Raw genomic sequence first — 46,812 nt, 5'->3', positions numbered from 1 at the left:
CCGCGCGCCATCGCCCGCTACGCCGCGCCACGCCGGGCCGCCGCGCCATCGGCTCGCCGGGCCGTCACGCCAGACCGCCGCGCCATCGCCCCGCCGCGCCATCGCCCCGCTGCGCGATCGCCCCGCTGCGCGATCGGTGTGGCGTGCCGCTCGTGCCAGCTCGGGGTGCGTGGCCGTGTTCGGGTAGCTCCGCGACACCGGGCCTGTCAAGGCGATCGCTACGCGACGGCTTCGCCGCCCTTCGGGTCGGGCTTGACAGACCCGGCGCCGCTGCGCTGACGTCCCAATGAGCCGGCTGCGCCGGAAAGCGCCCGCGCACACGGGCCAACACGCCATTCCCACCACGTGCGAGTCATCCGTCACTTTGGGCCCCCACAGGGCCCCAACCGACGGAGCGCTCCGTCATCCGTCACTTAACGCCCCTCACGGGCGTCAACTGACGGATCGCTCCCGTCATCCGTCACTTGACCCCCTATACGGGGGTCAACTGACGGATCACCCCAGGGACGAGCGCGCGGCCCGCGCCCGGGCGCAAACCGGCGCAGCCGCTCACCCGCACAAGAGCGCACCGACCGCGACGGGTCAAGAAACTCGTGACCCGGCCGCACGCCACACCACCGTGGGCACACGAATTTCTTGACGCGACGCCCGACGGTGTGCTCCCCGACGCGCACGGAGCCCGCCGCGCGCCACCCGAGCTGAACTCCACGCGCAATCCGCCCGCTCCGGCGGCAACAGAGGCACCACTCGGGACACGCCCACCGAGTACCGCGCCCGTTCCTTCCATACTGGACACATGACCGCCGGCGGCCTCATCGAGGCCCTCCCCCGCGACAGCGACCCGGACGCCCTGTACGAGGCGTTCATGGCTTGGAGCGAGACGCAGGGCCTGCAGCTCTATCCACATCAGGAAGAAGCGGCGATCGAGCTGTTCAGCGGGAACAACGTCGTGCTCGCCACGCCGACCGGCAGCGGCAAGTCGATGGTCGCGATCGCCGCGCACTTCGCCGCGCTGGCCGCCGACGAGATCACGTACTACACGGCCCCGATCAAGGCCCTGGTCTCCGAGAAGTTCTTCGCCCTGTGCGCGATCTTCGGCGCCGAGAACGTCGGCATGCTCACCGGCGACGCGAGCGTCAACTCCCGCGCCCCGATCATCTGCTGCACCGCCGAAGTGCTGGCCAACATCGCGCTGAGAGAAGGCGCCGACGCCGACATCGGCCAGGTCGTGATGGACGAGTTCCACTTCTACGCCGAGCCGCAGCGCGGTTGGGCGTGGCAGGTGCCGCTGCTCACGCTCCCCCAGGCCCAGTTCCTGCTGATGAGCGCCACGCTCGGCGACGTCAGCGACCTCCGCGAAGACCTCACGCAGCGAACCGGCCGTGACACCGCCCTCGTCGACACCGCCGAACGCCCCGTCCCGCTGCACTTCACGTGGAGCCTCGAGCCGCTGCACGAGCTGATCGAGGACCTCGTCAAGGCCGACCAGGCACCCGTCTACGTCGTCCACTTCACGCAGGCCAGCGCCCTCGAGAGAGCCCAGTCGCTCCTGTCCGCCAAGCTCTGCACACGCGAGGAGCGCGACACGATCGCCGACGCGATCGGCGCCTTCCGCTTCACCGCCGGCTTCGGCAAGACGCTGTCCCGCCTAGTCAGAGCCGGCATCGGCGTCCACCACGCCGGCATGCTCCCTCGCTACCGACGGCTCGTCGAGCAGCTCGCGCAGACCGGCCTCCTCAAGGTGGTCGCCGGCACGGACACGCTCGGCGTAGGCATCAACGTCCCGATCCGCACCGTCGTCTTCACCGGCCTCGCCAAGTTCGACGGCACCAACCACCGCATCCTCAAGGCCCGCGAGTTCCATCAGATCGCGGGGCGAGCGGGACGCGCGGGCTTCGACACGTCCGGCTACGTGGTCGTCCAGGCGCCCGAGCACACGATCGAGAACGCGCGCCGCGTCGCCAAGGCGGGGGACGACCCCGTCAAGAAGAAGCGCGTCCAGAAGGTCAAAGCGCCCGACGGCGCGGTCAGCTGGACCGAGGAGACCTTCGAGCGCCTGCGCCACGCCACGCCCGAGTCGCTCGTCTCCCGCATGCGCGTCAACCACGCGGTGATCCTCAACGTGATCAACCAGCGCGGCGACTCCGACGAGGTCCTGCGCACCCTCATCGAGGACAGCCATGAGGACGAGCGCGGCAAGACCCGCCTGCTGGGCCAGGCCGAGTCCCTCAAGGAGGAGCTGCTCGCGTCCGGCGTGCTCGAGCGCCTCGATCCGCCCGACGAGGACGGTCGCACGCTGGAGCTCGCGCCAGCACTGCAGCAGGACTTCGCGCTCAACCAGCCGCTGGCATCGTTCGCGCTCGCCGCGTTCGACCTGCTCGACACCGAGTCGGAGACGTTCACGCTGGACGTCCTCAGCGTCGTCGAAGCCATCCTCGACGACCCGTTCCCCGTGCTGATGGCGCAGTCGAAGATGGCCCGCGGCGAGGCCATCCAGGCGATGAAGGCCGAGGGCATCGAGTACGAGGAGCGGATGGAGCTGCTCGAGGACGTCAGCTACCCGAAGCCGCTCGAGGAAGGGCTCAAGCACGCGCTCGGCCAGTACCGCGAGACGCACCCGTGGGTGTCCGAGGACGACCTGTCCCCCAAGGCGGTCGTGCGCGATCTGTACGAGAACGGCCAGACGTTCAGCGAGTTCGTCGCCCACTACGGCGTGCAGCGCTCCGAGGGCGCGGTCCTGCGCTACCTGTCCGACACCTACCGCGCGCTCCGCCAGACCGTGCCGGACCGCCACAAGACCGACGAGCTCGACGACATCGTCGAGTGGCTCGGCGAGATGATCCGCCAGACCGACTCGAGCCTGCTGGACGAGTGGGAGGCGCTGACCGACCCGGAGGCCGTGCAGCGCGCCGCCGAGGCCGTCGCGGCCGGCGAGGAGCTCGCCCCGGTGCGCCCGATCTCCGCCAACGTGCGCGCGTTCCGCGTGATGATCCGCAACGCGATGTTCCAGAAGGTGCAGCTGGCGAGCCGCGACGAGTTCGGCCGCCTGGCGGGCCTCGAAGGCGGCGAGCGCCCGACCATGCGCGCGCACAACTGGGAAGAGGCGCTCGGCGCGTACTGGGACGAGCACGAGACGCTCGACGCCGGCCCGGAAGCGCGCTCGCCGGAGCTGTTCGTCGTCGACACGACCACGAACCCGCGCGTCTGGACCGTCCGCCAGATCATCAACGACCCCGAGGGCAACCACGACTGGGCGATCGTCGCCGAAGTCGACCTCGACGCCTCCGACGCCGCGGGCGAGCCGGTCATCCGCACGCAGTCGTTCAAATGCGGGTAGCGCTCGACGGCGGCCCGTACGCGGTCGCGGCGAGCCCGGACGGTGCGTTGTGGGTGACGCTCGCCGACGCGGGCCAGATTGCCCGCGTGACGATGGACGGCGAAGTCACGCGCCATAAAGCCGGTAAGAAGCCGATGCAGATCACGCCGCACGGGTGGTTCACGTTCGCGGGCGGGGTCGGCCGGATCACGCCCGACGGGATCGTGACTACGACCAAGGTCAGCGGCAACCCGTACGGGATCGTCGAAGGCCCGGACGGCGCGGTCTGGTTCACCGCGGAGAACACGATCGGCCGCTTCAACGGCAAGTTCCAGTGGTACGCGGCGCCCGGGACGCCGGCGATGATCGCCACCGGCCCCGACGGCGCCCTCTGGTTCACGCTCAACGCGACGAGCTCGGTCGGCCGGATCACGACCGACGGAAACCTCACCGTGCGCGAGCTGCCCACCAAGCAGGCCGGCCCGGTCGGCATCTGCGGCACCCACGACGCGGTCTGGTTCACCGAGATCCTCGCCGACCAGCTCGGCCGGATCGGCGTCGACGACGCCGTCCAGGAGCTCCCGCTCGCGGCCGGCGCCAAGCCGCACGCCGTCATCCCCGCCCAGGCCGACGGCGTCTGGGTGAGCCTGTGGGGCGGCCACGCCGTCGCCCACGTGAGCGACGACGGCGAGTACGCGGAGGTCGAGCTCGAGCACGGCGCTGAGCCGCACGGCCTGGCGGTCGGCGTCGACAACGCGCTCTGGGTCGCGTGCGAGGCCGGCTACCTCGAGCGCATCAGCTAGTCCGGCAGCCGATCAGCGGGCGCGGCTTCTTCGGCGACTTCACGCGGCAGGTGACGATCTTCGTGTCCGCGCCTGGGGTGATCGTCAGGGCGTTCTCGTCGGCCGGGACGCGCTCGAAGACGTCGACGGTGAAGGCGAACGTGCCCGCCCAGCGGCGTTTCCCGCCCGGTTTGCGCGGCGGCATGTAGTACGCGCGGGAGCCGCCGACGGGCGCGAAGGTCTGTGGGTCCACGTCGTAGATGAGGACGAACAGGTCCTGGTCGCTCTTGAGCCGGCGGACGGTCCGGCCGTCCACGCGGACCTCGCCCGTGTCGGTGAGCCGGCCCTTGTCGAGCGCGGCGCGCAGGTCGGTGTCGGGGTCGCCCCCGCCCTGGCCGAACAGGCTCGGCATCCGCACCTGCGGGATGCCGTCCCGGTAGCCGCCGACGCGGACCAGCCGGTCGTCGTTGGCCGTGTAGTGGCTGTTGACGCCGGCGGCGTAGGCCGACTCGACGACCTCGCCCACGCCGTCCGTCGTCTTGATCCGCCAGCGCTGCGGGTCCGACGCCGACCACTGCTCCTGCGTGCCGCTGCGGATCGCCTTGACCGCGTTCGCCCCCTTCGGCAGGTCGGGCTCCAGGTTCTGGAGCCGCAGGTGGAGCATCTCGCCGTCGGCGACCGCGAGCGCCGCGCGCGCCTTCGCGAGCGCATCGACCGGCCCGATGACCACCGGCCGGCGCTCACTGCCACCCGGGCCGCCGATCAGAGAACCGACGAGCGCGGCGATCAGCGCCGCCGCACCCGCCGCCGCCAGCGCCGGCCAACGCCGCCGCGGCGCCTTCGCGTCCGCGAGCCGGTCGCCCAGGTCGTCGAGGTAGCGGTCCAGGTCGTTCACGACGTCATCTCCACGGCCAGGGCCGACAGTCCTCGCGACACGCGCACCCGCGCCGCTCCTTCGCTGATGCCGAGCCGCTGCGCGAGCTCGCCGTACGAGAGCTCGTCCACCACGCGGAGGCGGACGGCGTCGCGCGTGCCCGGGGAGAGCGTCGCCATCGCCACCGCGAGCTCGTCCCGCAGCTCGACGAGCGCCGCCCGGCGCGTGATCTCCGCGAGCGCCTCGGGCGTGGGTGGTGGCGGCTCGATCCCGAGCCGCTTCAGCGCCCGCTGCTCGACCCGGCCGCGCCGGTAATAGAGCGCGAGCTGGTGCTTGGCGATCCCGTACAGCCACGCCGCGTCGCTGTCGCCCCTGAAGCGCCCGCGCGAGGCGACCGCCTGGGCGAACGTCTCGGCCAGCAGCTCGAGCGCGAGCTCTGGGTCAGCGGTGCGGCGCGCCAGATAGGCGAGCAGCGCGTCGCGTTCGCGGCGGTAGAGCGACTGGAGGTCGACGGGCATCCGTGCATCACTTTGCACTGACCCCCTCACGTGTTACAGAATGCGGGTCGTGGGCTTCTTCACCACGGCCGCGGGCAACTACGACCGCCACATCGGTCGCTACGGCCCCGCGCTGGCCCCGGAGCTGATCGCGGCGGCCGCAATTCGCCCCGGCGACCACGTGCTCGACGTCGGCTGCGGCCCGGGCGCGCTGACCGCCGCGTTGCTGCGTCACGGCGCGCGGGTGAGCGCGATCGACCCCTCCGAGCCGTTCGCGACCGCCTGCGCCGAGCGCAACCCGGACGCCGACGTGCAGGTCGGCGCTGCGGAGGCGCTGCCGTTCGCGGCCGCCACGTTCGACGCCGCGCTCGCCCAGCTCGTCCTGAACTTCATGGCCGACGCGGAGGCCGGCGTGCGCGAGCTGGCCCGCGTCACGAAACCCGGCGGCACCGTCGCCGCCGCGGTCTGGGACTACGGCGACGGCATGACGATCCTGCGCACGTTCTGGGACGCGGCGAAGACGATCGACCCCGAAGCCGGCGACGAGAGCCAGATGCGCTACTGCACGCCGGACACCCTCGGCGCGCTGTGGTCGGCCTTCGACGACGCGCGCGTGACCGAAGCCGTCGTGCGCGCGAGCTACGACGGCTTCGAGGACCTGTGGGCGCCGCTGGAGTCAGGGGTCGCGCCGTCGGGCGCATTCACCGTAAGTGTGAGTCCCGAACGCCGCGCGCAGCTCAAGCGCGAGTTCCGCTCCCGTCTGGGGGTCACCGACGACCCCTTCGAGCTCACCGCCCGCGCCTGGGTCGTCAGCGGCCGGCGCCCTTGACGCAGCGCCTGAGGTCCTTCTTGGACTTGCCGACCGCCGGGCCGGTCGTGTCGAGGTGCTGGCCCGTGCGGCCGTTGTAGAGCTCGACCGTGCACGTGGTCGACGGCAGCCGGGCGAAGTAGAAACGGGTGACGCCGTAGCCGGGCACGCGCACCGCCGGCACGGTGACGCGCCCGACGCCGACGAGCCGGACCCGCCGCACGCGCGGGGAGACCGTGCCGAAGACGAAGACCTCACCGCCGAGGCGCTCCCAGCTCGGCCAGCCCTTGCAGCCCGTCTCGCGGTCGCCGCGATAGCGCAGGCGCACGCACGCCGTGCGCTTGTCCTCGGGGGCGACCGGGAAGCCCGGCGGCAGGAGCGCGGTCAGGGTTGCCCCGCCCGACCGGCGCGCGACGACGCGCTTGGAGCCCGCCGGGACGCGATCCGGCGCGTTGCTCGTCGCGATCACCAGCGCCTGCCAGCGCTCGGGCGGCACGGCCTGGACCGACTCGGCCACCGCGTGCAGCTTCGCGTCGCTCGGCTTGCCGGACCACGCCACCGTGAGCTCGCGGTCTCCTTCGCGCCAGCGCAGCGAACGCCCGTAGGTGTCCCCGTCGCTGGTCAGGTCGCCGAAGTCGGCGGCCACGCCGTGCACGGTCGTGTCGGCGGGGACCGGCTCAGCGCCCGGCGCCGTGACCTCCAGCTGCAGCGGCGCGTCGTCCGGGTCGGTCGTGTCGTGCCAGTAGTGCGAGACCTGGCGACCGTCGAACTCGGTGGCCTGTTGCAGCGTCCAGCCCGACGGCGGAGCGGCGATGACGAACCCGACCAGCGCTTGCAAGAGCATGGGAGCGCTGTTACCCGCTCGCCGCGCGAACCGCGCCCGTCGCCTCCTCGTAGGTCATCCCGATCCCCGTCAGCAGGTCCGTCGCGGTCGAGCGGATCTGGCCGACGATGACGCTCACCGACAGGTTCGTGGTGCCGTCGAGCACGTGCGTCGCCGTCGACGCCGCGCGCAGCGCGGGATCGCGCACCGCGTCGAACCCCTCCCCGGACTCGAGCGCCGCCGCCAGCGCCTGCACGGCGTGGCCGAGGTCCTCCAGCGCATCCGCCACCTCGGGCGGCACGTTCTCGTCCAGCGCCAGCGCCCGCATCGACCCGCGCGCGAGGACCCGGACGTTGCGCACCGCGAGGTCGATCCGCGCCGCCGCCTCCGCGTAGAACTCGACCGTGTCCCGCGCACGGCGACGCGCGGGCGAGTAGCGGGTGGTCGAGCGGCCCTCCTGCGCCGCGGCGAAGAAGCGCTCGCCGAACTCGTCGATCCCGCGCGCCCGCACGAGGCTGTCCTCCGCGGCGCCCTCGTCGCGCGTGCGCAACGCGCCCGCGATGTCCCGCAACGTCGCCGCCAGCTCGTCCAGCACCGGCCGGGCCGCGCCGCGCAGGATCCGCACCGGGTCCGACGGGAGCAGCAGTGCGGCGACGCCGAGCGCGACCACCCCACCCGTCAGCGCGTCCAACGTGCGCGCGAACGAGAACCCGCCGGTCGGCGGCGTGATCGTGAACACCAGCGCGGCCGAGATCGCGACCTGGTTGACGAACAGCTGGCTCGTCCCGAAGAACATCCCGAGCCCGACCGCGATGAACACCGCCAACCCCAGCTGGAGCACGCCCTCGCCGATCTGGAACGCCAGCAGGTCGGCCACCGCCACGCCGATCGTGACCGCGAACACCAGCTCCGCCGCCCGCCGGCCGCGCTCGTAGTAGCTCTGGCCGAGCGCGATGATCGCCGACACCGGGGCGAAGAACGGCGCCGCGTGGCCCCACAGCCACTTCGCCACCGCCCACGAGATCGCGACGGCGACCGCGGCCTGGAGCATGACCCGCCAGCCGGAGCGCACCCGCTGCCAGCGCGTCGCCATCGACACGCGCGAGCGCTCGGCGGCGTCCTCGAACAGGCCTTCAGGGATCACAGCGTTCTTCGGTACTCGACGAGGTCCAACCCCAGCAGCGGCTCCGCGAACGCCCGCCCCTGAACCGCCCAGCCCTCGCGCTCGTAGAACGCACGGGCCCGCGCGGCGCCGTGCGGCGTGTACAGCCGGATCGAGTCGTAGCCGCGGCGCGCCGCCTCCTCCAGCGCGAGCCGGTGCAGGCGGGTCGCCAGCCCGGTCCCCCACCAGGGCGGGCGCACGAACAGCATCCACAGGTGCGCACGGTCCGGGATCTGCACGTGCGGGCGCTCGCGCTCGCTCGCGTAGGTGATGCCGACGTGCCCGGCCTGCTCGCCGTCGGGATCGACGGCCATCGCGCACCAGGTCGTCCGTGCACGAAGCCGTTCACGGATGGCGCGGATCTCCAGGCTGCGCGGCGGCGGCTGCCAGCCCGTCGGCGCCCACTCGAGGTAGGACTCGAAGCCGAGCCGCGTGGTCGAGGCCAGGGCGATCGCGTCGTCGGGGACCGCGATCCGGATGTCCAGCTCCGGGAGCGTCAAAGATAAGGCTCAAGTAGAGGTTCAGATGAACCGCTGATCGGGTCTGAACCCTACCCCGTCGGCTCAAGCGAGCCACAGGTGATGCCGACACCGGGAGGGACGTGACCCGCCGAATCCTCTCTACCGCGCTCGTCAGCGCCGTGTCCATCGCGGCGCTGCTGGGCAACCCCGCGAACGCGGATGATCCCACGCCGACCGCTACGGCGTCGGCAGTGCCGACCATGGTCGAGACGACGGTTGCGCCCGATCCGACCCCCGCGCCCACGGAGGCCGCGACCGAGGTCCCGGCCGAGCAGCAGCAGGCCACGCCGGCGCCGACCGAGGCCGCCACGGAGACGCCCGCCGCGACCGAGACGCCGCAGGAGACGCCCGCGGCTCCGAGCGCGGAGACGCCCGCCCCGACGTCGACGGCCACCGAGACCGCTGCCCCCACGTCCACGGCCACCGAGACCGCGACCGCCGCGCCGACCGAGGCCCCGCGCAAGAAGCGTTCCAAGTCCGACCCGAATCGCTCGAACGTCAAGAACGGTCAGGCGCGCGAATGTGAGGCCGGCAAGGCTTCGACCTCGACCTCAGCTTCAGGGTGCGTCAAGGCCGACGATCACGTCGACCACGAGCACGCTTCCCCGGCGCCGACCGCTCCGGTCCTGACGAACGCGAACGGCTCGCCGGCCACGTCGAACCCGAGCTACTCGCTCGCCACGCCCGGCCCCGCCAAGATCGGCGTGCCGAACTTCTTCATCGACAAGTTCCGGATTCCTCCCTTCCTGCTCCCGATCTACCAGGCCGCCGGCATGCAGTACGGCGTGCGCTGGGAGATCCTCGCGGGCATCAACGAGATCGAGACGGACTACGGCCGCAACCTGAACGTCTCGAGCGCCGGCGCGCTGGGCTGGATGCAGTTCATGCCCGCCACGTGGAAGGCCTACGGCGTCGACGCCAACCGCGACGGCGTCCGCGATCCGTTCAACCCGGTCGACGCGATCTTCGCCGCCGCGCGCTACCTGAAGGCCGCGGGCGCCGAGACGGACATCCGCAAGGCCGTCTTCGCCTACAACCACGCCGACTGGTACGTCGACAGCGTCCTGATGCGCGCCCAGATCATCGGCGGCATCCCCGGCGACCTCGTCGGGTCGCTCACGGGCCTCACGCAGGGCCGCTTCCCGGTCCGCGCCAAGTCGACCTACGCCGGCGCCCTCAAGGAAGCCGACAGCAAGATCAAGGGCGCCAACGCCGCCGTGACCGTCGAGTCCGACGAGACCCGCCGCAACATCGAGATCTTCGCCAAGGCCGGCTCGCCCGTGATCGCCGTCAACGACGGCAAGGTCCTCAAGCTCGGCGAGAACGAGCGGCTCGGCAAGTTCGTGATCGTGCAGGACGTCTACGGCAACACGTACACGTACGGCCACCTGAAGACGATCGCCCCGACCTACCCGACGCCGAAGAAGCGCACGGCCAAGAAGGAAGACGACGAGCCCAAGCGCCGCGGCCTCGCGAAGACCAAGACCGAGCACGAGTCGACCGACGACGCCAAGGCGCCCGCGAAGACCGAGACCGACCCGGCCGACCCGGCTGAGCCCGCCGCTTCCCCCGCCCCGATCGCCAAGGTCCGCCTGTTCGCCAACCCCACGCGCAAGAACGCCCTCGCCAACGGCGGCGAGGTGCAGGTCGCGACCGAGGGCGGCGAGGAGCTCGCCTCCGCCGGCGCGCCGCTCGGCCTCAACCCGAAGGACTTCGTCGCCAAGCCGCTCGTCAAGGGCGCCCGCGTCCTCGGCGGCACGACACTCGGCCGCATCGGCCAGGTCGGCGAGAAGGCCCCGCACCTGCTGTTCGAGATCCGCCCGGCCGGCCGTGGCGCCCCGCGCATCGACCCGAAGCCGATCCTCGACGGCTGGAAGCTGCTCGAGTCGACCGAGGTCTACCGCGCCAAGGGCAAGAACGCGCTGTTCGGCGCCGACGCGAACGAGCTCAAGATCGGCGACATCATGCTGATGAGCAAGGAGACGCTGACCCGCCGCGTGCTCTCCGACAACCGGATCGAGCTCTACGGCTGCGGCGAGACCGACGTCCGCTCCGGCGCGATCGATCGCCGCGTGCTCGCGACCCTGCTCTACCTCGCCAACAGCGGCCTGAAGCCCACGGTCTCCAGCCTCAAGTGCGGCCACGGCTACATGACCGCCTCCGGCAACGTGTCCGAGCACAGCACGGGCACCGCGGTCGACATCGCCGCCATCAACGGCATCACGATCACGCCCGCCACGCAGGGCAAGGGCTCGATCACCGACCTCACGATCCAGCGCCTGCTCAGCCTGCAGGGCACGATGAAGCCGCACCAGATCATCTCGCTGATGACCTTCAAGGGCGCCGACAACACGCTCGCGATGGGTGATCACGCCGACCACATCCACATCGGCTGGCGGCCGCTCTACGGCGAGAACAAGGCCGCCGCGAAGCAGATCGACGCGATCCTCAAGCCCAAGCAGTGGATCAAGCTGATCGACCGCCTCGGCGAGATCGACAACCCGACGGTCGCTGAACAGCCCTCGAAGTACGCCGTAAAGGTCAAGCGCGCAGAGCACTAGAATCTGCGCGCATGTCCACCGCCGATACCAAGGCTCTGATCACGCAGGTGATCACCGACTTCCAGCGTGAGGTTCCGGCGCTGGCGAAGCTCAAGCTCGTGTTCGAGCTCGAACTTCGGGGCCGCGGTGACATCCAGCTCTTCCGCGTAGAAGTCCCAGGCCCGAAGATCACCCGGGACATCGCGTCGGACGCCAAGGTCCGCCTGTCGGTGCCGCGCGCCGAGTTCAACGAGCTCGCCAAGGACAACACGATCCGGCACTGGCGTGAGCAGTTCACGGTCGGCCACGTCAGCGCGTCCGGTCCTCCGGAGATCCTGAAGCTGATCGCGAACGTCGTGCTCAAGCAGGAAGAGCGCACCCGCACGCGCCGCCTCAGCGCACGGAACCAAGCTTCCTAGTCGCCACGCCGGTCAGCGCCTCGCGCACGATCCGGTCCGCGACGAGCGCGGTGATGTCCGCCGACCCGATCTGGGTCGGCGCCACCTCCACCACGTCGACCCCGCACAGCTCCACCCGCGCGCCGATCTCCCGGCACGCCCACAGCAGGTCCATGCTCGTCATCCCGCCCGGCTCGGGCGTCCCGGTGCCGGGCGCGAACGCCGGGTCGAGCACGTCCACGTCGACCGACAGGAACACCGGCCCGGGCCCCGCGATCCCGATCGCCCGTGACACCACGTCGCGGATGCCGACCTCGCGCACGTCGTGCATGAAGAAGCTCGTGATGCCGCGGTCGTGCTGCCAGGTGAACTCCGCCTCGCCCGGCCAGTAGCCGCGCAGGCCGATCTGCACGTACCGCGCCGGGTCCACCCAGCCCTGCTCGACGAGCCGGCGCATGATCGTCCCGTGCGAGAGGGCCGCGCCGAACACGGTCTCCCCGGTGTCGGTGTGGGTGTCGAAGTGGATCAGGCCGACCGGCCCGCGACGACGCGCGACCGCACGGATGTCGGGCTCGGCGATCGAGTGGTCGCCGCCGAGGATCACCGGCAGCGCGCCCGCGTCGACGACCTCGCCCACGAGCGCCTCAATCGCCTCGTGGGTCTTGACCGGCTCGGCCGGGAGCACCGCCGCGTCGCCGAAGTCGACCACGCGCAGCACCTCGAACGCGTCGACCCCGGCCTCCAGGTGCGGCCCGGCCGGACAGGACGCGGCGCGAATGGCGCGCGGCCCGAAGCGCGTGCCCGGGTGCGCGCTGACGAGGTCGTCCGTGGGCGCGCCGACGATCGCGACGTCGAACCCCACGAGCTCGGCGGCGTCCTGCGTGTAAGGGACGCCGCCGTAGGTCAGCAAGCCCGCGTAGTCAGGCTTCTCACCGTGCGCGCGCCAGCGTTCGAGCGGATCGATCATCCGCTCGCGGACTGTACGCCGCTGCGGCGCTAGGCGCGAGCGCGCGGATCGACGTAGACGTCGTCGATCTGCCAGTCGCCCGAAGGCGTGAAGACGAAGCGCACGTTCGTGTAGTCGCCCGGCGCGGGGAGGTAGTTCGCGAGCATGTGGATGATCGGCGACGGCTTCCAGGCCGCCCCGGTGTCGCGGCCGACCGGCAGCGTGATCCACAGGCCCGGGAGGAGCTGGAACTGGATCGCGACCGTCAGCCCGCCCTGGCCGGCGCCGAAGAAGCGCAGGGTCGGCTCGTCGTGGCCGACGCACACCGGCGCGGACACGGCGCTCGCACCCGCGGGCAGGGAGAGCACGCCGTCGGCGACCGTCGCGCCGCCGGTCAGCGTCCACCCGGCCGACACTTCCTCGAACGCCCCGCCATCGACGCGCTTGTACCAATTGCCATCGCCCCACTCGGCGAACGGCTGCGTGATCACGGGGGTCGCGCACTCGGTCGTGGGGACGACGGAAACGGCGTGCGCGGGAACGGCGAGCGCCGCCGACACTGCGAACGCACCGGCGACGCCGAGCGCCGCACGGGTCAGACGATTCAAGCTCATGGCCCTAAAGTCGGCAGCCGCGCCAGCCGACCATAGTCAGCGGGGTCTCACTAGACCGTTCTCTGACCAGATGGCCGCATTTCCTACTTCCAGCGCTGAGACGCAGCGCTTGCTCAGTGACGTCGAGGCGCGCCGCCCGGTGGGCCTGCCGCGGCGGGAGCTGCTCGCCGAGGGCGTGCTCGCCGTGCTGCTGCTCGCCGGCATGCTCGCGCTCGCGCTGCTCGCCGCGCCGACCCACGCGCTGAACCTGCCGCTCGCGCTGGCGTACGTCGCGGGCTACGTCGTCCTGCACCGGCTCGAGTTCCGGATGGGCGACAGCGTCTACGTCCCGACCCAGCTGCTGCTCGTCCCGATGCTGCTCCTGCTGCCGACGCCGCTCGTGCCGTTGCTCGTCGTCGCCGGGACGGTGACCGCGTGCGTGCTGCCGATCGTGCGCGGCCAGCGCGCGCCGGACCGGCTCCTACTCGCCTTCAACGACGCCGGCTTCGCGCTCACGCCCGCCGTCGTGCTCGTGGTCCTCGGCGCCGAGACCGCCGACTGGAGCCACTGGCCGATCTACCTCGCCGCGCTCGGCGCCCAGTTCGCGGTCGACCACGTGCGCGAGACGATCCGCAGCGCCGCCGCCTCCGGCGTGCCGGCGCGCGTCGTGGTGTGGGAGCTCGCCCAGGCGCACGCCGTCGACGCGATGCTCGCCCCGATCGGCCTGCTGGCCGCGATCGCCGCCGCCGACGTCCCGGCCGCCGCGCTGCTCGTCCTCCCGCTCGTCGGCCTGATGCAGCACTTCTCCGCCGAGCGCGAGGCGCACGTCGCCCGCACGATCGAGCTGAGCCGCGCGTACCGCGGCACCGCCGTCCTGCTCAGCGACCTGCTCGAGGACAGCGACGCCTACACGGGCCAGCACACGCACGAGGTCGTCGAGCTGTCCGTCCGCGTCGCCGAGAAGCTCGGCGTGGACGAGGACGTCCGCCGCGAGACCGAGCTCGGGGCGCTGCTGCACGACATCGGCAAGATCGCGATCCCCGACTCGATCATCAACAAGCCGGGTCCGCTCACGGACGACGAGTGGACGCTCATGAAGACCCACACGGTCGTCGGCCAGCAGATGCTGGACCGCGTCGGCGGCCTGCTCGGCAACGTCGGCCTGGTCGTGCGCGCGTCGCACGAGCGCTTCGACGGCCGCGGCTACCCGGACGGGCTCATCGGCGTCGAGATCCCGCTCGCCGCGCGGATCATCATCGTCTGCGACTCCTTCAACGCGATGACCACGACGCGCCCGTATCGCCCCGCGATGGCGATCGTGGACGCGGTCGAGGAGCTGCGCGTCTGCTCGGGCACGCAGTTCGACCCGAACGTGGCCGAGGCGCTGATCGAGATCGTCTCCGAGCCGGGCTGGCAGCTGACGCTGTAGTTTTCGGAGCCGGCATGTCGTCGGCTCTCACGCTCGACCAGCTGCGCACCGCGGTCGCCAACGGCCGCGTCGACACCGTGCTGCTCGCGCTGACGGACATGCAGGGCCGGCTGCAGGGCAAGCGGCTTGACGCCCGGCACTTCCTGCACGAGGTGCTCGACGAGGGCGCGGAGGCGTGCAACTACCTGCTCGCGGTCGACGTCGACATGAACACCGTCGGCGGCTACGCGATGAGCTCGTGGGAGCGCGGCTACGGCGACTTCGAGATGGTCCCGGACCTCGCGACGCTGCGGCCGGTGCCGTGGCACGACCGCACGGCGCTGTGCCTCGCGGACCTGCGGTGGGCCGACGGGAAGCCGGTGGTCGCCTCGCCGCGCCAGATCCTGCGCGGGCAGCTGGCGCGGCTCGAGGAGCGCGGCCTGGAGGCGTTCGCGGGCACCGAGCTCGAGTTCATCGTCTTCAAGGACACCTACGAGGAGGCGTTCGACCGCAGCTACCGCGGGCTGCGGCCGGCCAACCAGTACAACGTCGACTACTCGCTGCTGGGCACGGCCCGGGTGGAGCCGCTGATCGGCCGGATCCGGCGCGACATGACCGCCGCCGGGCTCGTCGTGGAGGACTCCAAGGGCGAGTGCAACGACGGCCAGCACGAGATCAACTTCCGCTACGGACCGGCGCTGCAGACCGCCGACGAGCACTCGATCTACAAGAACGGGGCGAAGGAGATCGCGGCGCTCGAGGGGTGCGCGATCACCTACATGGCGAAGTTCAACGAGCGCGAAGGCTCCTCGTGTCACATCCACATGAGCGTGGAAGGGCTCTCCGAGGGTGAGTTCGAGCGCTTCGTCGCCGGCCAGCTCGCCTGCCTGCGCGAGCTGACGCTGCTGTACGCGCCGAACATCAACTCCTACAAGCGCTTCGCCTCGGCCTCGTTCGCGCCGACCGCCGTGGCCTGGGGGCACGACAACCGCACCTGCGCGGTGCGCGTGCTGCACGGTCGGTTCGAGCTGCGGCTGCCGGGCGCCGACGTGAACCCCTACCTCGCGCTGAGCGGGATGATCGCGGCCGGGCTGCACGGGCTGGACACGGCGCTGGAGCTGGAGGAGCCGGTGACCGGCAACGCGTACGCGTCTGACAAGCCGCACGTGCCGAAGACGCTCCGCGCCGCGCGGGACCTGTTCGCCGAGAGCACCGTGGCCCGGGAGGCGCTCGGCGAGGAGGTCGTCGCGCACTACGTCAACAACGCCGACGTCGAGCTCGCCGCCTTCGAGGCCGCCGTCACCGACTGGGAACGAGTACGGGGCTTCGAGCGGCTGTGATCGCCTCCGACGCGCTCTTCGCACCGGTCATCAGCACCACCGCGTTCGAGGAGACGTTGGAGCGGTTGTCGGTGGCGATCAAGCTCGGGCTGCTGGCGCCGGGCGCGCGGCTGCCCGCCGAGCGCGAGCTGTGCGAGCAGCTCGGGATCGCGCGCTCGACGCTGCGTCAGGCGCTCACGGCGCTCGTGCAGTCGGGCCATCTGGTGGCGGTGCGCGGCCGCATGGGCGGGACGTTCGTCGCCGACGCGCCGCCCGCTCCCGCCCCGCCGAGCGAGGCCGCGCTCGCGGCCTGGCGCGGGGCGTGCGACACGCGGCTGGCCGTGGAGCTCGGCGTCGCCATGCTGGCCGCCGAGCGGGCCGAGCGCGCGCAGATCGATCGGCTGGCCGCGCTCGTGGCGATGATGGCCGCCGGGCTGGAGGACTTCGCCGCCTACCGCTACGCCGACGTGCACTTCCACATCGGGCTGGCCGAGGCCACGGGCTCCCCCGCGCTGGTGGCCGCGATGACCGACTCGCAGGGCGCGATGTCCGACCTCGTCGCGCAGATCCCGCACCCGCCCGAGGTGCTGGCGTGGTCGAACGCGCAGCACGCGCGGCTCGTGGATTGCCTCGAGCAGCGTGACGGCGCACTTGCTGTCCGAGTGATGAAGGACCATCTGCGCGGTACAGAACACGTCCTAGCGGGGTTGTTGCCATGACGCAGTCCCAGATGTCCGTGCAGAGCGACGACGAGCGTCGGCTCGCCGAGCTTGGTTACAAGCAGGACCTGCAACGGGCGTGGAGCGGGTTCTCGAACTTCGCGATCTCGTTCACGATCATCTCGGTGCTGGCCGGGTGCTTCACCACCTACGGGCAGGCGTGGAACAACGGCGGGCCGATCGCGATCTCCTGGGGCTGGCCGATCATCTGCGGGCTCATCCTGCTCGTCGCGTTCTCGATGAGCGAGCTGGTGAGCAAGTACCCGACGGCCGGCGGCATCTACTACTGGGCTTCGACGATGGGCGGGCCGAAGTGGGGCTGGTTCACCGGGTGGTTCAACCTCGTCGGCCTGGTGGGTGTGGTCGCGTCGGTGGACTACGGATGTGCCACCTTCTTGAACGCCACCTTCATGTTGTTCGGGGTGAACCTCGGGTTCGCGGACTGGAGTGACACGTCACACATCCTCACGGAGACGTTCTTCCTGTTCGCACTCATCTTGACGTTGCACGCACTGATCAACATCTACTCCTCACCGTTGGTCGCGCTGTTGAACAACATCAGCGTGTTCTGGCACGTCGCGGGTGTGACGGTGATCATCGCGATCCTGGCGTTCGTCCCTGACACACACCAGAGCGTGGACTTCGTGTTCACCGAGACGATCAACAACTCGGGCTTCGGCGGCGGCATGTTCTGGTTCTACGTGCTGCCGCTCGGCTTCCTGCTGACGATGTACACGCAGACGGGCTACGACGCGTCCGCGCACATCTCCGAGGAGACGCACGGCGCCTCCGAGGCGGCGGCGAAGGGCGTGTGGCGCAGCGTGTTCTGGAGCGGCGTCGGCGGCTGGCTCGTGCTGCTGGCGATCACGTTCGCGGCGTCGGACGTGGACGCGGTGAACGCCGGCCTGGGGTCCTCGCTGGCCGTGTTCAGCAGCGCGCTGCCCGGCGGCTGGGAGAAGATGGTCGTGGTGATCGCGACGATCGGCCAGCTGTTCTGCGGCATGGCGTGTGTCACTTCGTGCTCGCGGATGATGTACGCGTTCTCCCGCGACCGGGCGGTGCCGGGATGGCAGTTGTGGACGCGTTTGAACCATCATCGTGTGCCCGCGTACGCCGTGGTCGCGTCGTGCGTGGCGGCGCTGGTGATGACGCTGCCGGCGCTGGAAGGTGACGAGGCGGGCGCGCCCTACGCGTTCTTCGCGGTCGTCTCCATCTGCGTCATCGGGTTGTACATCGCGTACGTGATGCCGGTGTACCTGCGCTGGCGGATGGGTGACGCGTTCGAGCCCGGGCCGTGGACGCTGGGCAAGAAGTACAAGTGGGTGAATCCGATGGCGATCGGGTGGGTGATCATCTGCGTGATCATCTTCTGCCTGCCGTTCACCCCCGCCGCGGTGCCGTGGCGTGACGAGTTCGACATCCGGTACCTGAACTACGCGCCGGTGACGGTCGGCGCGGTGCTGCTGATCGTCGGCCTGTGGTGGACGCTGAAGGCCAAGCACACGTTCAAGGGCCCGGTGCGCACCGTGGAGTTCGATGAAGGCGCGGGCGTGAATTGACGCGGCCGGTGATCGGCGTGTGCGCGGCGGTCGAGCGCGCACGCTGGAGCGTGTGGGACGACGAGGCCGTGCTGCTGCCCCGTTCCTACGTCACGGCGGTGCAGCGCGCCGGCGGCCTGGCGATCCTGCTCCCACCGGACGAGCACCTCGACGGGGTCCTCGAGCTGGTGGACGGGCTCATCCTCGCGGGCGGCGCCGACTACGGGGAGCGGCCGGACCGGGACGCGTTCGAGATCGCGCTGGCGCTCGAAGCGCTGGACCGCGACGTGCCGCTGCTGGGCGTCTGCCGCGGCATGCAGCTGATGAACCTCGCCCGCGGCGGGACGCTGATCGATCACCTGCCCGACGTGCTCGGGCACGAGGACCACCGCGCGGTGCCGGGCGCGTTCGGCGACCACCACGTCCGGCTCACCCCGGGCTCACTGGCCGCGCGGGCGGTGGGAGCGGTGTCACATCCGACGAAATCGCACCATCATCAAGGCGTGGACGCGATCGGGGAGGGCTTGGACGTGACGGGCTGGGCGACGGTGGACGACCTCGTGGAAGCGATCGAAGAGCCGAGCCGGCGGTTCGCGCTCGGCGTGCAGTGGCACCCCGAGGCGGCGGGCGCTGAGGAGATCGCGGCGCTGGTCGAGGCGGCACGGGCATGACCCCCGGCCGGCTCAAGGACAAGGTCTGCGTCATCACGGGCGCCGCGGGCGGCATCGGCGCGGCGTCGGCGGCGCTGTTCCGCGCGCAGGGCGCGACGGTCATCGGCGTGGACCTGCGCGACGACTTCGACGGGGTCGACCTGGCGCTCGCGGCGGACGTGGCCGACGAGGCCGCGGTCATCGAGTTCCTGCGGCGGGCGCGCGAGGAGTACGGCCGCATCGACGTGCTCTTCAACAACGCCGGTATCTCCCCCGACGACGACGTCTCCGTCCTGGACACCACGCTCGAGGCCTGGCAGCGCGTGCAGGACGTGAACCTGCGCAGCGTCTTCCTGTGCTGCAAGCACGGCATCCCCCACCTGCTGGACACCGGCGGCGGCTCGGTCATCAACACCGCCTCGTTCGTGGCCGTGATGGGCGCGGCGACCTCCCAGATCTCCTACACGGCGTCCAAGGGCGCGGTGCTGGCCCTCTCACGTGAGCTCGGCGTCGAGTTCGCCCGCCGCGGCGTGCGCGTGAACGCGCTCTGCCCCGGCCCGGTCGACACGCCGCTGCTGCGTGAGCTGTACGCAAGCGACCCGGCGAAGGCCGCGCGCCGCCTCATCCACCTGCCGATGGGCCGCTTCGCGGACGCGAAGGAGATCGCCCAGGCGGCCGTCTTCCTGGCCTCCGACGAGTCCTCGTACATCACGGCCTCCACCTTCATGGTCGACGGCGGGCTCTCCGGCGCCTACGTCACGCCCGAATGAGCTGCTCGACCGTGCGGAGCGCCAGCGCGGTGAACGCCGGGTTGGTCTCGCGGTAGTAGGGGATGATCAGCGCCGCCTGGTGGAGCGCGTAGCCGCGCGCCCGTTCCCAGGTGGCGTCGTCGACCTCGAGCGCTGAGCGGTAGGCGGCGCGGCCGGGTGCGTCGAACACGGCCCAGGCCGGGATGAGGTCGAGCGCCGGGTCGGAGGCGCCCGCGCTGCCCCAGTCGATCACCGCGTGCAGGCGTCCGCCGCGCACGAGCAGGTTCGGGCGCAGCAGGTCGTTGTGGGCCCAGACGCGCTCGCCGTCCCACGGGGGTGTCTCGAGCGCGCGTTCCCAGGCAGCGCGCGCCACGTCGGTCTCGAGCGCCGCGCGCGTGATCTCGTCCACCTCGCGGAGCGGCGGCCGACCGCCGCGCGGCACGCCGTCGCTCACCGGGATCGCGTGGAGCTCTCGCACGAAGCCGGCGAGGGCCCGCGCCGCGGCGAGCTCGTCGTCGACCTCGCCGTACGGCTCGCCCTCCAGCCAGCGGAAGACCGCCCATGGAAGCGGGTACCCGTCGTCGGGCTCGCCGAGGAAGACCGGCTCGGGCACGCGCAACGTGAGCTGTGCCGCCAGCCGCGGCAGCCACTCGCACTCCTGGCGCAGCGCGGCGGCCCACTCGGGCATCCGGGGCAGCCGCGCGTAGTGCTCCTCCCCCACGCGGTAGATCGCGTTCACGGTGCCGGTCGAGCGCACCGCGCGGACCGGCTCGCCGCGCAACGCCGGGTACTGCGCCGCGAGCAGCCGCTCGACGAGCGCGCGGTCGGTCGGAACCTCGCCCACGTGCATCCGGGTACAGATAAAGTCGCGACGTGAAGACGTCCAGGGTCCTCGCGGTGCTCGTCGCTGCGCTCGCGGCGTCCGCCCCGGCGGCGGACGCGCAGGAGATCACCGTCATGACGCGCAACGTGTTCCTCGGCGCGGACTTGAACCCGGCCATCGGCGCGCCCGGGATCGCGGAGGCGATCAACGGCGCCGGCACGGTGTGGAACGAGCTGCAGGCGACGCAGTTCCCGGAGCGCGCGGTGCCGCTCGCCGCCGAGATCAAGGCGTCCAAGGCCGATCTCGTCGGGCTGCAGGAGGTCGCGCTCTGGCACGTGCAGCAGCCGTCCGACGGCGGCGCTCCGCCGATCAGCCCGGTGGCGGGCGCAACGGCCGCGACCACCGTGGCCTTCGACTTCCTCGCGCTGCTCCAGGCCCAGCTCGGCTCGAGCTACAAGGTCGTCGTCGTGCAGGAGGAGTTCCAGGCGGAGCTACCGGTCAATGCCGACGGCAACGTCGCGACGGGCACGGGTCCGCTTGCTTCGCTCGGCGCGGACCTCGACGCGCGGCTGACGATGCGCGACGTGATCCTCGTGCGGCGCGGGTCGAAGGTGAAGCTCGGCAAGACGCGCGGCGGGCACTTCAAGACCCGCTACGAGCCGAACGTCGGCGGTCTCGAGATCCCGGTCGACCGCGGCTGGGTCTCGGTCGAGGCGCGGCTCGGACAGCGCAAGTTCCGGTTCGTCAACACCCATCTGGAGGCGTTCGGCGACACGAAGATCCGCGAGGCCCAGGCCAAGGAGCTGCTCACCGGGCCGTTGAAGACCAAGACGCAGGTGGTCCTGGTGGGCGACCTGAACTCGGGCATCAAGCGCCACAACCAACCCGAAAAGCCCGGTGACGACCTCGCGTTCAAGGCGCTGAAGGGGTTCAAGGACAACGGCGCGCGGCAGAGCTGCTGCTTCTCCTCGCTCACGGACCCGCGGGCGGCGTTCGACCACACGGTCGATCACGTGCTCACGAAACCGGGCCTGAAGACGGTGCGCGCCCGGGTGACCGGCAACGATCCGGCGGCGCGGACGCCGTCCGGGTTGTGGCCGTCAGACCACGGCGGCGTGATCAGCCGGTTGCGCCTGCGCGGCTGAGCCCGCTACCTTCAGGCGTCGTGACCCTGTTCGATGCGGCCAAGGCCGGGGATTCCGGTGCGGTCCAAGCACTGCTGAGCGAAGGCGCCGAAGTCAACGCGCGTGAAACCGGCGACAACACCCATGCGTTGCACTGGGCGGCGGCCGGCGGGCACCTGGAGGTCGTCCGCCTGCTCGTCGAGGCCGGTGGCGACGTCGCCGGCGAGGGCGACGACCACGCGCTGGGCGTGATCGGCTGGGCGACGTGCTGGGAGCCCTCCCAGCCGGAAGTCGCCGAGTTCCTCGTCAGCCGCGGCGCGCGGCATCACATCTTCTCCGCCCTCGCCCTGGGCCTGGCCGACGAGGTGCGCGCGATCGTCGCCGCCGACCCGGGCGCGCTGAACCAGCGGATGAGCCGCAACGAGGACCACCGGCTGCCGCTGCAGTTCGCGGTCGCCCGCGGCCAGGCGGACATGGTCGAGCTGCTGATCGAGCTCGGTGCCGACCCGCTCGGCGTGGACGGCTTCGGCCACTTCGCGGCCACCTACGCGAGCGCGGGCGGCGTCGACGACGCCGTCATGCGGGCGGTCGCCGTCCTCAGCCAGGCCGAGATCGCGAGCGCCGAACGCGGCGAGCGCCCGGCCCGCGGCTACGACATCGACCTGCTGGCCGCGCTGGCGGTCGGCGACGTGGACACCGCCGCGCGCTTCGGCAGCGCGCTCGGCCCGGGCGTCCTGCACCTCATGGCCAAGCGCGGCAACGCCGACGCGGTCCGCTGGCTGCTCGGCCGCGGCGCGAACCCCGACGCCCTCTGGAGCCACTTCGGCGCCGACGTCACCGCCCTGCACCTCGCGGTCATGGGCGGCCACGAGGAGGTCGTCCAGGTGCTGCTCGCCGCGGGCGCCGACCCGACCATCCGCGACAGCGTCCACGACGGCGACGCCCTCGCCTGGGCCCGCCACTTCAAGCACGAGGCGCTCGTGACGTTGTTCGAGCCCGAGCGCGAGGAGAGCGTCAGCGTCGTCATCGAGTTCGAGGAGCGCGACGCCCACCTCGGCGAGATCCTCGAGGCGTTCGACGACCAGTGGGTGGTCGGCATCTCCAGCACCTCCGGCCTCGTCCGGCTGGACCTGGAGACGCCCGGCGCCACCTGGGGCGCCGCGGTCACGCTCGTCGAAGGCCGGCTCGAGCGCCTGCCGTTCGACTGGCGCTCACACGTGGCCTGCCGCCGGCCCTAGGGCTCCTAGGCGTTCGGGGCCCAGGACGGCAGCTCCTGGATCGCCCAGGCGTTGCCGTCCGGGTCCGCGAAGTAGATGAACCGCCCCCACGGCTGATCGTCGATCTCGCTGACCGGCGCCCCGCGGCCGACGAGCTCCGCGCGCGCCGCCTCGATGTCCTTGACGACGAGCTGCAGGCCCTTGACCGAGCCGGGCTCGGACTCGATCAGCCCCTGCCCGATCGCGATCGAGCACCCCGAACCGGGAGGGGTCAGCTGCACGAAGCGCAGGCCCTCGTTGACCTGCTGATCGTGGTCGGCGTTGAAGCCGATCTGATCGACGTAGAACGCCTTGGCGCGATCGACGTCGGAGACGGGGAGGGCGACCAGCTCGAGCTTGAAGTCCATGCGCAGCACTCTAAGGAATGTTGCGGTCAACTTCTGTCCGCAATTTCTCGAGGGCGAGCTCGTAGGTCGGCGCTCGCAAGATCGTCCATCCGGCGGCGGCCAACTCATCGTCGCGCGAGCGGTCGGTGACGCGGGTCGGCGGCCGGTTGTGATTCGGGCCGTCGATCTCGACGATCAGCTGCCGGTCGGGCCAGTGGAAGTCGACCTCGATGCCCCTGGCCTTCATGTTCGTGAGCGGGCGGGGCAGGCCGAGTGCCGTGAGCGCGCGGCGGAACGCCGTCTCACCGCGGCTCCGCGTGCCGGCGCTTCCGTCCAGCCAGGCCTCGATCGCCTGCTCGAGGACGGCAAGTTTGTGGTGGCCGTTCGCGCGCTGCATCGCCGCCCGGAGCGCCTTGAGGTCCAGTAGGTGGAGGTAGGCGGCCTGGTGGATGAGGGCCGTGAGCTCCTCGGCGATGAGCGAGTCGCTGAGGTCGATGAGGAGGCGGGGCACGGTGAGGCACGGGATGCCCTTGTAGACCGTGACGTCGCGCGGGTCGAGGGTGCGCGTGGCGCGGAGGTTGATGCCGGGGATCGGCCGGTGGCGGCGGGGAAACGAGGACGTCGGGCTCGCGTGGCGCCCACTTCTGGAGCCCGTAGTGCGCGGCCAACGACTCCCCGCGGAGCACAGCTCCCTCGCCACCGGCCAATACAGCGGCCAGCCAACGGCCCTCGCGAGAAAGAGCGGTGTGACCAACCGCGTAGACACCCCGGTGGACCGGGTGCAGATCAGGCCGTTTCACGGCCGCGCTCGACGTGATCCCGAGCGCACGGAGTTGCGCTGCGGTCACGAGCCCGTACTGTCCCGACGCCACCCGAGACAGGAGTGTGGAACGTAGAGGTCCTGGGGGGGACGTTGGTGTTCCGCACCCCCTGAACCCTCGCACCGCTCGGTGCTACGGATCTACACGCGTTTGCGAATTAACCGTCAACAAGTTCGGACTGTTCCAGCCATGCGGCCTCGAGCGCTTCGCGCTCGTCGGCCAGCGCGGCCAGGTCCGCTTGGAGCTCACGCAACCGCCCGTAGTCCGTGGCCGCCGTCGCCATGGCCGCGTGGAGCTCCTCCTCGCGTGCGCCGTTCTTCTCCAACGCGCGCTCGAGGCGCGCCACTTCCTTGCGCGCCGCTCGGATCACGGTCTGGTTCGGGGTCGACTTGGTCTCCCGTGCGGCCGGTGCCTCGACCGGCGCGCGCAGGGACAGGTACTGGTCGATGCCGCCCGGCAGGTGCGTGACGCCGCCGTCGCCGAGGAGGGCGTAGACGTTGTCGCAGACGCGCTCGACGAAGTAGCGGTCGTGGGAGACGACGACGAGCGTGCCGGGCCAGGAGTCCAGCAGGTCCTCGAGCGCGGTGAGGGTGTCGATGTCCAGGTCGTTGGTCGGCTCGTCGAGGAACAGGACGTTGGGCTCGCCCATCAGCAGGCGCATGAGCTGGAGGCGGCGGCGCTCGCCGCCGCTCAGGTCCTTCACGAGCGTGCGCTGCTTCTCGCCGCGGAACCCGAAGCGCTCGAGCAGCGAGCCGGCGGTCAGCTCGCTGCCGTCGCCCAGGCGCGCGACGCCGCGCACCTCCTCGACGGCCTGCAGCACACGCAGGTTGCCCGGGATCTCCGCCGTGTCCTGGGACAGGTGCGCGAGCTTCACCGTCGTGCCGTGCTCGACCTCGCCGGAGTCCGGCGGGAGCTCACCCGCCAGCACCTTCGTCAACGACGACTTGCCGGAGCCGTTGACGCCGACCAGCCCGATCCGGTCGCCCGGGCCGATGTGCCAGTCCACGTCACGGAACAGCACCTTGGTCCCGAACGCCAGGGACACGTGCTCGGCCTCGATGACCTTGCCGCCCAGCCGCGAGGACGCGAACTTCAGGAGCTCCGTGGTGTCGCGCGCCTCGGGCTCGTCGGCGATCAGCGCGTTGGCGGCCTCGATCCGGAACTTCGGCTTGGACGTGCGCGCCGGCGGCCCGCGGCGCAGCCAGGCCAGCTCCTTGCGCACCAGCATCTGCCGGCGCTCCTCGCGCGCCGACGCCTGGCGATCCCGCTCGGCCCGCGCCAGAACGTAGGCCGCGTAGCCGCCCTCGTACTGGTGCACGTTCCCGTCGCTGACCTCCCACGTGTGCGTGCACACCGCGTCCAGGAACCAGCGATCGTGGGTCACGACCAGCATCGAGCCGCGCCGGGCCGCCAGGTGCCGCGCCAGCCAGTCCACGCCTTCCACGTCCAGGTGGTTGGTCGGCTCGTCCAGGAGCAGCAGCTCGGGGTGGCCCAACAGCGTCTGCGCAAGCGCGATCCGGCGTCGCTCACCGCCGCTCAAGGGCGCGATCGGCGCGTCCAGCCCGCGCGGGAAGCGGCTCATCGACACGCCGCCCAGCAGCCCGTCGAGCACGTTCCGGTAGCGGGCGTCCGCCGCCCACTCGTGGTCGGCCATGCCGCCGACCAGCTCGTCGCGCACGGTCTTGGAGGAGTCGAGCGAGTCGCCCTGCCCGAGCATCGACAGCGCGAGCCCGCCGACCCGCGTCACGTTCCCCGTGTCCGGCTCCTCGACGCCCCCGATCAGGCGCAGCAGCGTGGACTTGCCGTCGCCGTTGCGGCCGACGATGCCGACGCGATCACCGGCCGAGACCCCGAGCGTGACGCCGCTCAGCACCGTCCGCGCGGCAAAGCCCTTGACCACGTCTTTGAGGTTCACGAGATTTCGCGCCGGTGCTGACATCGAGCATCAGCCTACGATCAACGGCATGGAGGAGCTCGAGGAGGAGCAGCGGCACCTGGATGCCACGTGCGCCGCGTACGACGTCGCGTTCGCCAAGCTGACCGAGTACAAGGACCGCGCGATCAGCGACGACGAGTACGCCAACGAGGCGCTCGAGGCCATGCGCCGCGAGCGCATCCGCGTGTACACGGAGGCCAGCGGCCCGCTCTACTTCGGCCGCATCGACCGCACGGACGGCGCCACGCTGTACGTCGGCCGCCACGCCGTCCACAGCCCCGCGAACGACCTGCTGAGCATCAACTGGCGCGCCCCCGCCGCCGAGCCGTTCTACACGGCGACCGAAGAGGACCCGCACGGCGTGCGCCGGAGAAGGCGCCTCGACATCGAGGAGCGCGAGGTGCTCGGCTTCGTCGACGAGCCGCTCGACACGGCCTTCGAGGACCACCTGACCGACGCGATCGTCGAGGACATCACCCGCCAGCGCGTCGGCGAGATGCGCCAGATCATCTCCACGATCACGCCCGACCAGTACGAGCTGATCGCGCGCGAGACCGAGGGCGCGCTCGTCATCCAGGGCGGGCCGGGCACGGGCAAGACGGCCGTCGGCCTGCACCGCGCCGCCTGGCTGCTCTACACGAACCCACAGCTCGGGCGCGAGGGCGTGCTCGTCGTCGGCCCGAACGAGACGTTCATCCGCTACATCGAGCAGGTCCTTCCGGCGCTCGGCGAGGGCGGCGTCGAGCAGCGGGCGATCGGCTCGCTCGTGAGCGCCCCGCACGGTGAGACGGACGAGACGCGCGAGCTCGCCACGCTCAAGGGCAGCGCGCGGATCGCGGTCGTGCTGCAGCGGCTGCTGTGGGACCGCCTGACCTTCGAGGACATCGAGGTCCCGCTCTCGCGACGGGTGACCGCCACGGTGACCGCGGACGAGCAGCGCGAGCTGGTCGCCGCCGTCCGCGAGCGCACGTTCTCCTACGCCACCGGCCGCGAGCGCTTCCGCGAGCGCCTGGCGGGCACGTTCGCGTCACGCGTCCTGAGCAGCGACTCGCTCGCCAGCCCCGACGACACGGTCAAGGCGATCCGCAAGTCCAAGGACTACACGCGCGCCGTGACCAAGGCCTGGCCGAAGGAGACGCCCGAGGGCCTCGTCAAGAAGCTGTTCAGCAACCGCGAGCGCCTGGAACGGGTGGCGGGCGACCTGCTCGAGCCCGACGAGGTCGCGCGCCTGCTCAAGGCCAAGCCCGCGACCAGCAAGCAGGACATGACGCCGACCGACGTCGCGCTGCTCGACGAGGCGCACTGGCTGATCGACCCCGGGTTCCGGCGCTTCGGCCACGTGGTCGTCGACGAGGCGCAGAACCTGACGCCGATGGAGCTGCGGATGGTCGTGCGCCGCGCCCGCTCGCAGTCGCTGACGATCCTCGGCGACCTCGCGCAGCGCACCGCCGACGCCGGCGTCTCCAGCTGGGAGCGCGTGCTCGACGAGGCCGGTGTGGACACGTTCGACGTCTCCGAGCTCGAGGTCAGCTACCGCGTCCCCAACGAGTTCCTGGAGATCGCCGGGACGCTGCTCCCGCCGGGCGCGCCCGCCCCGCGCGGCGTCCGCGAGGCGCCGTTCCCGGCCCGCGCCATCCACACGGAGGCCCTCGGCCCGGCGACCGCGCAGGAGGCCGCCCGCCTCGCCGCGGCGGTGAACGGCAGCGTCGGCATCGTCGCGCCGCTCGAGCACATGGACGAGGTGCGAGCCGCGCTCGGCGAGTTCGCCGACGCCACCCACGCCGCGCTCGGCGCCGGCCTGAACCTGCTGGACCTGCACGTCGCCAAGGGCCTGGAGTTCGACGCGATCGTCGTCGTCGAGCCGGAGGCGATCCTGCGCGAGCGCCCCGACGGCGGCGTCGGCGGTCTCTACACCGCGCTCACCCGCGCCACGCGCGCGATGTCGGTCGTGCACCGCGAGCCGCTCCCCGAGCCGCTCGCGAACGCGTTCGAAAGCTAGAAGCCCAGGGCCTTCTCTTTCACGCCGTCCAGATCCCGCGCGGCGGGCCACTGTCGACCCGCGCGGGCAGGAGACGGGCGACCCGCGTGACCGACGGTCCGTCGTGCAGCGCCGACCAGGCCGCGCCGAGCAGGACCGCCGCGATCTCCTCGTCGCCGACCGCGCTCTCCAGTGCGACCGGGATGCGACGCAAGGACCGTTCCACGCGCGGCGAGCCCGGACGGGCGGTGACGAGCAGCAGCCGCGCACCCGGCTCCGAGTCCAGGTACGCGTCGAGCGCCGCCGCGATCTGCCCCACGCCGCCCTCGAAGCGCTCGATCAGGCGCTCGACCTCGGCCTCGACGGCCAGCGCGAACAGCTCCTCCTTGTCGCCCCCGCGCGCGTAGAGCGTCGGGCGCGCCACGCCCGCCGCGGCGACGACCTGCTCGATCGAGGTTCCGTGCAGCCCGCCTTCCGCAAACGCCGCGGCCAGGGCGGCGGTGTCGATCGAAGCGCGCGGGCGAGGCATCCCGACGAATCCTAACTCGCGAGTTCAGATTCGACCCTGCGGAGTCAGCCTGGACCACATGTCCGACTGCTGGTCGGATGGATCCGCTCCGGGCCCGCCATACGGTCGAGTCATGCACCTGAGGGAACTCCGAGACGCCGGCCACGCCCCCTCGCTGGTGGCCGCGCTCCTGCACTTCGACGTCAGCTTCATGGCCTGGGTGCTGCTCGGCGCCCTCGGGGCCTACATCGGCGAGGACCTGGGCCTCAGCGCTTCAGCCAAGGGCCTGATGGTCGCCGTCCCCTTGCTCTCCGCCGCCGCGTTCCGGATCGCGCTCGGGTTGCTCGGCGACCGCTACGGCCCGCGCCGCGTCGGCCTGTGCTCGATGGCCTTCGTGGTCCTCGCGCTGATCACCGGCTGGCAGCTCGCGTCGAGCTACGGATCTCTCCTTGGCGTCGGCGTCCTGCTGGGCGTCGCGGGTGCGAGCTTCGCGATCGCGCTGCCGCTCGCCGGCCGCCACTACCCGCCGGAGCGCCAGGGCCTGGCGATGGGGATCGCGGGCGCCGGCAACTCCGGCACGGTGCTCACCACGCTGTTCGCGCCCCGCCTCGCCGAGGCCTACGGCTGGCACGCGGTGTTCGGCCTCGCGCTCATCCCGGTCGCGCTGGTGTGGGTCGCGTTCGCGCTGCTCGCCAAGGAGCCGCCCGCGCCCGCCAAGCCGGTCACGCCGCGCGACCTCACGGCGATGCTGCGCGAGAAGGACGCCTGGCGACTGTGCGGCCTGTACGCCGTGACCTTCGGGACGTTCGTCGGCCTGGCGAGCTTCCTGCCGATCTTCTTCCGCGACCAGTACGGGATCTCCAAGGTCGACGCCGCGACCCTCGTCGCGGTCGGCGCGGCCCTCGGCTCGCTCCTGCGCCCCCTCGGCGGCTACCTCGCCGACCGGGTGGGCGGCACCACGGTCCTCACCGGCGTCTACGGCGTCGGGGCCGCGCTGCTGCTGTTCACGTCCGCGCTGCCCGCGCTGGGGGCGACCGCCACGGCGTTCATCCTCGCCATGGGCACGTTCGGAGTCGGGAACGGCGCCGTGTTCCAGCTGGTGGGAATCCGGTACCGCGAGCGGATCGGCGTCCTCACCGGCTTGGTCGGCGCCGCCGGCGGGCTCGGCGGGTTCTTCCTGCCGACCATCCTCGGCGTCGTCAAAGACGCGTTCGGCTCCTTCGGGCCCGGCCTCGGGGCGATCGCGGTCGCCGCGGCCGTCGCTCTGATCACCACGATCCGGCCGTCCACGGCCGCGTTGGCGGGGGCTCGGGCATGAAGGTCCTCGTGATCGGCGGCGGGATCGCCGGGCAGGCCGTGCTCGAGGCGATCCGCGAGCGGGATGCGGACATCGAGCTGACGCTGGCCTGCGCGGAGCCGCGCCTCCCGTACGACCGCGTCGCGCTCTCCACCCTCCTCGTGAGCGGCGCCGAGCCCGACACGCTGACGCTGCGCCCGGCCTCCTGGTTCGAGGACAACCGCATCGAGGTGCTGCTGAACACGCGCATCGACGAGCTCACGGGCTACGACCGCTACGTCGTCTGCACGGGCTCCGACGCGCTCGTCCCGCCGATCCCCGGCGCCCAGCACGCCCACGTCTTCCGCTCCCCCGAGGACTGCGCCGCGCTGGCGTCCGCGACGGGTCGCGCCGTGGTCATCGGCGGCGGCCTGCTGGGGCTGGAGGCCGCTTACGGGCTCGCTTCGCTCGGCTGCGAGACGACCGTCGTGCACCTCACGGACCGGCTGATGGAGCGCCAGCTCGACGACGGCGCCGCCCGGCTCCTCACCCCCGCGATGGAGGCGCTCGGCGTCGAGGTCCTGCTCGAGGCCAACACGCAGGAGATCACGCCCGAAGGCGTCCGCCTGGCCGACCGGTTCCTGCCGGCCGACACCGTCGTGATCTCGGTCGGCATCCGGCCCCAGACCGAGCTGGCCCGCGCCGCCGGACTCACGGTCGAGCGCGGGATCGTCGTGGACGACGCCATGGTGACCTCCGATCCCCGCGTGCTCGCCGTCGGCGAGTGCGCGCAGCACCGCGGCGTCGTCCACGGCATCGTCGCGCCGATCCACGAGCAGGCGAAGGTCGCCGCCGACACGATCTGCGGGATCGACAACGCCTACCCCGGTTCCATCCCCACGGCCAAGCTGAAGGTGATGGGCGTGGACCTCGTGACCGCGGGCGCGCCCGACGGCTCGCGGGCCGTGGTCGTCGCCGACGACTCCACCTACCGCAAACTGATCGTCGACGGCGCCGGCAACACCGTCGGCACGATCCTCCTCGGTGACATCCGCGGCGCGGAGCTGCTGATGGACGCGGTCCGCACCGGGCGGGAGGCGAGCGACCCGCTCGCGCTGCTCGCCGAGGCCAGCCAGGCGACCGCCGCCGACCTCCCCGACAGCGCCCGCGTGTGCAACTGCCACGGCGTCTGCAAGGGCGAGATCGTCGACGCCATCCGCACCCGCGGCCTCGGCTCCACGCTGGAAGTCGTCAGCGTCACCCGCGCCGGCGCGGGCTGCGGCTCGTGCAAGCCGATGGTCGCCGAGCTGCTCGCCAACGAGCGCGGCGGCGCGGCCGAAGAGGCGACGTTCCTGTGCCCGTGCCGGCGCCAGACGCGCGAGGAGCTCGCCGCCGTGGTCCGGGAGCGCGAGCTGGACTCCGTCTCCGAGCTGAGCGCCGCCTGTGGCGCGGGCCGCGACTGCGGCGCCTGCAAGCCCGGCCTCTCCTACCTGGTGAGCGAGATCCGCGGCAACCGCCACCGCGAGGAGCGCCACGCGCGCTACATCAACGACCGCGTCCACGCGAACATCCAGAACGACGGCACGTTCTCGGTCGTCCCGCGCATCCGCGGCGGCGTCACGAACGCGGACGAGCTGCGCCGGATCGCCGACGTCGCGGACAAGTACGAGGTGCCGCTGATCAAGATCACCGGCGGCCAGCGGATCGACCTCCTCGGCATCAAGAAGGAGCAGCTCCCGGCGATCTGGGAGGAGCTCGACATGCCGTCCGGGCACGCCTACGCGAAGGCGGTGCGCACGGTCAAGACGTGCGTCGGCACCTCGTTCTGCCGCTTCGGGCTCGGCGACGCGATGAAGGTCGGCATCGAGCTCGAGTCCGCGATGGAAGGCCTGTACACGCCGCACAAGGTCAAGGGCGCGGTCACGGGCTGCCCGCGCAACTGCGCCGAGGCGTACGTGAAGGACATCGGGCTCGTCGCGGTCGAGGGCGGCTGGGAGATCTACGTCGGCGGCGCGGCCGGCGCGACCGTGCGCAAGGGCGACGTGCTCGCGACGGTCGACACCTCGGACGAGGCGATCCGTCTGAGCCTCGCCTTCCTCCAGCACTACCGCGAGTCGGCGGAGTACCTCGAGCGCACCTACGCGTACATCGAGCGCGTCGGGATCGAGCCGGTGCGCGAGGCGGTCATGGCCGACCTCGACGGCCTGCTCGAGCGCTACCGGATCGCCAAGGCCGCCGCCGATCCCGACCCGTGGCGCGAGCGTCACGCGCCCGTCCACCCCAAGCAGTTCTCCGAGCTGGACAGCGAGCCCGAGCTCGTCGGTCCGCCCGCGGAGGGAGCCCGATGACCGCGATCGCCGACCCCACCTGGACCCTCGTCGGCCGCGTCGAGGACGTGCCGCTGCTCGAAGGCCGCACGACCTCGATCGACGGCCGCCGGATCGCGATCTTCCGGCTGCTGGACGGGCTCGCCGCGATCGACGCGCACTGCCCGCACGCGATGGGGCCGCTGGCCGACGGGATCGTCGCCGACTCGTGCGTGACGTGCCCGCTGCACGGGCGGCGGTTCGACCTGCGCAGCGGGCTCGCGTTGAACGGCGACGAGTCCGTGACGGTGCACGAGGTGCGAGACGAGGACGGAGAGATTTGGGTGCGGCTCTCTTGAAGACGACGTGCCCGTACTGCGGGGTCGGCTGCGGTCTGGTCGCGGAGGTGCGCGACGGGCGGCTCGTCTCCGTGCGCGGGGACACCGAGCACCCGGTCAACCGGGGCGCGACGTGCCGCAAGCCGACGCGCCTGCCCGAGGCCGTGCACGCGCCGGACCGGGCGACGACGCCGCTGCGCCGCGCGTCGCTGGATGACCGCTGGCGGCCCGTGTCCTGGCGGGCCGCGATCAACGACGTGGCGACGCGCCTGTCCGGCGTGCGGCCGGACGAGATCGCCTTCTACATCTCCGGCCAGCTGCTGACCGAGGACTACTACGCGGTCAACAAGCTCGCCAAGAGCTTCCTCGGCACCAACAACGTCGACTCGAACTCGCGGCTGTGCATGTCTTCGGCCGTCGCCGGCTACACGGGCGCGCTGGGCTCGGACGGGCCGCCGCCGTCGTACGCGGACATCGACGAGGCCGAGGTCCTGTTCCTGCTCGGCTCCAACGCGCAGTCGTGCCATCCGATCGTGTGGAACCGGATCCGGTCGAAGGGCGCGTTCCTGATCGTCGCCGATCCGAGGAAGACGCCGACCGCCGAGCACGCCGGGCTGCACCTGCCGGTCCGCCCCGGCACCGACCTGCCGCTGCTCAACGCGATGCTGCACGTGCTCGAGCGCGACGGGCTGCTGGACCGCCGCTTCCTCGACCGCCACACGCGTGGCGCGGAGGATGCGCTGACGGTCGCGGCCGACTGGTCGCCGGCGCGCGCGGCCGAGGTCTGCGGGGTCCCGGCCGAGGACATCGTGGAAGCCGCGCGGCGGTTCGGCTCCACCAAGCGCGCGATGGCGCTGTGGTCGATGGGCGCGAACCAGTCGACGGTCGGGACGTTGAAGAACCGCGCGCTGATCAACCTGTGCCTGGCGACCGGGAACATCGGGCGGCCGGGCTCGGGTCCGTTGTCGTTGACGGGCCAGCCGAACGCGATGGGCGGGCGCGAGACGGGTGGGCTGTCGACGCTGCTGCCCGGATATCGGAGCGTGTCGAACGCGGAAGACCGCGCGTGGATGGGGCGCTTCTGGGGCTCGCCGGGGATCGCGCCCGAGCCGGGCCTCGCCGCGACCGAGCTGGTCGAGGCGCTCGAGGAGGACAAGATCAAGGTCCTCTGGGTCGTCGCCACCAACCCTGTCGTCTCGCAGCCGGACGCGGGGCGCTTCGCGGCGGCGCTGCGGCGCGCCGAGCTCGTCATCTGCCAGGACGCGTACTTCCCGACCGAGACCGGCGCGCTCGCGCACATGATCCTGCCCGCCGCGCAGTGGCCGGAGAAGGACGGGACGATGACGAACTCCGAGCGGCGCGTGTCGCTCGTGCAGCGTGCGTTGGACCCGCCCGGCGACGCGCTCCCGGACTGGGACATCTTCACGCGCGTGGGCCGTGCGCTGGGGCATCGCGAGGCGTTCCCGTGGCGGACCGCGGCCGCGGTGCACGCCGAGTACGTGCAGACCACCGAGGGCCGGCTGTGCGACCAGACCGGCATCTCGCACACGCGGCTCCGGCGCGAAGGCCCGATCCAGTGGCCGTGCCCGTCGCCCGATCATCCGGGCACGGAGCGGCTGTACGCGTCCCGCAAGTTCGCGACCGACGACGGCCGCGCGCGGCTCGCCCCCACCCCGCACACGCCGATCGCCGACCCGGTGACGCCGGACTTCCCGCTCGTGCTGACGACCGGCCGCGTCGCCCAGCAGTGGCACACGATGACGCGCACGGGCAAGTCGGCGTCTTTGTTGGAGGCCGAGCCGCACCCGTTCGTCGAGGTGCACCCTTCCGACGCCGAAGGCCTGCCGGAGCGGGTGCGCGTGCGCTCGCGACGGGGCTCGGCGGTGCTGCGGCTGCGGGTGAGCGAGAGCGTGCCGCCCGGCGTCGCGTTCGCGCCCTTCCACTGGGGCGCGCTGCACCTGGCCGCGGGTGAAGGCGCGCTGAACAACGTCACCTCGCGCGCGATCGATCCCGTGTCCAAGCAGCCGGAGCTGAAGGCGTGCGCGGTGCGGCTCGAGCCGGTCGCGGCCGAGGTGGTCTCGGTGCACGAAGGTCGCCACGTCCTGATCGTCGGCGCGGGCATGGCCGGCAACGCGGTCGCCGAGACGGTGCTCGCGCACGAGCCGAGCTGGCGCGTGACGCTGATCGGCCGCGAGGACGACGCGCCCTACAACCGCGTCCTGCTCTCCCAGGCGCTGGCCGGCGACATCGAGGACGCGCGCCTGGCGCTCCGCCAGTCCGACGGCACGACGCTGCGGCTGGGCGCCGCGGTGCGGTCGCTGGACCTGCGGGCCCGCGCGGTCGAGCTCGCGGACGGCGGCGTGCTGGCGTACGACGAGCTTGTCCTCGCGACGGGCTCCGCGCCCTGGCTCCCGCCGGTCCCGGGTCTGGATCGGCCGGGCGTGTTCGCGTTCCGGTCGCTGGCCGACATGCGCGCGATCCGCGACGCGGCGGCGACCGCTCGCCGCGCCGTCGTCGTCGGCGGCGGCCTGCTCGGCCTGGAGGCCGCGCGCGGCCTGAGCGAGCAGGGCGTCGAGGTGACCGTCGTCCACCTCGCCGACCGCCTGATGGAGCTCCAGCTCGACCCGCTCGCCGCGCGCCTGCTCGAGCGCCGCATCCGCGCGCTGGGCATCGACGTGCTGTGCGGTCGCCGCACCGAGGCCGTCACCGGGGCCGCCGCGTCAGCGGCCGCCCGTCCCGCCGCGCACGCCCACGTCGTCACGCTCGACGACGGCACGGCGCTCCCCGCGGACCTCGTCGTGTTCGCCACCGGCATCCGGCCCGAAGTCGGCCTGGCGCGCGACGCCGGGCTCGAGGTCGGGCGCGGCATCCTCGTCGACGACAACCTGCGGACCTCCGCCCCGGGCGTGTGGGCCGTAGGCGAGTGCGCCGAGCACCGCGGCGTCGTGTACGGCCTGTGGGCGCCCGTGCTCGAGCAGGCCCGCGCGGCCGGCGCCGCGATCGCCGGACGGCCGAACGCGTTCCACGGCGCCGTCCCCGCGACGACGCTCAAGGTCGCCGGCATCGACCTGTTCTGCGCGGGCGCCGCCGCCGAGCCGGACCCCGTGGCCGAAGAGGTGATCGCGCTCGACTCGCGGCGTGAGCGCTACCGCAAGCTCGTCCTGCGCGACGGCGCGCTGGCCGGCGCGACACTCCTCGGCGACGTCGGCGACGCGCGCAAGCTGCGCAGCCTGATCGCCAGCGGCGAAGCGGTGCCCGAGGACCTGCTCGCGACCGGCGGGCCGGCCACCGACGAGCCGAGCGACCACCTCGTGTGCTCGTGCCAGGTGGTGTCGCGCGGCGAGATCGTCACCGCCATTCGCGAGCGTGGGCTGAAGACCGTTGAGGCCGTGTCGGAGGCGACCGGCGCGGCGACCGGGTGTGGCGGCTGCCGCCCCGACGTGGAGGTCCTGCTCAAGGCGTAGTCTTCCGCGCTTCCGGGTCACACCTTCAAGGGGGAAGCATGAGGGGTATCAGGGTTGCGGGTGTTGCGGCGATGGCCGCCCTCGCACTGGGCGCGGCGAGCGCGCCCGCCGTCGCGCAGGACGAGCCGTCCGATCTGTGGACGGCGTACAACGAGGTCCTCAGCAAGTCGCGCTACATCGATCTCACCCACACGCTCACACCGTTCCAGCCCGTCTGGAAGGGCTTCGGGCCGTCGAGCTTCGGCCCGACCGTCAACCCGCTCACGGGCCAGCCGTACACGTTCGCCTCCGACGGCTTCGAGGCGACCACCTACACGCTCTCCACCGACCAGTTCGGCACCCAGCTCGACCCGCCCGCGCACTGGGCGCCCGAGTACCCGGCGATCGACGAGCTGCCGGCCACCTTCGCGGTCCGCCCGCTGGTCGTCATCTCCATCGTCTCGCAGGTCAAGAAGAAGGGCGACTATCACCTGCAGGTCGCCGACATCACCGCCTGGGAGAAGAAGCACGGCCGCATCCCCGAGGGCTCGGTCGTGATGGTCCGCAGCGACTGGTCGAAGAAGTGGACGACCGACCCCGTCAAGGCCAAGGCCCTCGCCGCCGACCCGGTCTTCCCGGGCGTCGGTCTCGCCGCCATCAAGTTCCTGCACCAGAAGCGCCACATCCTCTTCCACGGCCACGAGCCGCTGGACACTGACACGACGCCGACGTTGGAAGGCGAAGCCTGGCTGATGCACAACGGCTACACCCAGGCCGAGGGCGTCAACAACCTCTCCGCCGTGCCGGAGACGGGCTGCCTGCTCAACATCGGCTTCCCGAAGTTCGGCGGCGGCGTCGGCGGCTACGCCCGCTACATCGCGATCTGCCCGCCGGACACCAAGGGCGGCACGAAGATCTCGCGCGCGGACGCGCCGCTGAAGAAGAAGTCGACGGACCTGCACTGGGACGCCACGAAGGGCATGCGCGTCCGCTAGCTCGTTCACGCGGGCCGCCATCGTGGCGGCCCGCCGTGCCTACAGCGCCGTTCGTAGGTGCGCTGATTGTGCAGGTGCCCCTGTGCGGACTAGAGTCGCCGTGTGAACCACCAGGAAGACGACGTCGCATCTCTGCTTCGTGCGTATAACGACGTGCTTGCGGCGGCTAACCGCGAGGTGTTCGTCGCGTGGGTTCGACTGCGACCTTGGTCGGAGCGCAGGGTCAACCGCTTGCTGCAGGCACCCCGCGTCACATGGCTGCTCGAGTTCTTCGTGTGCTGGCACATCGAACGGACGACTCGCAGGTTGTTGGACGGCCTCGCTCGACAAGTGGCAGCCGGTTCGAATGAAGAGCGAAGCGAAGCGCAGCGGGCGGCGGTTGAAGCGTTCCGTGGAGGATTGCCACCGCTCAGGCTGAAGACGTACGCCGCGCTGTTGATCGTCGCGGCCTTCACGCTCGGGCGCGTCGCGTTGGACCGGGCGAGCACGCTTATTTCGGAGGTGCCTGGAGTCCGCTCCATCGCGAGTGATCGCGCTTGGGAACGAGCCGCATCGCTTGGGCGCGCACCAACCGACAAGGAGCTGGATCAAGGCGTGGAGGTCAGCAAGGAAGCTCGTGAACTCGTCGATCGTGTGGGAGACGCAATCGGAACCGACGCAGCCTCGGTCGGGAAGGTCCTCGACGCGTTCTCGGGCGCGAAGGCCGTGGACCTGCTCCTCGTGCTTGTCGGTGTTGCATTCGCCCTCTATGTCGTCCTGAGGCCGTTCGTCGGTTCGTTTCGCCTGAAGCGCATCCTCATGAATACATGCGGTCAATCCGACGCCCGCTCAACCGCGACTGGCCGGTCGCACCTCCAGCGGAGCACTGGCGTCTACGCGCTGGAGCGGCGAGTCCTCAAACGCGTCGCCGGACGGGCTCCCGGCGAGCTGCCGTTCGACCTGGTGGTCTGCTCCCTTGTCTGGTTGTCGCTGCCACTCGCACTCGGGACGTACTTGATTGTCGACTCCGGAGCCGTAGTCGACGACTGGGACTTATGGTGGTTTTCGCTCGACTTCGAGACCATCTTTGTGTGGGGCGCCGGCTACATCGCCATCGGAGTCTGCAGGGTCAGTTGGCTCGCGCGCACCTGGAGGAGACGTCTGGGAGAACCGCGTGCCTATGCCCCGTTCGAAGTCGAGCTCCCAAACGGGACCCGCGTCACCGTTCGCGACCCGCTTGTTGTCGGCGCGTTCACGTACTTCATCCCGTACCTCGTGGTGCCGTGGTGGTATCTCGCTAGCCGACATACCGCTGCGGTCGTGCACCCCTCAGCCACTTCCTCGCGTCGATGGACACGTCCCACGTTTTCCGCACTCGCGTTCACGGCCGCAGGTCGCTCCCTCGTGTTGCCCTACGTGATTTCGATGGTCCGGGGCGAGCGTCGCCTCCGGGAAGCGGAATCGGCTGCGGGCATCGATGCACGTTCGACGCTCGAGACGAGCCTGTGGTTCCTCGCAATCATCGGGGCGTCCTATGCGGTTCGCCAGCTCCCGCTCTCCTCTGCGGTTCCGCTTTTGCTCCCGAACAGCCCGTACATTCCCTACCTGGACAGCTTTCCGTTTCTCCAGTTCTCGTGGCCGGCGTTGTTCCTCGTCGTTCCCACCGCTGCGGTCTTCGCCACGGCATATCAACGTCGGCTGAACCGAGCACTGACGCTTAACGGCATTCGGTGCCCTGAGTACGACAAGATCGAAGTCGTCCCTGTCCGTCTCTCCGGTCCCCCAGACGTCGTTGAGGACGCCGCGTAGAACCCTCGGCTCGGCCGTTCTCGTGCTTGCGACGGGCGCGGTGGTGCTCCCGGGCGCGACCGGCAAGACGCGCGGCTTCTGCATCGACGGGACCGACGACGCGGCTGTGTCACCGAGGAGTTCGTGAACTGGCAGGGGCTGCTGCTCGTGCCGACGATCCTCGAGATCCTCACCGCGATCGTGGTGGTCGCGCTGGCCCTGGGATGGCTGCGCGCCTCGATCCGTTGGTTGATCGTCGCGATCGCTGCAACGACATCGCAGTCGTCGTCGCCGCGGCAACGTCGGTAGTCCCGTGAGCCGGGGCGGCTCCGTGCTCAGACGACGACGGTGTCTCGCGCCGGCGCACCGGCACGTGCAGCGAGCTGTTGCAGCCGTTCCGCGGGGATCGCGTATTCCTCCAGCGGGACCAGGCCGAGTTCGCCAGCGTCGGAGAGGTACCGGTGCCAATTCAAGATGTACCTGCCCAAAAGGACGGCTATCAAGTCCACATCGACCTGGCGTTTGACGCAGAGGATCTCGACCTCCTCGAAATAATGCACGACGGTCGATGTCGCGCGATCGCCCTCCTCAAAGCTCGGCACCGGCGGGTCGACGGAGTCGATGAGGTGCTTGTGCGCTGTCCTCCGGGCGTTGAGCATGTCTCGCCATTGAAGCGCTCAAAGAGGCGAATGGTGCGATCGACGACGACGGCCTCGCGCTGCTTGCGGGCTGTCCACCAAACCGTGAGCACAGTCGCAGCGACACCCGCAATCAGCGTCGCGCCCGCAGCGAGCGGGTCAACCTCCGCGAACGTGGGCATGGCTCATCAATCATCCCACCAAAGTGGTACTGGCCGCTTAAACCAAGCGGGCCGGCTCAAGGCCGGCCCGCGAGGTCAAGCTTCGAGCCAGTGACCTACCAGAGGGTCGCGCCGTAGCGGGCGCCGTAGTAGGGCAGGGAGTCGGCGACCGGGAAGTACCAGGAGATGTTCTGCTGGCCGATGACGGCGCGGCAGCGCTTCTTGCCGTCGACGATCGGCATGCTGGCGCCGCTCGTGACGCCCTCGGCGCGGAACTTGCCGCCGATGTAGGAGAGGTTCGATCCGCCGGAGTCGCCGGGCTCGACGCAGGCGCTGTGGCGGGTCATGTTGTAGATCTTGTCGCCGTTGCTGTAGGTGACGTCCTCGTCCTTGATGGTGATCGTGCCGCAGGTGAACTTGGTCGTCTTGCCGGCCTTGCAGACGATCGTGCCGACCGGGGCGTCCGTGGAGCCGGAGAAGCTGTGGAAGCTGCCGTTGGACGGGTTGGAGTCGAACCACGGGCCCTGGATCCAGTAGCCGGTGTTCTGGTTGCGGGCGATCGCGTCGTCGAAGGTCGGGAACCAGCTCTCGAGCACGGTGCCGAAGTTGACGGGGCCCTGGCCCTTGAGCATCGAGCCGGCGTTGACGCAGTGGCCGGCGGTCAGGAGGAACTTCGCGCCGGTGGACGGGTTGCGCAGGTTGAAGCCGGCGGAACACGTGCCGTTGATGGCGTCGCCGCCGTCCATGTAGTTGATGGTCGGCTCGGGCAGCGCGTCGACGACCTCGATCGAGACGAGGCTGCCGTACTTGGCGAGCTCTTCACGGGCGGAGGAGAGCTGCTCCTTGGTCGCCGTGACCTTCACCGTGTTGCTGACGGGGTCCAGGCCGAGCGCCGCGAACTTGCTCTCGGACTTGACGACCTCGCGCTTGTCGGCGTTGGCCGTGTCCGGGCCGCCGAGCGCGTGCAGGGCGAGGCCGAGCTGCTTGAGGTTGTTCTGGACGAGCTGCGGCTGCGCGCCGGCGCCCTTGATCTTCTCGAGCAGCCCACGATCGGTCGTGTTGACGATCAGCTGGCCGCTCTTGATGTCGAAGTACGTGCCCGCGATCTGGTCGCCGAGCTCCTTCTGGAGCTGCTCGTCCAACGCGATCGCGCGCTCCTGCTGCGCGCTCACCCGCTTGACCTGGTCGGCGGAGAGGCCGAGGTCACGCTGGATCGCTGCGGACATGTCCGCGACCTCCGTGCGCTTCTGGTCCTGCGCGAGTGCCGGGGCAGCGCCGAAGGCCAGGGACGAGATCATGATCGTGGACAGCAACGTCCGGTTGAAACGCATTCGAGGGGCTCCAATCAGTGGGGAGGATGTGCCGACACAGAGCCACTCACCCACCCCCTGATACGTCCCCGCGAAAAAACTTCTACGGCGCGAACTGCTGGGTGCCGATCACGCCCAGCAGCGCGAGCTTCTCGGCGTCCTCGGTGCCCGGCGCGGCCGTGAAGACGACCAGCAGCTCCGTCTGGTTCTCGGCCGTGAGGATCTGGCAGTCGAGCTCGATCAGCCCGATCTGCGGATGCGCGATCCGCTTGCGCGTGTTGGTCGGCAGCTTGACCTCGTGCTCGGCCCACACCCGCGCGAACTCCTCGCTCTCGCGGCACAGCGTGTCGACGAACGCGCGTGCCTCGGCGTCGCGCCCGTACGCGACCCGCAGCCCCGCGGCGTAGCGACGCGAGTGCAGCTCGTGGTCCTCCTCCGGCCACAGCGCGCGCTCCACCGGGTCCGCCATGAACCAGCGGCGGAACACGCTCTCGTCACCCACGTGCACGCCCATCAGCGCCTCGCCCAGCGCGTTCTGGGCGAGCGTCACGCCGAGGTCGTCGACGATCTGCGCGGGCGTGTCGAGGCGGTCGAGCACGCGCAGCAGCGCGGGCGTGACGTGATCGCTGCGAGCGCCGCGCGGCGGCGGCGTGTGGCCCGCGAGCTGGAGCAGATGATCGCGCTCGTCGAGCGTGAGCCGCAGCGCGCGAGCGATCGAGGCGACCATCGCCTCCGACGGACGCGAGCCGCGACGCTGCTCGAGCCGCGTGTAGAAGTCGGTCGACATGTGCGCGAGCGCGGCGACGTCCTCCCGCCGCAACCCGCTCGTCCGCCGACGTGGCCCGGCGCGCAGACCGACGTCCTCCGGCTGCAGCACGGCGCGCCGGTGGCGAAGGAAGTCGGCGAGCCCGTCACGGTCCATGCGACACATGATCGCGCGCCGCCGGGCGCGAGCCAGGGACAGCTTGTCCCTGGCTGATCCAACCTCTGGTGGCGGGCGCGACCGCGGCGCAGCATGGCTCCCATGACCAAGCTCGCCCTCATCACCGGAGCCAACCGCGGCATCGGCCGCAGCGCCGCCCTGCACCTCGCCCGCGACGGCGTCGACGTCATCGCCACCTACCGCTCGCACCCCGAGGAGGCCGCGACGCTCGTGGCCGAGATCGAGGCGCTGGGGCAGCGCGCGGTCGCGCTCCAGCTCGACGTGGCCACGCCCGCCGGGTTCGCCGACACGCTCCGCGCCGCCCTCCCGCACTTCGAGCGCGACACGTTCGACTTCCTCGTCAACAACGGCGGCTTCTCGCGCGGCGGCCTGATCGCCGACGTCACCGAGGAGGACATCGACGCGCTGTTCGGCGTCCACTTCAAGGGCCCGCTCCTGCTCACCCAGCAGCTGCTGCCGCTGCTCGCCGACGGCGGCTCGATCGTCAACCTCTCGACCGGCCTCGCCCGCTTCACCTCGCCGCAGCGCGCCGTCTACGGCTCGATCAAGGGCGCGCTGGAGGTCCTCACGCGCTACATGGCGGCCGAGCTCGGCCCGCGCGGGATCACCGCCAACGTGATCGCCCCGGGGCCGGTCGCGACCGACTTCAGCGACGGCATCATCCGCGACACCCCGGAGTTCCAGGAGCACCTGGCGTCGCTGACGCCGCTCGGCCGCGTCGCGGTCGCCGACGACCTCGGCGCCGCGATCGCCAACCTCCTGCGGCCCGGCAACGGCTGGATCACCGGCCAGCGCATCGAGGTCTCCGGCGGCATCCACATGTAGGCTCCGGCCATCGTCCGAGGGAGGAGCGCCGATGGGTCTGCGGATCAACCATGTCAGCGTCAACGCCACGGACCTCCAGGAGTCCGTCGACTTCTATGTCGACCTCCTCGGGGCCGAGCCGCTGACGACGCCGAACTTCGGCATCCCCGTGCAGTGGCTCGCGCTCGGGCGCACGCAGCTGCACCTGTTCGAGCGTGAGCTGCAACCCACGAGCCACCACCACTTCGGGATCACGGTCGACGACCTGGAGCCGGTGTTCCGTGCGGCGGACCGGCGCGGCGCGTTCGACGACATCGCGTTCAAGAACCGCCTGGTCGAGCTGCCCGGTGACGTGGTCCAGCTCTACGTGCGCGATCCGGCCGGGAACCTGGTCGAGATCGACTCGCCGGGAGCGGACCGGCTGCCCGACGACATGCGCGCCCAGCTCAAGCCACTGTGGGACTTCCACCCACACACGGAAGAGCAGATGACCGCTCGACTTTTCGTGCCCGAGTAGCTCCCTACTAACGTCTCATCCATGTCCTGGACCGTCGACTTGCCCGTGGCCGACCTGCCGGTCCTGCCTCCGCTGCCTGATCCTCTGGCCGATCAGCTGGCCGACGCGCTTTCGAGGCCGGCCGCGCAGCAGCCGCCGTGGCCGGATCAGGAGTACACCGCGCGCGTGCGCCGGCTGCTCGAGGCGGTGCCGCCGATCACGGTCCCGCAGGAGGTCGACCGCCTCCAGGAGCGGATGAGCCAGGTCGCGCGCGGCGAGGGCTTCCTGCTCCAGGGCGGGGACTGCGCGGAGACGTTCGTCGACAACACCGAGCCGCACCTGCGCGGAACGATCCGCACGCTTCTGCAGATGGCCATCGTGCTCACGTACGGGACGGAGCTGCCGGTCGTGAAGGTCGGGCGGATCGCGGGCCAGTACGCCAAGCCGCGGTCGAGCGACTTTGACGCCGCCGGTCTTCCCTCCTACCGCGGCGACATGGTCAACGCGCTGGAGGCCACCGAGGCGGGCCGGCAGCCCGACCCGGGGCGGCTCGTGCGCGCGTACGCGAACGCGGCCGCGGCCATGAACCTCACGCGGGCGATCACCGGCGCGGGCATGGCCGACCTGCACCACCTGCACGAGTGGAACATGGACTTCGTGCGCAAGTCGTCCGCCGGGCAGCGGTACGAGCTCGTCGCGCGCGAGATCGACCGGTCGCTGCGGTTCATGTCGGCCTGCGGCGTGGACGACTCCTCGCTGCGCACCGTCGACATGTTCGTCTCGCACGAGATGCTCGTGCTCGACTACGAGCGCGCGCTGCTGCGGCTCAACGACGACAAGCTGTACCTGCTGTCCGCGCACCAGGTGTGGATCGGCGACCGCACGCGTCAGCTCGACGGCGCGCACGTCGCGCTGGCACGGCTGCTGGCGAACCCGATCGGCGTGAAGATCGGGCCGACGACGTCGCCCGAAGCGGCGGTCGAGCTGGTCGAGGCGATCAACCCGAACCGGGTGGACGGGCGCGTCACGCTGGTCTCGCGCATGGGCTCGGACAAGGTGCGGGACCTGCTGCCGCCGATCGTCGAGGCGGTCACGCGGTCCGGCCACCGCGTCGTGTGGCAGTGCGACCCCATGCACGGCAACACCGAGGAGTCCCCGAGCGGGCACAAGACGCGCCACTTCGACCGCATCCTCGACGAGGTCCACGGCTTCTTCGAGGTGCACTCCAAGTGCGGGACGCACCCCGGCGGCATCCACGTCGAGCACTCCGGCGAGGACGTCACCGAGTGCCTCGGCGGCGCGCAGATGATCGCCCACGGCGACCTGAACTCGCGCTATGAGACGGCGTGCGACCCGCGCCTGAACACCCAGCAGTCGCTCGAGCTCGCGTTCCTCGTGGTCGACATGCTGCGCCGCAACGGAAAGTAGGCGATCGAACGCGGCAGCCGACTTCGTCGGCGCCAAGCGCGATCGCTTGGAGATCGCTTCGCGGATCTCCGGCTACCGCAGTCGCGCCAGCAGCTGGGTGAGCTGCTGGCGTTCCTTCTCTGAGAGCGGCGCGAGCAGCGTGTCCTGGGCGGCGTCGATCGCGGCGTCCATCCGGGCGAGTGCCTCTGAACCCGCCGGCGTGATCGTGACCACGTTGCGCCGCCGGTCGCGGTCGTCGCGCGTGCGCGCGATGTAGTCGCGCTGCTCGAGCTCGGCCGCCACCGCTGCCATGTCGCTGCGGTCGATCGCCAAGCGCCGGCCGAGCTCGGCCTGGCTGAGCGGACCGTCGTCGCTCAGCGCCACGAGCACGCGGAAGTGGTACTTGCGCACGCCCTCTGTGGCGAGCGCTTCGTTCACGAGCCGGTCGCCGGCGAGCGCCGCGTGGCTCAGCAGCCAGCTCGGCAGGCCCTGCAGTCGCCTGGGTGCGTCCTTCATTGATCGTTGGTTATACCAATGATATGTTCGTTGGCATGACCAACGATCGCGTGGCCGTGGCCACCGTCATCACCCGTCTGTACCGCCTCCTCGACGAGCAGCGCTTCGACGAGCTCGGCAGCGTCTACGCCGACGACGCCGTGCTGGAGTTCCCGCGCGGCGAGATGCGCGGGCTCGCCGCCATCACCGCCAAGGCGCGGGAGCGGGCGCAGCAGTACCCGCGCATGCAGCACCTGAACACCGACGTCGAGATCGAGCTGGACGGCGACGCCGCGCGCGTGCGCTCGAACCACCTCGCGTTCCACGTCGAGGAGTCCGGCGCGCGGTTCGACGCCGGTCTGGTGCACCATTTCGAGGCCGCGCGCACGCCGAACGGCTGGCGGCTGACGCGCGGGACCGGCAACCTGATCTGGAGTAGCTGATGTTCGTGCTGATCTTGAGTTACGTGAAGCCCGTCGAGGAGGTCGACGCGCACATGCGCGACCACATGCGCTGGCTCAACGAGGGCTACGCCGACGGGCGCTTCGTCGTGTCCGGCCGCCAGGTCCCGCGGACGGGCGGCGTGATCCTCGCGCGCGGCGACGATCGCGAGGAGATCGAGGCGTTCGCGGCGCAGGACCCGTTCGTCGCCAGCGGCGTCGCGACCGTGCAGGTGATCCAGTTCCGTGCGTCGCAGACCGCGGACGGCTTCGAGGCCTTGGAATGAGCGAGTCGCGGGGGCGCCGCCTCAGGGTGGCGACGCCCCCGACGGCGCAAAGTGGACCGTCGAGGCGACGGTACCGATCAGCGGAGACTGAGCGAAATGGACCTTTGGCTAGGCCGCAAGTTCCGCGGCCAGCTCGGCGCGCGTGTTGACCCCCAGCTTGCGGTAGCCCGCGGCCAGGTGCGTCTCGACCGTCTTGATCGAGAGGAACAGCTCCTGCGCGATCGCGCGATTGCCCTTGCCGACCGCGGCGAGCTCGCAGATCTGCCGCTGGCGCGGGGTGAGGGCCGCCGCGCCTTCCAGCGCCGCCTGGCGGGGGCGCAGGCCGGTGGCGACGAGTTCGCGGCGCGCGCGCTGGGAGAGCGGGACCGCACCCGCGGCGTCGGCGTCGGCGAGGGCGGGCCGGAGCGCGTCACGCGCCTCGACACGTGAGCCGAGATAGGCGAGCGCCGCGCCGAGCTCCAGCCGGAGCCGGACCGCTTCGAGGCCGTGCTCGGCGAACTCTAGCCCGCGCTCGCACATCGCCGCGCGCAGCGCCGGATCGGGCTCGGCAACGGCCCGCGCGTGCAGCGCGGCTGCGATCGCCAGCGGCGCGCCGAAGCGCTCCGCGGCCTCGAGGGCGACGTCCGCGACGGCCGCGGCCTCCGCGCGACGCCCGAGATGCGCGAGCGCCAGCGCCGCCCAGTGCCCGCTCGACACCTCGACCAGGACGCGCTCGAAGTCGCCCTCGCCCAGCGCGAGCCGCGCGCGGGCGACGCGCAGTGCCCGCGTGTCGCTGACGGGCGTGGACGCCGCGAGGGACTCGGTGGAGTCGACGCTGCGCAGCGCTGCGTGCGCGTCGTCGAACGCGCCACGCTCGACCAGCGCGCTGACGAGCAACGCGAGCGCTTCACCGCGGAACGGCGCGGGATAGGCCAGCGCGCGCCGCGCGGCGCCCTCGGCCTCGTCCAGCCGCCCTTGACGCAGCGCCAGCTCGGCCGTCAACGTCGCCGCGGCGGCACGGGTCCGGGCCGCGTTCGCGGTCGCGCAGAGCGCCGTCACCACGCCGTCGGCCCGCTCGTGGCCGGCCACGACGAGCACCCGCGCAGCAAGCTCGTACGCACGATGCCGGTCCGCGTCCGCGAGCAACCGCACGTCCTCGAGCGCGGCGAGCGCGAGCCGCACGGCGTCGGGATCGCCGGCGGCGAGCGCCGCCCACGCACGGTGGGCGAGCAGGAGCGAGGCCGCGCCGTCGTCGCGCGCCGCGGCGCCGTGGGCCAGCGCGCCGTGCGCC

At 71.3% G+C, this 46,812-nt stretch carries 43 protein-coding genes; 26 read left to right on the top strand and 17 right to left on the bottom strand.

Annotated features, from left to right (window positions below):
• The first annotated feature begins 796 nt into the window (after positions 1 to 796).
• Positions 797 to 3,337 carry a DEAD/DEAH box helicase gene (locus OJ997_RS26615; RefSeq protein ID WP_270028332.1) on the top strand — a complete coding sequence of 847 codons (2,541 nt, stop codon included), beginning with the start codon at positions 797 to 799 and terminating at the stop codon, positions 3,335 to 3,337.
• A complete protein-coding gene (locus OJ997_RS26610) occupies positions 3,328 to 4,119 on the top strand; it encodes a Vgb family protein (protein WP_270028331.1) in 792 nt (263 codons plus the stop codon). Before OJ997_RS26615 ends, OJ997_RS26610 begins: the two co-directional genes overlap by 10 nt.
• Here the strand turns inward: OJ997_RS26610 and OJ997_RS26605 are convergent.
• Positions 4,112 to 4,993: a hypothetical protein gene (locus tag OJ997_RS26605; RefSeq protein ID WP_270028330.1), complete on the bottom strand. Its 882-nt coding sequence runs from the start codon at positions 4,991 to 4,993 to the stop codon at positions 4,112 to 4,114. The two genes, OJ997_RS26610 and OJ997_RS26605, sit on opposite strands and share 8 nt — an antisense overlap.
• On the bottom strand, positions 4,990 to 5,490 hold the full coding sequence (locus tag OJ997_RS26600) for an RNA polymerase sigma factor (RefSeq protein ID WP_270028329.1): 501 nt from the start codon (positions 5,488 to 5,490) through the stop codon (positions 4,990 to 4,992). Before OJ997_RS26600 ends, OJ997_RS26605 begins: the two co-directional genes overlap by 4 nt.
• Positions 5,491 to 5,539: 49 nt before the next feature.
• On the opposite strand from OJ997_RS26600, the gene OJ997_RS26595 reads away from it, so the two are divergent.
• The gene (locus OJ997_RS26595) at positions 5,540 to 6,298 is read left to right on the top strand and encodes a class I SAM-dependent methyltransferase (RefSeq protein ID WP_270028328.1); all 759 of its coding nucleotides are present in this window, start codon (positions 5,540 to 5,542) and stop codon (positions 6,296 to 6,298) included.
• Here OJ997_RS26595 and OJ997_RS26590 read toward each other — a convergent pair.
• The 3 genes from OJ997_RS26590 to OJ997_RS26580 are packed head-to-tail and all read right to left on the bottom strand — an operon-like array spanning position 6,279 to position 8,762.
• Positions 6,279 to 7,121 (bottom strand): hypothetical protein, encoded by an 843-nt coding sequence (locus tag OJ997_RS26590; protein WP_270028327.1) that lies wholly within the window; start codon positions 7,119 to 7,121, stop codon positions 6,279 to 6,281. The two genes, OJ997_RS26595 and OJ997_RS26590, sit on opposite strands and share 20 nt — an antisense overlap.
• Before the next feature lie 10 nt (positions 7,122 to 7,131).
• Positions 7,132 to 8,244 (bottom strand): FUSC family protein, encoded by a 1,113-nt coding sequence (locus tag OJ997_RS26585; protein WP_270028326.1) that lies wholly within the window; start codon positions 8,242 to 8,244, stop codon positions 7,132 to 7,134.
• Entirely contained in the window at positions 8,241 to 8,762 is a 522-nt protein-coding gene (locus OJ997_RS26580) for a GNAT family N-acetyltransferase (protein WP_270028325.1), read from the bottom strand. The genes OJ997_RS26585 and OJ997_RS26580 overlap by 4 nt, the downstream gene beginning before the upstream one ends.
• A 101-nt stretch (positions 8,763 to 8,863) precedes the next feature.
• Between OJ997_RS26580 and OJ997_RS26575 the strand changes: the two genes are divergently transcribed.
• Both OJ997_RS26575 and OJ997_RS26570 read left to right on the top strand, forming a co-directional pair.
• On the top strand, positions 8,864 to 11,344 hold the full coding sequence (locus OJ997_RS26575; RefSeq protein WP_270028324.1) for a lytic murein transglycosylase: 2,481 nt from the start codon (positions 8,864 to 8,866) through the stop codon (positions 11,342 to 11,344).
• 11 nt (positions 11,345 to 11,355) lie between these two features.
• The gene (locus OJ997_RS26570) at positions 11,356 to 11,742 is read left to right on the top strand and encodes a hypothetical protein (RefSeq protein WP_270028323.1); all 387 of its coding nucleotides are present in this window, start codon (positions 11,356 to 11,358) and stop codon (positions 11,740 to 11,742) included.
• On the opposite strand, the gene speB is transcribed toward OJ997_RS26570, so the two are convergent.
• Positions 11,717 to 12,688: an agmatinase gene (gene speB / locus OJ997_RS26565; protein WP_270028322.1), complete on the bottom strand. Its 972-nt coding sequence runs from the start codon at positions 12,686 to 12,688 to the stop codon at positions 11,717 to 11,719. The two genes, OJ997_RS26570 and speB, sit on opposite strands and share 26 nt — an antisense overlap.
• 29 nt (positions 12,689 to 12,717) lie before the next feature.
• Positions 12,718 to 13,281: a hypothetical protein gene (locus OJ997_RS26560; RefSeq protein WP_270028321.1), complete on the bottom strand. Its 564-nt coding sequence runs from the start codon at positions 13,279 to 13,281 to the stop codon at positions 12,718 to 12,720.
• A 109-nt stretch (positions 13,282 to 13,390) separates the two neighbouring features.
• Here OJ997_RS26560 and OJ997_RS26555 point away from each other — a divergent pair, with 109 nt between their 5' ends.
• Genes OJ997_RS26555 through OJ997_RS26530 form a run of 6 tightly spaced genes read left to right on the top strand, consistent with a single transcriptional unit; the run spans position 13,391 to position 19,664 of the window.
• Positions 13,391 to 14,689: an HD-GYP domain-containing protein gene (locus tag OJ997_RS26555; protein WP_270028320.1), complete on the top strand. Its 1,299-nt coding sequence runs from the start codon at positions 13,391 to 13,393 to the stop codon at positions 14,687 to 14,689.
• Positions 14,690 to 14,703: 14 nt separating this feature from the next.
• The gene (locus OJ997_RS26550; protein WP_270028319.1) at positions 14,704 to 16,008 is read left to right on the top strand and encodes a glutamine synthetase family protein; all 1,305 of its coding nucleotides are present in this window, start codon (positions 14,704 to 14,706) and stop codon (positions 16,006 to 16,008) included.
• Complete coding sequence (locus OJ997_RS26545; protein WP_270028318.1) at positions 16,005 to 16,706, top strand: FadR/GntR family transcriptional regulator; 702 nt, start codon at positions 16,005 to 16,007, stop codon at positions 16,704 to 16,706. The genes OJ997_RS26550 and OJ997_RS26545 overlap by 4 nt, the downstream gene beginning before the upstream one ends.
• Positions 16,703 to 18,265: an amino acid permease gene (locus OJ997_RS26540; RefSeq protein ID WP_270028317.1), complete on the top strand. Its 1,563-nt coding sequence runs from the start codon at positions 16,703 to 16,705 to the stop codon at positions 18,263 to 18,265. Before OJ997_RS26545 ends, OJ997_RS26540 begins: the two co-directional genes overlap by 4 nt.
• The gene (locus OJ997_RS26535; protein ID WP_270028316.1) at positions 18,262 to 18,915 is read left to right on the top strand and encodes a gamma-glutamyl-gamma-aminobutyrate hydrolase family protein; all 654 of its coding nucleotides are present in this window, start codon (positions 18,262 to 18,264) and stop codon (positions 18,913 to 18,915) included. Before OJ997_RS26540 ends, OJ997_RS26535 begins: the two co-directional genes overlap by 4 nt.
• Entirely contained in the window at positions 18,912 to 19,664 is a 753-nt protein-coding gene (locus OJ997_RS26530) for an SDR family oxidoreductase (RefSeq protein WP_270028315.1), read from the top strand. The genes OJ997_RS26535 and OJ997_RS26530 overlap by 4 nt, the downstream gene beginning before the upstream one ends.
• On the opposite strand, the gene OJ997_RS26525 is transcribed toward OJ997_RS26530, so the two are convergent.
• Positions 19,651 to 20,493: an aminoglycoside phosphotransferase family protein gene (locus tag OJ997_RS26525; RefSeq protein ID WP_272600294.1), complete on the bottom strand. Its 843-nt coding sequence runs from the start codon at positions 20,491 to 20,493 to the stop codon at positions 19,651 to 19,653. The two genes, OJ997_RS26530 and OJ997_RS26525, sit on opposite strands and share 14 nt — an antisense overlap.
• Positions 20,494 to 20,516: 23 nt before the next feature.
• On the opposite strand from OJ997_RS26525, the gene OJ997_RS26520 reads away from it, so the two are divergent.
• Together OJ997_RS26520 and OJ997_RS26515 are read left to right on the top strand one after the other, a co-directional pair.
• Complete coding sequence (locus tag OJ997_RS26520; protein WP_270028313.1) at positions 20,517 to 21,611, top strand: endonuclease/exonuclease/phosphatase family protein; 1,095 nt, start codon at positions 20,517 to 20,519, stop codon at positions 21,609 to 21,611.
• A gap of 20 nt (positions 21,612 to 21,631) precedes the next feature.
• A complete protein-coding gene (locus tag OJ997_RS26515; protein ID WP_270028312.1) occupies positions 21,632 to 22,828 on the top strand; it encodes an ankyrin repeat domain-containing protein in 1,197 nt (398 codons plus the stop codon).
• Positions 22,829 to 22,833: 5 nt separating this feature from the next.
• Here the strand turns inward: OJ997_RS26515 and OJ997_RS26510 are convergent, their stop codons facing one another.
• The 3 genes from OJ997_RS26510 to OJ997_RS26500 form a co-directional block, all read right to left on the bottom strand.
• Positions 22,834 to 23,214 (bottom strand): glyoxalase superfamily protein, encoded by a 381-nt coding sequence (locus tag OJ997_RS26510; protein WP_270028311.1) that lies wholly within the window; start codon positions 23,212 to 23,214, stop codon positions 22,834 to 22,836.
• Between the two features lie 10 nt (positions 23,215 to 23,224).
• Positions 23,225 to 23,704, bottom strand: coding sequence for a DUF559 domain-containing protein (locus tag OJ997_RS37850; RefSeq protein WP_270028310.1), 480 nt, complete (start codon positions 23,702 to 23,704; stop codon positions 23,225 to 23,227).
• Positions 23,705 to 24,171: 467 nt separating this feature from the next.
• The gene (locus OJ997_RS26500; protein WP_270028309.1) at positions 24,172 to 25,953 is read right to left on the bottom strand and encodes an ABC-F family ATP-binding cassette domain-containing protein; all 1,782 of its coding nucleotides are present in this window, start codon (positions 25,951 to 25,953) and stop codon (positions 24,172 to 24,174) included.
• A 25-nt stretch (positions 25,954 to 25,978) separates the two neighbouring features.
• Between OJ997_RS26500 and OJ997_RS26495 the strand changes: the two genes are divergently transcribed.
• Positions 25,979 to 27,949 carry a HelD family protein gene (locus OJ997_RS26495; RefSeq protein ID WP_270028308.1) on the top strand — a complete coding sequence of 657 codons (1,971 nt, stop codon included), beginning with the start codon at positions 25,979 to 25,981 and terminating at the stop codon, positions 27,947 to 27,949.
• A 19-nt stretch (positions 27,950 to 27,968) separates the two neighbouring features.
• Here OJ997_RS26495 and OJ997_RS26490 read toward each other — a convergent pair whose 3' ends face one another.
• Positions 27,969 to 28,457 carry a TetR/AcrR family transcriptional regulator gene (locus tag OJ997_RS26490; RefSeq protein ID WP_270028307.1) on the bottom strand — a complete coding sequence of 163 codons (489 nt, stop codon included), beginning with the start codon at positions 28,455 to 28,457 and terminating at the stop codon, positions 27,969 to 27,971.
• Positions 28,458 to 28,569: 112 nt separating this feature from the next.
• On the opposite strand from OJ997_RS26490, the gene OJ997_RS26485 reads away from it, so the two are divergent.
• From OJ997_RS26485 to OJ997_RS26455, 7 genes are all read left to right on the top strand, one after another.
• Positions 28,570 to 29,754 (top strand): MFS transporter, encoded by a 1,185-nt coding sequence (locus tag OJ997_RS26485; protein ID WP_270028306.1) that lies wholly within the window; start codon positions 28,570 to 28,572, stop codon positions 29,752 to 29,754.
• Positions 29,751 to 32,060, top strand: coding sequence for a nitrite reductase large subunit NirB (gene nirB, locus OJ997_RS26480; protein WP_270028305.1), 2,310 nt, complete (start codon positions 29,751 to 29,753; stop codon positions 32,058 to 32,060). The genes OJ997_RS26485 and nirB overlap by 4 nt, the downstream gene beginning before the upstream one ends.
• Entirely contained in the window at positions 32,057 to 32,377 is a 321-nt protein-coding gene (gene nirD / locus OJ997_RS26475) for a nitrite reductase small subunit NirD (protein ID WP_270028304.1), read from the top strand. The genes nirB and nirD overlap by 4 nt, the downstream gene beginning before the upstream one ends.
• The gene (locus tag OJ997_RS26470; RefSeq protein ID WP_270028303.1) at positions 32,374 to 35,820 is read left to right on the top strand and encodes a nitrate reductase; all 3,447 of its coding nucleotides are present in this window, start codon (positions 32,374 to 32,376) and stop codon (positions 35,818 to 35,820) included. Before nirD ends, OJ997_RS26470 begins: the two co-directional genes overlap by 4 nt.
• Positions 35,821 to 35,891: 71 nt before the next feature.
• On the top strand, positions 35,892 to 36,794 hold the full coding sequence (locus OJ997_RS26465; protein WP_270028302.1) for a cyclase family protein: 903 nt from the start codon (positions 35,892 to 35,894) through the stop codon (positions 36,792 to 36,794).
• Between the two features lie 102 nt (positions 36,795 to 36,896).
• Positions 36,897 to 38,582, top strand: coding sequence for a hypothetical protein (locus OJ997_RS26460; protein WP_270028301.1), 1,686 nt, complete (start codon positions 36,897 to 36,899; stop codon positions 38,580 to 38,582).
• A 123-nt stretch (positions 38,583 to 38,705) separates the two neighbouring features.
• Positions 38,706 to 38,870: a hypothetical protein gene (locus tag OJ997_RS26455; protein WP_270028300.1), complete on the top strand. Its 165-nt coding sequence runs from the start codon at positions 38,706 to 38,708 to the stop codon at positions 38,868 to 38,870.
• Positions 38,871 to 38,896: 26 nt separating this feature from the next.
• On the opposite strand, the gene OJ997_RS26450 is transcribed toward OJ997_RS26455, so the two are convergent.
• The 3 genes from OJ997_RS26450 to OJ997_RS26440 all read right to left on the bottom strand — a co-directional run bounded on the left by OJ997_RS26450 (position 38,897) and on the right by OJ997_RS26440 (position 41,592).
• A complete protein-coding gene (locus OJ997_RS26450) occupies positions 38,897 to 39,220 on the bottom strand; it encodes a hypothetical protein (protein ID WP_270028299.1) in 324 nt (107 codons plus the stop codon).
• Positions 39,221 to 39,476: 256 nt separating this feature from the next.
• Positions 39,477 to 40,691, bottom strand: a complete 1,215-nt coding sequence (locus OJ997_RS26445; RefSeq protein ID WP_270028298.1) for a hypothetical protein — start codon at positions 40,689 to 40,691, stop codon at positions 39,477 to 39,479.
• An 82-nt stretch (positions 40,692 to 40,773) separates the two neighbouring features.
• A complete protein-coding gene (locus tag OJ997_RS26440) occupies positions 40,774 to 41,592 on the bottom strand; it encodes a helix-turn-helix transcriptional regulator (RefSeq protein ID WP_270028297.1) in 819 nt (272 codons plus the stop codon).
• A gap of 102 nt (positions 41,593 to 41,694) precedes the next feature.
• On the opposite strand from OJ997_RS26440, the gene OJ997_RS26435 reads away from it, so the two are divergent.
• From OJ997_RS26435 to OJ997_RS26425, 3 genes are read left to right on the top strand one after another with little or no spacing between them, the layout of a single operon-like run.
• Positions 41,695 to 42,438, top strand: a complete 744-nt coding sequence (locus tag OJ997_RS26435; protein ID WP_270028296.1) for an SDR family NAD(P)-dependent oxidoreductase — start codon at positions 41,695 to 41,697, stop codon at positions 42,436 to 42,438.
• Positions 42,439 to 42,469: 31 nt separating this feature from the next.
• Positions 42,470 to 42,934, top strand: a complete 465-nt coding sequence (locus tag OJ997_RS26430; protein ID WP_270028295.1) for a VOC family protein — start codon at positions 42,470 to 42,472, stop codon at positions 42,932 to 42,934.
• Between the two features lie 21 nt (positions 42,935 to 42,955).
• A complete protein-coding gene (locus tag OJ997_RS26425) occupies positions 42,956 to 44,341 on the top strand; it encodes a class II 3-deoxy-7-phosphoheptulonate synthase (RefSeq protein WP_270028294.1) in 1,386 nt (461 codons plus the stop codon).
• Positions 44,342 to 44,413: 72 nt separating this feature from the next.
• On the opposite strand, the gene OJ997_RS26420 is transcribed toward OJ997_RS26425, so the two are convergent.
• Positions 44,414 to 44,836: a MarR family winged helix-turn-helix transcriptional regulator gene (locus OJ997_RS26420; RefSeq protein WP_270028293.1), complete on the bottom strand. Its 423-nt coding sequence runs from the start codon at positions 44,834 to 44,836 to the stop codon at positions 44,414 to 44,416.
• Between the two features lie 35 nt (positions 44,837 to 44,871).
• Here OJ997_RS26420 and OJ997_RS26415 point away from each other — a divergent pair, with 35 nt between their 5' ends.
• A complete protein-coding gene (locus OJ997_RS26415; RefSeq protein WP_270028292.1) occupies positions 44,872 to 45,258 on the top strand; it encodes a nuclear transport factor 2 family protein in 387 nt (128 codons plus the stop codon).
• On the top strand, positions 45,258 to 45,542 hold the full coding sequence (locus OJ997_RS26410; protein WP_372517937.1) for a YciI family protein: 285 nt from the start codon (positions 45,258 to 45,260) through the stop codon (positions 45,540 to 45,542). Before OJ997_RS26415 ends, OJ997_RS26410 begins: the two co-directional genes overlap by 1 nt.
• 108 nt (positions 45,543 to 45,650) lie before the next feature.
• On the opposite strand, the gene OJ997_RS26405 is transcribed toward OJ997_RS26410, so the two are convergent.
• A partial coding sequence (locus OJ997_RS26405) for a LuxR family transcriptional regulator (RefSeq protein WP_270028290.1) occupies positions 45,651 to 46,812 on the bottom strand: 1,162 nt, incomplete at its 5' end.

The sequence above is a fragment of the Solirubrobacter phytolaccae genome (assembly GCF_027587195.1).
GTDB classification, from domain to species: domain Bacteria; phylum Actinomycetota; class Thermoleophilia; order Solirubrobacterales; family Solirubrobacteraceae; genus Solirubrobacter; species Solirubrobacter phytolaccae.
Note: the sequence above shows the minus strand (reverse complement) of the source record. Positions and strands in the feature narration are given on the sequence as shown.

Coding starts and splice junctions, on each gene's coding strand:
- OJ997_RS26615 (WP_270028332.1), top strand. CDS start 797: ATGACCGCCGGCGGCCTCATCGAGGCCCTCCCCCGCGACAGCGACCCG.
- OJ997_RS26610 (WP_270028331.1), top strand. CDS start 3,328: ATGCGGGTAGCGCTCGACGGCGGCCCGTACGCGGTCGCGGCGAGCCCG.
- OJ997_RS26600 (WP_270028329.1), bottom strand. CDS start 5,490: ATGCCCGTCGACCTCCAGTCGCTCTACCGCCGCGAACGCGACGCGCTG.
- OJ997_RS26590 (WP_270028327.1), bottom strand. CDS start 7,121: ATGCTCTTGCAAGCGCTGGTCGGGTTCGTCATCGCCGCTCCGCCGTCG.
- OJ997_RS26570 (WP_270028323.1), top strand. CDS start 11,356: ATGTCCACCGCCGATACCAAGGCTCTGATCACGCAGGTGATCACCGAC.
- speB (WP_270028322.1), bottom strand. CDS start 12,688: ATGATCGATCCGCTCGAACGCTGGCGCGCGCACGGTGAGAAGCCTGAC.
- OJ997_RS26560 (WP_270028321.1), bottom strand. CDS start 13,281: ATGAGCTTGAATCGTCTGACCCGTGCGGCGCTCGGCGTCGCCGGTGCG.
- OJ997_RS26550 (WP_270028319.1), top strand. CDS start 14,704: ATGTCGTCGGCTCTCACGCTCGACCAGCTGCGCACCGCGGTCGCCAAC.
- OJ997_RS26540 (WP_270028317.1), top strand. CDS start 16,703: ATGACGCAGTCCCAGATGTCCGTGCAGAGCGACGACGAGCGTCGGCTC.
- OJ997_RS26530 (WP_270028315.1), top strand. CDS start 18,912: ATGACCCCCGGCCGGCTCAAGGACAAGGTCTGCGTCATCACGGGCGCC.
- OJ997_RS26525 (WP_272600294.1), bottom strand. CDS start 20,493: ATGCACGTGGGCGAGGTTCCGACCGACCGCGCGCTCGTCGAGCGGCTG.
- OJ997_RS26510 (WP_270028311.1), bottom strand. CDS start 23,214: ATGGACTTCAAGCTCGAGCTGGTCGCCCTCCCCGTCTCCGACGTCGAT.
- OJ997_RS26500 (WP_270028309.1), bottom strand. CDS start 25,953: ATGTCAGCACCGGCGCGAAATCTCGTGAACCTCAAAGACGTGGTCAAG.
- OJ997_RS26495 (WP_270028308.1), top strand. CDS start 25,979: ATGGAGGAGCTCGAGGAGGAGCAGCGGCACCTGGATGCCACGTGCGCC.
- OJ997_RS26490 (WP_270028307.1), bottom strand. CDS start 28,457: ATGCCTCGCCCGCGCGCTTCGATCGACACCGCCGCCCTGGCCGCGGCG.
- OJ997_RS26485 (WP_270028306.1), top strand. CDS start 28,570: ATGCACCTGAGGGAACTCCGAGACGCCGGCCACGCCCCCTCGCTGGTG.
- nirB (WP_270028305.1), top strand. CDS start 29,751: ATGAAGGTCCTCGTGATCGGCGGCGGGATCGCCGGGCAGGCCGTGCTC.
- nirD (WP_270028304.1), top strand. CDS start 32,057: ATGACCGCGATCGCCGACCCCACCTGGACCCTCGTCGGCCGCGTCGAG.
- OJ997_RS26465 (WP_270028302.1), top strand. CDS start 35,892: ATGGCCGCCCTCGCACTGGGCGCGGCGAGCGCGCCCGCCGTCGCGCAG.
- OJ997_RS26450 (WP_270028299.1), bottom strand. CDS start 39,220: ATGCTCAACGCCCGGAGGACAGCGCACAAGCACCTCATCGACTCCGTC.
- OJ997_RS26445 (WP_270028298.1), bottom strand. CDS start 40,691: ATGCGTTTCAACCGGACGTTGCTGTCCACGATCATGATCTCGTCCCTG.
- OJ997_RS26440 (WP_270028297.1), bottom strand. CDS start 41,592: ATGGACCGTGACGGGCTCGCCGACTTCCTTCGCCACCGGCGCGCCGTG.
- OJ997_RS26435 (WP_270028296.1), top strand. CDS start 41,695: ATGACCAAGCTCGCCCTCATCACCGGAGCCAACCGCGGCATCGGCCGC.
- OJ997_RS26430 (WP_270028295.1), top strand. CDS start 42,470: ATGGGTCTGCGGATCAACCATGTCAGCGTCAACGCCACGGACCTCCAG.
- OJ997_RS26425 (WP_270028294.1), top strand. CDS start 42,956: ATGTCCTGGACCGTCGACTTGCCCGTGGCCGACCTGCCGGTCCTGCCT.
- OJ997_RS26420 (WP_270028293.1), bottom strand. CDS start 44,836: ATGAAGGACGCACCCAGGCGACTGCAGGGCCTGCCGAGCTGGCTGCTG.
- OJ997_RS26415 (WP_270028292.1), top strand. CDS start 44,872: ATGACCAACGATCGCGTGGCCGTGGCCACCGTCATCACCCGTCTGTAC.
- OJ997_RS26410 (WP_372517937.1), top strand. CDS start 45,258: ATGTTCGTGCTGATCTTGAGTTACGTGAAGCCCGTCGAGGAGGTCGAC.